Source organism: Paenibacillus arenilitoris (assembly GCF_014705655.1).
Lineage (GTDB): Bacteria > Bacillota > Bacilli > Paenibacillales > Paenibacillaceae > Pristimantibacillus > Pristimantibacillus arenilitoris.
Window position 1 is genome coordinate 1 of the sequence record NZ_JACXIY010000020.1, and the last position, 57,671, is coordinate 57,671.

Below are 57,671 nucleotides of genomic sequence, written 5' to 3' on the forward strand. Positions count from 1 at the left end.
TGCCATACTCTCACAATAGGGAACTTTTTTGTTTTTGAAAAGGAAAACTTTCAGATCATGTTAGGTTTGTCGCATGGCTAGTGCAATAATTGAAACTAAATTACTCTTAAACCTATTCTCTTTCGATTTAGTCTCAATTATTGAATCTATGCGGTACCGTTCGAGCTTTCCCATTAGATATTATCCGAATTTGTTTCAAAATTTGAAACTAGATCACCAGCTAGTACCCATCTTTCGCTCTTAATTTCAGTTTTTGAAATTGATTCCCGCGCAGAGAGACCCATTTAACTGATCGGCTGCTCGGAAACGGCGGAAATGAGCTAAAGTAGCGTTTAGAGGTTGACGTGACGGTTCAGATCCCATCATTTAGATCCGATGCGCAAATTTGAGTTAGTTAAGACGAAAATGGTGCTAATGCTTCTCTAGGCGACTATATCAAACAGCCTTTCAAGGGGCTTAGCTCCCCTGAAAGGCTGCGTATGCGGATATAGTCACCCGCGTCATATGGCTGTTGTTTTCGTACCGAGCTGCGCGGCTTCGTCGGCCGCCGCGCTTATGGTCCGCTCTACGGCATCGCTGATCCGCTCGGCTTCCTCTTGGATTTTGCCGATCTGCTCGGTGGCGTATCGCCGAACCGTCGCGACGGGCATGAACAGCATGCGCGGCGAGATCGCCTCTTTTCGGCGCCGTTCCTTCGACGATTTCTTCGGCTTGCTCGTCAGCACTCGAATCAGAATGCGCAAATAAACGCGCGTGCTCTTCGCGAACAAGCCTTCCGGGAGCTCGTATATTTCAAAACCGAGCTTGTCGGCCCCGCGGTGAATCATCGTGACCCCGTATACCGCTTTAATGTCCTTCGCTTCCGTATCGCCCGCCAGCTGGTTCGCGAGCAGCGGCAGCGCCTGCTCCACCTCGCGGATCATGCGGATGCCGGTTGCGACGGGCGATTTGGACTCGGCGGCGATGGCGGATAATTTCTTGTTGTCGAAGTGCAGCTCCGCAATTAGATCGCCCTTCGTCACGCGGCTCCCCCCAACCAGCTCTACCGTTTCCCCGTTATACGTCGTTACGCGATAGTGGAAAGCCGGATTGTTCTTGTCGCCGACCGTCTTGAGCCGGAACGCAAGGTGGAACGCCTTCTCCCACAGCAGCCACAGCGAGATCAGCAGCCTCTTCCATACGGATGCGTGCGACGCCCTGGCGGAGTCGGTCAGCTTGATCATCTCTTGGATGTCCACGAAGCGGTAGCCGCGCCGCGTCCCTTCCTCCAAATAAGCTTCGAGCGCGGCCAGCATGTTCCGCGGAGCATCCTTATCCGCTCCGAACGTCATGCCGCAATCGTGAAGCAGGATGACCTCGCCGGGCCTAAGCTTCCTCATCATCCGCTTGCGAAGCCGTTCCGCCCCGACGCGGATACGCCAATCCCCGAACATGGCCGACCACAAAATAATTTGCAAATAGCCGAGATTGGCGTAATCGAATACGTTTACGATTCCCCATGGCGGCCGATAATAAGCCGAACGCTCGCCCGTCGCTTTCTCGATAAGTTCCGCGGTGCGTTCGATTTGGCGCTTCACCGTACGGGGCCTCATCAGCCAGTTCGATTTATGAACGTAGTTATGAATGCCGATGACATGACCTTCCTCCTTCATCCGGCGCAGCAGCGCCTCCTGCCCCTCCGCGTGCGAGCCCACGACAAAAAAAGTCGCCTTCGCCTTATAGCGGGCGAGCAAATCGAGCAGCTGCGGCGTATAGACCGGATCCGGGCCGTCATCGAACGTAAGGGCGATCTCTCTCTGCGCGCGCCCTTTCTTGAATACGCGAAAGCCGAACGTTCGGCTGATGATGCCGGGAAGAAACGCGTAGAAGGTCGCTACGTATAAACCCCAGAGCAGTAATTTTTCCATTTTTGTTTTCCCCACCGTTTTGTGATTTAGTCGACGAATGGATAGCGGTACAAAACAACAACGATAGCTTTAATTGTAGCATACCGCAATAAAAAATAGGCATCTTTTTAAAAACTATAGTACAATCTTTAAGGAAATATGATTCTGGAATAAAGAAGGGGTGTAACGATGCTGCCGTTTTACAAAAAATATTGGCGAACCGCCTTCGACATCGCGCTGATCGCCCTCACCGTCTATTTAATTATGTATTCCTTCAGCTATTTGTACCGCATTGCGACGCCCGTATTTTATTCCTTTCTTATCTTTTTGTGCATCGAGCCTCTCGCCAGGCGGCTGAACAAGCTGGGGGTGAAAAAATCGATCGCCTCCGGCATTTCGATATTGCTGTTCGCGATCCTCATTCTCGGGGCGTTCTCGGGAGTCGCCTTCCTCATTACGAAGCAAGGCACCGAGCTGGCCGAAAATTTCCCGAAATACCAGAAAATGTTCGCCGAGCAAATCGCGAATATTACGGCGGAAGTCCAGCAGCGGTTCGGCAATCTGCCGGAAGATCTGGATCTGGTTCAGCGCTCCAAGGAGCTGATCGAAGGGGCTTCGGCTACGATCGCCACGTTCGGGAAGAACGTGCTGATGAATATCATCGGCTATGTCTCCTCGTTCTCGACGTTCATTTTCAACTTTATCGTGGGCATCATTCTCGCTTATTTCCTAAGCATCGAGATTACGACGTGGAAGCAGACGGCCGATGACAAGACGCCAAGGACGTTCAAGAACGTATTTTTCTTCCTGCGCAACAACGTCTTCAAAGGCATCGCGCTTTATATTAAAGCGCAGGCTAAGATGATCAGCATCACCTTCGTCGTCATTCTGGCGGCGCTTATTCTGCTCGGAGTGAAGAACGCGTTCGTCATCGCGGTCGTAGCGGCGATTTTCGATATTTTGCCGCTGCTCGGGGTCGGCACCGTCTTTATCCCTTGGATCATATATTTGATCATCGTCGGCAAAATTTCGCTCGCGATTTGGCTGTCGGTCCTGTTCCTTGTCGTCGTACTCACGCGCCAGATTCTCGAGCCCAAGATTACGGGCGACTCCCTCGGCGTATCCGCCTTCACGATGCTTGCCTTCATGATCGTGTCGCTGTCGCTGTTCGGGGTAGCAGGCGTCATCCTGTCGCCGATCCTGATGATCCTGATCAAGGCGCTGTATGACCAAGGCTACTTCCACCGCTGGATCCGGGCCCCGCAAGGCGAGTTCGAGACGAACGCGGACGGCACGCCATTCGTCGACAAGCTGAAGAATCAGGAAACGAAGGAAGAAGCGTAAGCGTAGTTCTGAACCGACTGCGCCTGATCTCGATCGTCCGCCGTCTGGCGAACAATAAAAGGCCGCACCGTGAACACATCGGTGCGGCCTTTCCCAATGCTGCGCGGCACTTCCGAAAAAAGCGCGGCTGAGCAATTCTTGAGCGAGCGGTAGAGCATCGGGTGGGCGCTCGCTATTGCCCGCGCCCACGCCCGCCCGCCTTGGCCGCGGCAATATCCATAATGCCGCGGAACAGCTTCGTCGCCCGGTTGGCGCTGCCGGGCGGCCGGTTTTCCACGAGCACGGCGATGGCGTAGCTCGGCTGCTTGACCGGGCCGTAGCCCGCAAACCACTGGTGGTTGCGGTCGATTCCGGCCCGTTTGGTCTCGGCGGTGCCGGATTTCCCGGCCACCGCCCACGCCCCCTGGCGGATCGATCGACCCGTCCCGTGGTCGACGACCGCCTCCATGCCGCGCAGCAGCGCCTGGGCGGTGGCCGGCCTGATCCGGCCGCCGAGCCCTTGCGCCCGCTGCGCGGGCAGCTTCGCCATCCGCTGGCCGTTGGCATAGCGGATTTCGCTGACGAGGCGCGGCTCCATCACGCGCCCGCCGTTCAATAGCGTGACGATTAAGTTCGCCGCCTGTAGCGGCGTCATTCTAACGTCACGCTGACCGATCCCGCTTTGCGCGAGCGCGCCGCCGTCGACCGCGGCGAGCGAAGCGGCCTTCTCGGCGGCTTCCCGCTTGCCTGCCCGCTTGCCGCTGCCGCTCCCCGTCCCTGGCTCCGCCGGCGCGAACAGCTGCCCGGCCTCCTCCTCCTCCAGCAGCCGCAGCGCGTTCGGGAACGGCCCGAACGGGCGGTCGCGGTGCCAGCCCGCCTTCTGCCCGATGCCGAGCGCCGCAGCGATGCGCTGCAGCTCGGAGGGCCGAAGCCGCTCGGCGATCGTCGCGAATACGATATTGCACGACTGGGCCAGCCCTTCCTGCAGCGTGAGCCGGCCGTGGCCGCCCTCCTTCCAGCAGGACAAGCCGTATTTCCCGTATTCGCCGTCGCATTCGAACACTTCGTCCTTGTCCGCAGCCCCCGCTTCGAGCGCCGCCGCCTCGGTGACCAGCTTGAAGATCGAGCCCGGCTCGACCGCCTGAAGCGCGTGGTTCGCCCACTCGGTCCCGTCCGAGGAGGAGAATGCCCCCGGCTTCAGCTTCGGACGCGACACCATGGCGAGCACGTCGGCATTGTTCGCGTCCAGCACGACGACCGCCCCTTCCGTCAAGCCTTGCTCGTCGACGTAAGCTTCGATCTCGTTCTGAAGAGCCAGGTCGAGCGTCGTCTTCACCTTCAGCGGATAATAGGGGCTGCGAGGCTGATGGACGCGGGCGTCGAGCCCATGGAGCGGCGCGTTCCGGCCGTCGATAAAGTAGGAGACGCTCGTCTCCCCGACGCCGTGCAGCAGCCGGTCCAGCGACTTCTCAAGCCCCGCCCCGCCGACCTGATCCGTCAGCCTGCGTTTCCCTTCCGCAAGCTCCTCCGCATGCACATCTTCGAGCCATTCCGGATGCTGGCTCGTAAAGCCGATCGCATGTTTGGGCTCGAACCGCTGCATATAGCGGTTGCGGTACGGCAACACGCGAATGCCGTCCAGCTTCAGACTTGCGATACGCTCCGCTTGCTCCTCGCTGAGCCGCATCGGCAGCCTATCGCCGTCCCGCTTCCAGAATACCGGCGCCGTCACCGAGTTCCAGACGGCGTCCAGCTCCGCCCGCGATACGCCGAGCAGGCCGCTAAGCGCGTTCAGCTCTTCCTCTTCGCCGCGCGATTTGGCCCGCACCGGAAACAATGCGGCCGCCGAATACGTCTCTCCGGTAATCGCGTAGCCGTTCCGGTCGTAGAAATCCCCTCGCCCCGTATCGAGCACCAACAGGCGCTGCCGCTGGACGACCGACATGCGCTGCCAGCTTCCGCGGCTTGCGGCGCTCTTGTAGGCGGGCGCCGCCGGACTGCCCGGGATGAGCTGCAGCCAGGCAAGCCGCCCGACGAATATCATCATGACCGCGCTGATGAACAGCGCGGCGATCCAGATTCGCTTGTACATGCGATGACCCATAAGGCCGGCACTCCTTTTTGTTGCAGCCTTCCTTCCCATGAGGCCGCTTGCGCGGCCGCTTCCCTTATTATTCCTTCCCGCGCAGCCGTTCAAACCTGGCCGCTAGACGAAAAAAAACCGCTCGACCATGCGGCCAAGCGGCTTCCCTTCCTTGTCTTTACGATATTTTAAACTGGGAAAGCGAGTTTTTGAGCTCGCGGGATACGGCGTCGAGCTTCTCGGACAACCGGACCATGCCGTCGCTGATGCTGAGCTGCTCGGAGCTGAGCGAAGCTACCTCCTCCGAAGTAGCGGACGATTCCTCGGCTACCGCGCTTACGTTCGTCATCGCTTCGGCAAGCACGAGCTGCGACTGGTCGAGCTGGCTGATGGAATCCGTCACCACGTCGAGCTTCTCGGCGAATTGTCCCATTTGGCCTTGCACGCTCAGGAAAATTTGGTTCGCTTCCTTAACCGATCCGATTTGCTCCTGGAACAGCGGATAAGCGTCCGACAGTACGCTCACCGTCTCGTCGATCTCGCCCCTGATTTTTTCGGTAATCTGGCCGACGACGTCGATCGATTGGCGCGATTGGTCGGCGAGCTTGCGGATTTCGTCGGCTACGACCATGAAGCCTTTGCCGGCCGCTCCCGCGCGCGCCGCTTCGATCGTGGCGTTCAGGGAAAGAATATTCGTTTGTTTCGTCAAGTTGTTGAGCACGTCCAAAATTTTGACGATCGAGCCCGTGCTTTCCTTCAGCGCATCGACCTTCTCGACCATCGAGCGCGTCATTTCCTCCGTCATGCCCGTCTTCTCGATCAACACGCCCATATAGGCCGTGCCTTGCTCGCTCGCCTTCTCGACCTCGGCCGCCGAACGGACCATCTGCTGATTGGCGTCGATCACTTTCTTCATCATGACGTCGATATTGGCGGTCAGGTCGTTGCCCTTCTCCGCTTCGACCGCAAGGCTGGTCGCTCCGCCCGCGATCTCTTCGGTCGCGACGGCGATCTCCTTCGCCGATATCGCCGTCTTGCGGGAAGCTTCGCTAAGATCGGTCGCCGTCAAGAGCACGTCCTCGGCCGAACGCGTCGTCTGGACCGCAAGATCTTTGATCTGCGCCATCATGACGTTGAAGCTGACGCCCAGCTCCCCGATCTCGTCGCTGCGGTTCTCCATCTCGGAGCGGACCGTCAGATTGCCTCTGGAGCCTTCGTTCATCAGGTTCCTCAGCTTCACAAGCGGATGTGCGACCGTCCGGATGACCATGAAGCCGATCAGGACGGCAAGCACCGCCGCAACGGCAACCGTAATCCAGGTCAACGTTTGAATCGCCTTCGCGTCCCTGACGAGCTCCTTCACCGGAATGGTGCCGACCAGCTTCCAGTTCATCGCCTCGAACGTCTTGTAAGCGGCCAGCACGTCCGTGCCGTCCGTCGAATTCACTTTGGCGGAGCCATGCTCCGCTTCGTCGCCTTCGGTCGGCAGGCTCACCTTCATCGGCTTGCCGATCAGCGATTCATCGTGGTACGTGATATAGTTGCCCGCTCCGTCGACGACCGCCATCTCGCTGTCCTTGCCGAGCACGACGTCGCTATAACGGCTCGAAAGCGTCGAGATGTCGATTTCCATCAGGAGGACGTAATTCGCTTCGTTCGACATCGAATCCTTGAGCAGCCGGCTGACGCCGATCGTCTGCGTGCTCCCCGAGCCGGAAAGGCCATCGGGCTGAGGCGGAATCCAGTTCGTCTTCCCGGCCATGTCCACCGTCTGCTTGAACCATTCGGATTGCAGCAGCTTCTCCGCGCTGCCGGCCGATGCGGAGCCCGCCGTTACGGCGCTCAATTCGGGGTTAAGCGGCAGCAGGATCAGATTGCTGATCGTGCTGTTGCCCATAATATAGCTTTGCATTCTGTCGCTCAGCTTGCGCGACGCCTCGAATTTGCTGTAGTCGTCGCCGCTATCAAGCATCGTGCGGACCGTTTCGTGAAAGTCCTTATCGATCAAAATTTGAAGCGTAAGATCCTCGTACGTTTTAAAAATAACGTCCAAATTGTTCGCGACCTGGTTCACCGTCTGGAAGCTTGCGTCCGAAACCTTGCTCTCCACGATTTGCTTCGATTTCGAATACGCCATAAGACCTACCGTCAGGACGCAGGCGATAATGCTGCAGAAGATGATCAGGAACAGCTTCATTCCGACCGACTTGATCGGGCTCCCCAGCTTCGTCTCCTGCATCGCCGTTTTGGCCGCATTGCCTAGCCCCTTCAACCCTGTTTGCGCTTTCAAAACGAGCTCTGACCGTCCTGCGTCGGCACCGTTCCGATCGCTTTCCTTCTTGGGCTTTTTTGTTTTTTTCTCGTCTCCGTTTTTCATGGAAAAGCCACCGCCTTTAAAATTGTAAGTCTAAATTAGTCCTTAGGTTGCTAGCGAATCTAGCCGAAATATGTAATTGCAATCTATTAGTTTATATCGGCAGGCGGCAGTCAATTCATAATACCGTTCGCAAAAAAAGAGCCTTATTTTGTCGAAAAAATAAGACTCAAGTATGACTTCCGGCATTATCGGTTCCCTGTTTTTTTCCTCATCATGTCCATCGGGCGAACGGGCTTCAGCGTGCGGATCCGCACGGGCTGCAGCGGGTGGCGCGCGGCGTCCAGCGGTGCACCTTCGGCATCGGTCAGCTCGGAGACCGTTTGCTTGAAGAAGACGCCCTTCGGCCCTACGAACTCCACCTCTTGGCCTAACTTGAAATGATTGCGCTGCTGTACCGTCGCAAACCCGGTTTTGTCGTCGTATTCGAGCACGACGCCGGCAAAATCATAAGGCGCCGCCTTCTCCTCCGGTTCGTAGATATGGTCCTCCGCGCCCGGCGCATCCAGAAAAAAGCCCGTATTGAGCGGCCGATTGGCGGCTTTGTTGATTTCCTCGACCCATTCCCGCTTCAATTCGTAACGCTCCGGATCTTCGAAATACGCATCGATCGCCTGTCGGTAGACGTTGACGACGGTCGCCACGTAATGAATGCTTTTCATCCGGCCCTCGATCTTGAAGCTGTCGACGCCGACCTCGATCAGCTCGGGCAAATATTCGATCATGCACAAATCTTTGGAGCCCATCGTAAACTTGTCTTCGTCCTCGGGATACAGCGGCATATCGTCCACGAACAGATCGTATTTCCAGCGGCACGATTGGCAGCAGCCGCCGCGGTTCGAATCCCGGTCCGTAAAATGGTTCGACAGCACGCACCGCCCGGAGAACGAAGAGCACATCGCGCCGTGGATGAACGCTTCGATCTCGATATCCACGTGCTTTTTAATTTCCGCGATGTCCTGGAAGCTGGTCTCCCGGGCCAGCACGACTCGGGGCAGCCCCTCGTCCTTCCAGAACTGCACGGCCTGCCAGTTCAGCGTCGATTGCTGCGTGCTGAGATGAACCTCCAGCTTCGGCGCGACCCGCTGCGAGGTTTCGATGATGGCGGGATCGGCGGCGATGATCGCGGCGATTCCGACCTCCTGGAGCGTCCGCAAATAGTCCTCTAACCCTTCGACGTCCTCGTTATGCGCGTATATATTGGTCGCGACGAATATTTTCGCACCGTACCGGTTCGCGAATTCGACGCCTTCCCGCATTTCCTCGAAGCTGAAATTGTCCGCGCCCGAGCGCAGACCGTATTTTTGACCGCCGATGTACACCGCGTCGGCGCCGTAGTGGACCGCGAATTTCAGCTTCTCCAGGTTGCCGGCCGGCGCTAGCAGCTCGGGCTTGTCCAGCCGATGACGCTTGCCATGGTACCTCGCGGTCGATCGTTCCGTAACCGTCATTCTCTCTACCTCCTGCGAATCAATACACTTGCTCTTTGTAAAAGAATCCATAGCTCAGCTCGCGATTCGGGTCCTGTACCGCCCGGATCGACTCCAGCCATTCCTCGCGGAATTCGTAGCCTTGAGGATCCGCTAGGTAGGCATCGATCGCTTGGCGGTAAGCGCGGATAACGGTCTCATTGTATTCGACGGTTTTCATAATGCCCTCGACCTTTAAGCTGTTCACTCCCGCTTCCATCAGCTCATGCAAATTTTCGATCATGCAAATGTCGTCCGAGCTCATAATATGCGTGCCGTTCGCGTCCTCGAAGATCGGGTAGCGCTCGTCCTGGCGCTCCGCTTCCATGACGTACAGGCCGCGGTCCTTGTCTCTTTGAACGAGACGTTCCGGCTCCTGCCGATGCTCCATGTAGCTGTTCACGAGCGAACGCTTGGAATGGTAAATATTCGTCATCCCGTGCACCTGAACCTGCACTTCCAGCTCGGTCCCCTCGGTCGTTTCGATAACCTGCTCCATGTTCAGCTCGCGCGCGAGCACGTACCGGGTCGCGCCTCTTCTTCCCCAGTAATTGGCCGTCACGTAATTCGTCGACGTCATCTCCGCGTTCCAATGCAACGCCATGCCCGGCGCGTGCACCCGTGCGGCCATCAGCACCGCCGGATCGCCGAACACGATCGCGTCCGCGCCCGCCTCGGCAACCGCGGCCACATAGGCGTGCAGCGACTCGACCGCTTCGTTGTCCATCAAATTATTGAGCGCCGCGTATATTTTGACCCCATGCGGTTTCGCGAGATTTACCGCTTCGGCCATGGCGTCCAATTTAAATTCGCCGGCCAGCCGCATGCCGTAGCGCTCTTCGCCGATGACGAACGCGTCGGCGCCCGCGCCGATAAGCCGCTCCAGCTCCTCCATGGACGCGGCGGTCGTTAATAATTCCGGCTTATAAGGCATTTTTGATCCTCCTCGAAAAAAGTTAACCGCGCCGGCCTCGCCCTAATGATGCGCAAGACTTAAGATAAGCGCGGCCAACTTGCCTGGTGTGGCAACGGCGCGGCTTATTCCGCGGCCTCGTTGCTCTTCTCGATGTTCTTCAAATGCTCCTGATACGTCTTCGCGAATAAATGCGTCTGGCTGCCGTCCTTCTTCGTGACGTAGAAGAAAAAATCGGAAGGCTCGGGATATAGCGCGGCCTTAATGGATGCAAGGCTAGGGCTTGCGATCGGTCCGGGCGGAAGTCCTTCGACCTTATAGGTGTTGTACGGACTATCGATTTGCAGATCCTTCTCGTACAGCCGCTCTTTCGGCTTATCGAGCGAATATTGCACGGTCGCGTCGATTTGCAGCATCATTCCGTCCTTGATCCGGTTATAAATGACGCCGGCCACCAGCGCCCGCTCCTCGTCCACGACCACCTCGCGCTCGACGAGCGAAGCGATCGTCAGCAGCTCGTGAAGAGTCATGTCCTTCGTCTCGAGCTCGTCCATCCAGCCTTCCGGCAGCTCGGCCAGCTTGCGGTCAAGCTCCGATACCATCCGGTTCATGATGTCCTCTTCGGTGCTGCCCTTTTTCATCTCGTAGGTTTCCGGGAACAAGTATCCTTCCAGCCGTTGATGCAGCTTGTCGTCCTGCGGTATCGTACGGACGGCCTCCGCATCGGCCCATGCCGTATGCGTTGCGGCCAGCTCCAAAAATTTATTTTTGTCGACCAGCTTCTCCCCGGCCAGCTTGTCCGCGATTTGCAATACCGTGAAGCCTTCCGGTATCGTGAAGCGGATCGTCTCGACCGCCACCGTGTCGCCGGCGTTCAGCTTGGCGATGATCGCGTCGTTCTCCATCCCGGGACGAAGCTCGTACGAGCCCGCTTGAAAGCGTGCGCCTTGGTCGCTCAGCCTCAAATAATACTTGAATAGGAAGGAGTTCTTAATGATGCCGTGCTGCTCGAGCAAATCCGCCACTTCGTTGGCCGAGGTGCCTTTCGGAATATCCACCTTGACGGCGTCGCCCGCCTTCGTCGGCTGAAGGCTGCTCCATACGTATAACGCCGCGCTTCCCGCGCCGATAACCATGATGCCAAGCAAGCTTAAAATAACCCACATCGTAATCCGGCTCCGCTTCGGACCGTTGCCGTGCGCAAACCGCCGTGAAGAATTGTCCAACCTGTGCGACCCCCTCATGATATAAGCGAAAACGTCTGTAATCTAACAAAAGAGCGGTTATCGGCCGCCCTTTCGTCTCCTTGCATATGCTCTTGTAGCCTCTTACGGCCGCTCGTCGTCCGCAAACAATAAGTCGTCATATGCTTCAGACGCCGCTTCCCATTCCTCATCGTCTTCTATCGTTTCGAGCTGAGGCTCGCCGTCCGCGTGTAGAACGCGGAACAGCTCTACCTCATCCTCCGGGCGCATGCGCTCGGATTGGAGAGCCGCATAGACGCGGCCGCCCAATTGAAATTCGGCTTTGATCTCGTAGACGAGAGAGCCGCCGTCCTCCGCTTCCAATTCGATCTCCTTGCCGAACGCCTCCTTCAGGCTGTTCCGCTTAAGCGGAGCGTCGTGTCCGGAGCTTGACATTAGTCTTGCTCCTCCATCTCTCCGAGCAGCGTATTGAACGTCTCCTCGACCATGCTCCACTCTTCCTCGTCTTCGATCGTGTACAGCTTCAAATCGTCGCCTTCCTCCTCATAGCGGAAAGCGTATACTTCGTCTTCCTCGTCGTTCTCGCTGGCGAGCGGAACGACCATCATATATTTCTGATCGGAACCATCAACCTCGAACTTCATGATGACTTCGAATTCCTCTTCGTTGCCTTCCTCGTCCGGAATATAGATGATTTCCGGCTCTTCGAATTCCATATCCTCTTTTGTCATGTTCACCATCACCTTTTCGCTTTAGAATCGAGATAATTTTGCAAAATAAGCGTCGCCGCCATTTTGTCCACGACAAGCTTGCGCTTCTTCCGACTGACGTCCGCTTCCAGAAGCGTCCGTTCCGCGGCTACCGTCGTCAGCCTTTCATCCCATAGGTGAACAGGTATGTTTAGCTTTTCCTGAAGCTGTTCTGCAAATGCGATGCAAATTTCGCCACGAGGACCAATCGTTCCGTTCATGTTCTTCGGCAAGCCGACGACGATCTCGCTGACCTCATGCTCCTTCACGAGGCCCTCGATGCGGTCGAACTCGCCGCCGTCCCGCCTGCGTTCGACGACTCCGAGTCCTTGCGCGGTCCAGCGAAAAGCATCGCTGACGGCGACGCCGATATTGCGGTCGCCGTAATCCAGTCCCATCAATCTCATTGCCCGTCCGGCTCCTAACTTTCTCGTTATTGTTTCTTGTGGCTCAAATAAAACCGGACGAGCTCTTCGATCAATTCGTCTCGTTCTTTCTTGCGAATCAAGCTTCTGGCGTTGTTATGCCGCGGGATATACGCGGGATCCCCGGACAACAAATACCCAACGATCTGGTTAATCGGATTGTACTCTTTCTCCAGGAGCGCTTCATGCACGGATAACAAAATATCCTGAGAAGATTCGGCCCCTTCCGCCGTCACGTTAAACTTCATCGTTTTGTCCATGGAACTCATCGCCAGCACCTCGCTTTCCAAACCGCTATTCTTCCTTATCATATCACATTTGTTTGACCGAGAACCAGTTCTTCCGTAAGTTTCAGCGCTTCATCCAGCTTGGAGACGTCCTTGCCGCCGGCTTGCGCCATATCCGGGCGTCCGCCGCCGCTGCCGCCGCAATGTACGGCCGCTTCCTTGACGATCTTGCCGGCATGGAAGCCCTTCTTCACCAGCTCCGGCGAGACGGCCGCGGCCAGATTGACTTTGTCGTCCGCGATCGCGCCGAGCACGATGACGCTGGAGGTCAGCTTCAGCTTCAGCTCGTCGACGATGCCGCGCAGCGCGTCCATCGAAGGGGCGCTAACTTTCGCGCACAATACCGTAACGTCGCCGACCGTCTTCGCGCTCGCTTCGAGCGAGCCCGCTTCGATTCGGCTCAGCTTCGCCTGCAGCGACTCGTTCTCCCTGGACAGCTCCTTCACTTGGCCGAACAGCGCTTCGATCCGTTTCGGCGCGTCGGCCGCGTTCGATTTGAGCAGCGCCGCCGATTGCTTCAGCAGCTCGAGCTGGCTCTCCAAATATTGATAAGCATGCTTGCCGGTCACGGCTTCGATTCTTCTTACGCCCGAACCGATTCCGCTCTCGCCGAGCAGCTTGAATATGCCGATCTGCGACGTGTTGCCGACGTGGCAGCCTCCGCACAGCTCCAGGCTGTAGCTTCCGACCTGCACGACGCGAACCTCGTCGCCGTATTTCTCTCCGAAGAGCGCCATCGCGCCCATCGCTTTCGCTTCGTTCAGCGGCTTGATATCGATCGATACCGGCGTACCGAGCCAGATCTGCTCGTTGACGCGGCGCTCGATCGCCGCAAGCTCTTCGGCCGTAATGCTGCCGAAGTGCGAGAAGTCGAACCGGAGACGTTCGGCTTCGACGAGAGAGCCCGCCTGATTGACATGGTCGCCGAGCACCTCCTTGAGCGCTTTATGGAGCAGATGGGTCGCCGTATGGTTTTTGATGATGTCTTCGCGGACCGGTTTCGCCACGGCGGCTTCCGCCGCATCTCCGGCGCGCACGATGCCCGTCGCGACGATTGCGTGATGAACGTTCTGACCGTGCGGCGCCTTCGTGACGTCTTCCACCTGCAGGGTGAAGCCGTTCCCCGCAATCGTGCCTCTGTCGCCGATCTGGCCGCCGCTTTCCGCGTAGAAAGGCGTGCGGTCGAGAATAACGGCGATCTTGCTGCCTTCTTCCGCGGCTTCCACGAGCTCGTCATCACGAACGATCGCGACGATACGGGCCCCGGTTACCAGTTCATTATAGCCAACAAACTCGCTTTTAACCGTAAAATCGCCGAGCGGGCCGCCCTGCACCTTCATGCTGCCCGTCTCTTGGCGAGCCGCGCGCGCGCGTTCGCGCTGCGCTTCCATCGCCGCGTCGAAGCCGGCGCGGTCGACCGTCATGCCGTTCTCGGAAGCAAAGTCCTCGGTCAGGTCGAACGGGAAGCCGTACGTATCGTACAGGCGAAAGGCGTCCTCGCCGCCAATCTCTTTGTTGCCGGCCTTGGCGGCGGCAGCCACGAGCCCGGACAGCATCGCAAGCCCGCCTTCGAGCGTTTCGTGGAAGCGCTCTTCCTCGGTTCGGATGACGCGCTCGATGAACTCGCGCTTCTCGACGACTTCCGGATAGTAGACGCCCATCACTTCGCCGACGACGGAAGTCAGCCCGTACAGAAACGGACGGTCGATTCCGAGCGTTTTGCCGTAACGGACCGCACGGCGGAGCAAGCGGCGGATAATGTAGCCGCGGCCTTCGTTGGACGGCATGACGCCGTCGCCAACGGCGAACGCGACGGTGCGGATATGGTCGGCGATGACCTTAAGCGCGATATCGTGCTCCTCGTTCGCTTTGTAACTGACCTTCGCGATTTCGCACGTGCGGTCGATGATCGGACGGAACAGGTCGGTGTCGAAGTTGGAATCGACGTCCTGCAAGATCGAAGCAAAGCGCTCGAGGCCGGCTCCCGTATCGATGTTTTTGTTCGGAAGCGGCGTATAGCTGCCGTCCTTGTTATGGTTGAACTGCGAGAAGACGAGGTTCCATACTTCGAGGAATCGCTCGTTCTCGCCGCCCGGCCAGCATTCCGGATCGGACAGGTCGCCGTATTTGTCGCCCCGGTCGTAGAAAATTTCGGTACATGGGCCGCAAGGGCCTTCGCCGATGTCCCAGAAGTTTTCCTCCAGCTTATAGATGCGTTCGGCCGGAAGGCCGATCTTCTGGTTCCAGAAGTTGAATGCCTCCTCGTCCTCGGGATATACCGTTACCGACAGCCGGTTCGGATCGAAGCCGATCCATTGCGGTCCGGTCAGAAACTCCCAAGCCCATGTGATCGCTTCTTCCTTGAAATAATCGCCGATCGAGAAGTTGCCGAGCATCTCGAAGAACGTATGATGGCGGCGGGTTTTGCCCACGTTCTCGATATCGTTCGTGCGAATGCACTTCTGCGAGTTGGCGATGCGCGGATTGTCCGGAATGACCCGGCCGTCGAAATAAGGCTTCAGCGGCGCCATTCCCGCATTGATCCACAGCAGCGACGGATCGTTATGCGGAACGAGCGATGCGCTCGGTTCGATTTTGTGGCCTTTGCTTTCGAAAAAAGCGAGCCATTTGGCGCGGATTTCACTAGCTTTCATATGCAATAGTCCCCCTTCGATTAATTAACGGCCCATCTAGGGCGCTAGAAAACGCAAAAAACGCCCCCGTCAATGACAGGGACGAATCGTTTCGCGGTACCACCCTGGTTATTACGCCGCTCTCGCGGGCGGACGTAATCGCCTTCTTTGGACTTTAACGGATCCCCCCGGTGAAGTTCGTTCACACTCCGAAAAGAGCTTTCGGCCACTCTTCGTCATAAAAAGCCTTCTCAACCGACGCGGCCGCGCTCCTAAGGAACGGTCGCGAAGAGGCTTTCTCTCTGTCTGACGGGCAATGGCTTACTTCGATTCGTCAACGTTTTACCTTTTATTTGCATCTGCTTTCTAAAATTATAGCCAGAGCCCGTTCGGCTGTCAAATGATCTTTCGCCGGACGTAATAAGCGAACATATGCTGGACGATCACCTTGCAGGCCGCGAAGATCGGCACGGCGAGGATCATGCCGATAATGCCCGCGATTTCGCCTCCGACAAGCAGGGCGAAGATGATGGCGAGCGGATGCATATGCAGCGTCCGGCCGACGACCTGCGGCGAAATGACGTTGCCTTCGAGAATTTGGCACAGCGTATTGATGACGGCGACCAGAATGACCATTTTGAGCGAAATGGTCGAAGCGACGAGAAGCGCGGGAGCCGCGCCGAAGAACGGGCCCAAATAAGGGATGACGTTCGTGATGGCCACGACGCCCGCAAGCAACAGCGCATACGGCATCCCGATGAACAAATAGCCGCAGTAGGCCAGGACGCCGACGATGACGCAGACGAGAAATTGCCCCCTGATGTAGCTGCCCAGCGCGGCATCGATATCCTTGAGCAGCCTGACCGTGTTTTTGCGGTGCGACTTCGGAACGTACGTAATGACGGTTCGCTCGAACACGTCGAAATCCTTCAATATATAGAAAGCCAGAAAAGGAATGATGAACGCAATGAAGACCGCGTTCAGCATCGAGCCGATATTGTTGACGAAATCGAACAGACTCTCCGACAGCCTCTTCTCCATCTGCAGCAGCGCTTTGTTCATGCCGTCCCGGATGCTGTCCGGAAGGAACGAGGTGTTGTTAATATCCGTTACGATGCTTTGGGCGCGCATGGATAGCTCGGGGACGTGCCGGTTAAGCTCCTGCACCTGATTGATGAACATCGGAATGAGATTGACGAGCAGCACCGTAATCGCCGCGCAAAATACCGCATAGATAAGCAGCACGGCGATCGTCCGGGGAACCTTCCGCTCGTGCAGCAGCGTGACGATCGGATTCAGCACGTACGAAATGATCATCGCGATGACGAAAGGCGCCAGCACCGCGCGCAAAAAAACGTAGACGTTAATGATAAGCGGCTTGATCAGCAGCATGAGATAGACGGCCAGCAAGCCCATGATCAAATATACCAGCCATACGAACAGACGGTTTTTCGTGAATCGTTCCACCGCCCTCACCCCCGAACCAGCTATTCCCCGCCGCCGATTCGACGGAACGGGGCTAGTTCAGTATATGTACAAGCGGTTCGATTCATCCTTGAATAACAAAAAAAAGACGGCCGAAGCCGTCTTTGGATATTCGTATGCGCGCCGGTCAATTGGCGTGAATTTGCGGCATTTCATCCTCGAAGAACAAGTCGTCGAGCGAGCTCAGCGTACCGTCCTCTTCCACCTGGTAAACCGACATTTTGTCGCCGTTAACCGTCAGCTCAATGAAGCAGCCCCAGCAGTAGAACTGATGGGAACCGATCTTCCCGATATCTTTCGAATTGCAATTCGGACATCTCATCATCTTTCATTTCTCCCTATCGATTGAATTGGAAGCTGCGACAGGCTCCAATTCCGCTTCACTGACAGCCGGAACAATAATCGCGTCTTCCCCGAGTAACACGGCATCCGGATCACTCGGCGCCCTCAGCCATTTACGCCCTTCCATCAGATCCGAAACAAAACCGTCCGTAAGCTCGTAGCCTACTATTTGTGTACCCTGATTTGGATAAAAATAAACATCCGATACGCGTCCAAGCTGCTCGCCAAGTACGGTCACGACCGGTAAATCCCTTAATTTCACCAAACCCGTGTAAAAGGACCGCAAAATCTGCTTCGGCTTCATCCGGACAATCGCCGTTTCGCTCGAAATAATGACCGTATCTTCCCCGCAGGACAGCACATCCGACCATTTGACCGTCTTCACCGATAAGGCGAACCACTTGGCATACTCCAAAATGATGCCTTTCAGCTGCCAATGCTCGTCAAACCAAGCGTCCTTCACGGTTCCGACCATTCTGCCGGAATGGATCACGATAACGGGCAGACCAATTAGCTGTTGAAGTTTTATCACGCTGTGGCGGAGTCCTCCTAGTAGTTATTACGAATACGCCTCACGATCGTTCCGATTTTTTGTGCGGCGTCTTCTAATTCCTCCAAAGTATTCCCCAAACCGAAGCTAAATCTTACAGCCGATTGAAGCCGGTCCTCCGGCAGACGCATCGCGCGCAGCACATGCGACCGCTCAAGCGAGCCGGAGGTGCAGGCCGATCCGCTCGACGCCGCGATTCCTTCCATGTCGAGGTTCATCAGCATCGTTTCCGTATCGATGCCGATGAAGCTGACGTTGACGATATGCGGGAGGCGATTCCGCTCGCCTCCGTTGACCGCGATCGGCACGCCCGCATGCGTTTGCAGCAGCTCTATCCATCTCATACGGAGCTCGTCCATCAAAGGTTGCTTCTTCGCCCTCTCGTTCACAGAAATGTCAACAGCTTCTGCGAATCCGACGATGCCGGCAATGTTTTCGGTGCCCGCACGGCGCTTCCGCTCCTGCGATCCGCCGTGCTGAATGGACTCGAATGGCGTGCCGGCGGCCGCGTACAGCGCGCCGACGCCTTGCGGTCCGTTGATTTTATGGGCGGAAAAGCTCATGAAGTCGACGGGGAGCTCGCCCAGCCGATAAGGGATCCAGCCAAGAGTTTGCACGGCGTCGACATGGAACAGCGCTCCGCCGGCATGGGCGATCTCCCCGATTCGTTCGATCGGCTGCAGCGAGCCGACCTCGTTATTGCCGTGCATAATGCTGACAAGTCCCGTCTCCGGCGTCAACGCGGCTCGGACAAGCTCCGGATCGGTCGTGCCGTCGCTGCCGAGCGGCAGAACCGTCAGTCCGAAGCCCTCTTCCCTGCTTAGCCATTCGCATGTATGAAGCACGGCATGATGCTCGCCCGCCGATGTGACGATATGAGACCTGCCCCGCTTGCGCTGCGCCTTGGCCGCTCCGATCAGCGCGGCGTTGTCGCTCTCCGTCCCGCCCGACGTGAAGACGAGCTCGGAAGGCTTGCAGCCGAGCGCCGAAGCGATAAGGTCGCGCGACCGATTCAGCCGCTGCTTGGCTTCCCTGCCGAAAGCGTGCATGCTTGACGCGTTGCTGGGACCGCTCATCGCGCCGAGCATCGCCTGCGCCACCTCCGGACGCATCGGCGTCGTGGCGGCATGGTCGAAATAATACGTACCCATGGTCAACCTACCTTTATATATAGAACATGTAGCTGTCGGGTTTGCCTTCTTCCTCGTAGGCGATCAGATCGGCGAGCGAGGTCGAATCGAGCACTTCGGCGATGCTGTCGCGGATGCGAAGCCATAATTGGCGCTTCGCGGGATCGTCTTCCTCCGTGAAGTCGACCGGCGAGATCGGTCCTTCGAGAATGCGGATCACGTCGCCGGACGTAATATTATCGGGTTCCTTGGACAAAATGTAACCGCCGTAAGCGCCTCTTATGCTCTTTACCAGACCGGCGTTGCGCAGCGGCGCGACCAACTGCTCCAAATAATGCTCGGAAAGCTGATTCCGCTCGGCGATGCTCTTGAGCGAAGTCGGGCCTTCCCCGTATTTAGCCGCCAGCTCCATCATAATCGTTAAGCCGTAGCGGCCTTTCGTCGATATTTTCAAATGTGGCACCTCATTTTTGAATTATTCGCTTTCCCCGTTAAATCACTGTATTCCCATATCACATCTATGTTAACATATCGCACGGGCGGCGTGTGCAAAAAGGTTGGCATCTTCATGAAAAACTTTTCAGCCTATGGTACAATGAAAATGGCTTGAATAAAGGTTTGAATGAACAAGGTGGTGTATAGCATGAATAAGCCAAAAGCCTCTACCAGGGTCGTCGTCGGCATGTCGGGCGGCGTCGATTCTTCCGTCACCGCGCTGCTGCTGAAGCGGCAGGGCTACGACGTGATAGGCATCTTTATGAAAAACTGGGACGATACCGACGAATTCGGCCATTGCACGGCCGAAGAGGATTCGGAAGACGTACGCCGCGTCTGCGAGCAAATCGGCATCCCCTACTATACCGTTAACTTCGAGAAGCAATATTATGATAAAGTATTCACCTATTTCCTGGACGAATACAAGCGCGGGCGCACCCCGAATCCGGACGTGATGTGCAATCGCGAGATCAAGTTCGGCGACTTCCTGCAGCGCGCGACGGAGCTTGGCGCCGATTACCTGGCGACCGGTCATTACGCCCGCGTCCAGCGGACGGAAGACGGCGTGACGAAGCTGCTTCGGGGCGTCGACGCGAACAAAGATCAGACGTACTTCCTGAGCGCGCTTAACCAGAAGCAGTTGGCCAAAGCGATGTTCCCGATCGGCCATCTGCCGAAGCCCGAAGTGCGGCGCATCGCCGAAGAAGCCGGCCTGTTCACGGCGAAGAAGAAGGACAGCACCGGCGTCTGCTTCATCGGCGAGCGGAACTTCAAGCAGTTCCTCAGCGGTTATTTGCCCGCGCAATCGGGCGATATGATCGACATCCGGACCGGCGAGAAGAAAGGCCGTCACGACGGCCTCATGTATTACACGCTCGGCCAGCGCCAAGGGCTTGGCATCGGCGGATCGGGCACCGGCGAGCCTTGGTTCGTCGCCGACAAGGATTTGGAGCGGAACGTCCTGTACGTCGTGCAGGGCGAGCGTCATCCGAGCCTGTATTCGGAAAGCCTGACGGCCAGCGGCATGAACTGGATCGTGCCCGGCTCGGGCGCCGGCACGCTGAAGTGCACCGCCAAGTTCCGCTACCGCCAGCCGGACCAAGGCGTGACCGTCACGGCGCGCGAGGACGGCACGGCGCACATCGTGTTCGATGTTCCGCAGAAGGCCGTAACCCCCGGACAAGCGGTCGTCCTCTACGACGGAGACGTTTGCCTCGGCGGCGGCACGATCGAAAGCGTTCGGAAGGTGGACGCCGAAGCTATTGCCTCGCTGCAGGCTTAATAACGGTTAGGGCTGACCCGCGCTCCTTACGGATGCGCAGGTCAGCCCTCTTTTGTTTGCCGCGTTAGCCGGACTGCCTGTCGCCCCGCCCCTTTGCCCGATCGCCGACGCGGCGGATGAGGATGCGCGATACCCGAAGATGATCGGTTTCCTCGATGACGAACTCGTAATCGCCCGAGTGGCCGATGCGCTGGTTTCTCGTCGGCGGCAGCTCGATTTTGGAATACATCCAGCCTCCGATCGTATCGTAATTGTCCGATTCGATGTCCAGCCCGAAAAACCCGTTCACCTCTTCGATGAGCATTAGGCCGCTGACCGAGTACGTGTGATCGTCGATTTTCTCCAGACGCTCCCGCTCCTCGTCGAACTCATCCTGAATTTCGCCGACGATTTCCTCCATAATGTCCTCCAGCGTCACCAAGCCGGACGTGCCGCCGTACTCGTCGATCAATATGGCGATTTGCGATTTGCGCTTTTGCATCAGCTTAAGAAGCGTGCTGATCTGCATCGATTCCGGAACCGTAGTGATCGGCCGCGTGATTTGCCTGATGTCGCTTAAGGATTGGGCCGTGTCCTTCAGCAGGTCTTTAATGTGGACGAAGCCGATAATATTGTCCTTGTCGTTTTCGCATACCGGATAGCGGGTCAGCATTTGCTCGAGCGCGATGCTTTTGTTATCGGCAAGCGGCAGGCTCGTGTTCAGGCAGACCATCTCCGTGCGAGGGATCATGATTTCGCGGGCGTTCGTTTCGGCAAACTCGAATATGTTGTCAACCAGCGTAAGCTCCGTATTGTCGATGAGCCCCCTCTTGTGGCTTTCCTTCATCAGAATGCGAATCTCGTCCTCGGTATGGGCCGAATCCTTCTCGCTCGCAGGCTCGATGCCGACCGCCCGAAGGAGTAAATTCGCCGTTCCGTTCAACAGCCATATAAGAGGATACATCGCTTTGTAAAAATAAACGAGCGGCGATGCCGTCAGCAGCGTAACCGTCTCCGATTTGCGAATGGCGACCGTCTTCGGCGCAAGCTCGCCAAGCACGATATGAAGCACCGTAATGAAAGTAAACGCCAGGATAAACGAAACGGCGTGAAGGAGCACACCGTCCCGAAGCCCGATCGCGGCGAACAACGGCTCGATCGCTCTCGCCACGGCAGGCTCCCCGATCCATCCGAGACCGAGCGAGGAGAGCGTTATGCCAAGCTGGCAAGCGGACAAATAGGCATCGAGATTGCCCGTCATCCGGGAAGCCAGCTTCGCCCTCGAATGACCTTCGGAGACGAGCGCGTCGATCCGTCTGCCCCGGACCTTCACCATGGCAAACTCCGCCGCGACGAAAAAGCCGTTCATGCCTACCAGCAACAGAACAAGGGGAAGCGACAAACCGAGCGGTAAAGGGTCACTCAACGAATTCCTGCCCCCGCATGTGCGATGCACCCCGCGTGGACAGGCGCACCTCCTTTTGGAACAAAGATACGGCGATCTTTGTCTGATGTGATCACGCCTCATGATGCCAAGCCGCCGCGCCGGACTGCACGATCGAAGGGATTTCCGTTTTCGCGATTGTATTTATGTGTATTCGTTACAGGCTAGCCAATATACGCGGTTTTCCGCCGAAGCTTTACCGATTTTTTCATGGCCGGGCAGGCCGAATTATTTTAAAAGTTCATAAAGACGCAACGAATTCGTTGCGCGAATGGAGCTAAGCATGCGTTGAATTTGATATAATGCAAACAGTTAACGAAGCAGAATTGAACATTAACGCGTAGGAGGATTCCAAGATGAAAAAAATATTGCTGATTTTCTTAGCCGCCCTTTGGCTCGTGCCCGGCGTTGCCATGGCTCATTCCACACTGGAGGTCGCGGTTCCGGCGAAGGATGCGACCGTTCAAGCCTCGCCCGAGAAGATCGAGCTTACGTTTAATACGAAAATCGAGAAGCTAAGCAATTTCAAGCTGCTTAATGCCGCCGGAGAGCAAATCCAAACCGGCGAAACGGACGTTGACGGCGCCACGATGAGCGGCGGCGTGCCGGAACCGCTGGCAAGCGGCGTTTATACGGTGAAATGGACGATCATCGGTGCCGACGGGCATTCCGTGGAAGGGGAGTACGCGTTCACGGTGGACGCGCCGGAGCCTTCCGTCGAGCCATCGCCGACCGTGACGCCGGAAGCGTCCGCAGAAGCGGATGGTGCGGAGCCTTCCCCTACCCCGTCCGCTGAAGCGACGGCAGACGCCGGCGAACCGGCGGAAGAGGAGAACGGAGCTGCCGGCGGAGAAACGCAGGGCACGAACTACGCTCCGGCTATCGTAATCGGCGTCATTATCGTCGCTGCGGCGCTCGTCCTGTTCCTGCGGAGACGCAAACCATGATTTATGTCAGCGAAGGCCTTCTATACGTATGCTTCGCGATTTTGACGGGAACGCTGCTGCTTAAGCTCGTACCCGAGAAGAACAGGCCTTCCGTAACCGTTCCGAACGGACTGCTGGTCGCCTGCGCGATCGCGATTCCGGTCCTGTCTTACGTGCCCATTCATAAGCTTGCGCTTGTATTTGCCGAGGACTTCGACATGACCTATACCTCTATATTGAAAAGCATCCTGCTCGACATTAACACGGGCAAAGCTTGGGTATGGACGGTCATCGGCTCCGCGGGACTCGCGTTTTTGCTTGGGCTCAAGGCGTTCCGCAGCGACAAGCATATGCCGAAGGTCGCCTTGTTCGTGACGTTTCTGCTTATCGTATGGCTCGGCTACGCCGGCCATGCTTCGTCTTTGTACGGCTTTCGCGGGCTCGCCACGCATGCCGCGCATTTTCTTGCGGTCAGCGTATGGATCGGCACGCTGTTCGTCGCCGGCTGGTTCTCCAAGGACGACGCCCATTGGCCGGCCTTCCTTCGCTGGTTCTCGCCTCTGGCGATCGCGTGCGTGCTCGTGACGCTGCTCGCGGGCTTCGTGCTCATGTCGTTCACGACGCCCGAATACGTGAACGCGTGGATGCTGCCTTACGGCCAAATGCTGCTCATGAAGCATCTGCTCATCTTGCCGTTGCTGCTCTTCGCCTATTCGAACGGCTTTGCTTACAAGCGGGCGGCAGCGGCCAATCCGTCCTTCTCCCCGAAGAAATGGGTGAAGGCGGAAAGCGTCGTCGCGCTGCTCGCGCTTGCCGCAACCGCCGCGCTCGGCCAGCAAACGCCTCCGCATACGGTGAAGGAGACGCTTCAGTCCGTCTCGCCTTCGCCTCTGTTCACCTCGATCTACAAAGGCCAGTTCAGCCCTGATCTTACCCTGACGTTCTCGATTGGCCTGGATAGCCTCCTCATGCTGACTGCCGCGCTGCTGATGGCCGGGGGCGTTCTGTGGATGTATCGCTCGAACCGCGTCGTTCCGGCTTTCTTCATGGGGGTGCTGACCGCCGCGTTCGGGTACTTTGGACTTATGTTCGCGATCGCGTGACAACCAAACCTTTATAAGGCTTCTACCAAACCTTCAAAGGCTTTTACCAACCAACCTTTAAAAGGATTTACCAAACCTTTAAAGGCTTTACCAAACCTTTAAAGGATTTACCAAACCTTTAAAGGCTTTACCAAACCAACCTTCAAAGGCTTTCGAACCCTCCCAAACCCTCCCTTCCAAGGGAGGGCCCCGAGGCGCTGCGCCCTCTGGACACCCGCAATTGAATACACGTTGGAGCCGAAGAGCCGGTTGCGAGTGGCGGTTGTGTTGGAGCGCTTTCGTCCCTGAGGGACACGCTTTACTGCGTAGCGCTCGGGGGACCTGATTCTGGGTAACGTTGGATTTAAAGAGGCGGTTGTGTGGAGCGTTTGTGTAGGAGCGCTTTCGTCCCTGGGGGACACGCTTTACGGCGGTGCGCTCGGGGGACCTGCTTCGGGGGTAACGTCGGAGATGAAGACGTGGTTGAGTGGAACGTTTGTGTAAGAGCGCTTTCGTCCCTGGGGGACACGCTTTACGGCGGTGCGCTCGGGGGACCTGATTCTGGGTAACGTTGGATTTAAAGAGGCGGTTGTGTGGAGCGTTTGTGTAAGAGCGCTTTCGTCCCTGGGGGACACGCTTTACGGCGGTGCGCTCGGGGGGACCTGATTCTGGGTAACGTCGGTGATGAAGAGGCGGTTGAGTGGAGCGTTTGTGTAAGGAGCGCTTTCGTCCCTGGGGGGCACGCTGGAAATTGGTGTTGATGTATGTTTGGAAGCAGCGCCATCAGAGCTAGCCTCGGTTAGTTTCAATAATTGAGTCTATGCGCGGAGTTGAGCTTGAAAAGAGCTGATTAGTTTCAGATATTGCGCTTAATGGCGGCTTTAGGACGGGTTAGCGTAGGATAGGGAGGGTTTAGTTTCAGTATTTGAAATTACAGCAAGACAAAGAGCCAAAAACGCTTTTCAAATTTCAATAATTGAAATTAATTTCATTACCTGGAACCTGCAACCCTGCAACCTGCGTCTAAAATTACGAAATGGGCAGCCCGAAGGGTGATGTCGGCGACATCTTCTCCGGGCTGCCCCTTTTTCGTTAGCTGCGCGGCGCCCAGAGCATGATGGAGACGCCGATCATGCAGACGGCCGCGCCGATCCAGTCGTACAGGTCGGGCGATCTTTTGTCGACCCACCAGCCCCATAGCACGGCCAGCACGACGAACACGCCGCCGTAAGCCGCGTACACTCTTCCGAACGAAGGAAAGCTCTGCAGCGTCGGAATGATCCCGTATGCGATCAGGATCATTCCGCCGGTTATGCCGTACCATAGCGGCCTGGACTCCCGGAGCCACAGCCATATCAAATAACCTCCGCCGATCTCCGCGAGACCGGCGATAATGAATAATACGATTGCCGAAATCATCGCCGCACGCTCCTCGCTTATCCGATGCAAACCGATAGAAGCGGTGAATGCAAGTTACTCCATTCCTTTCCGCCGCTGCTGGTTCTGCTTGATTTTGTCCTCCATCCCCTGCTCCGTCGCGCGGTAGAACGACTGGCCGCCGAGCGAGTCCGGCAAATATTGCTGCTTCACGTAATGGTTCGGAAAGTCATGCGGATATTTGTAGCCCTCGTGGCCGAGCTGCGCCGCCCCTTTGTAGTGCGTATCGCGCAGATGAAGGGGCACCTCCGCCCCGCCGGCGCGTTCGATCGCCGCTTCCGCCCTGCCGATCGCCATCGCCGTCGCGTTCGATTTCGGGCTTTCGACCGCGAAGAGGATCGCTTGCGAAATGTTGTATTTTGCCTCCGGCCAGCCGATCTTATGGTATGCGTCCATCGCCGTTACGGCCTGGATCATCGCCTGCGGATTCGCCAGCCCGATATCCTCGCTGCAGGCGACGATCAATCGCCGGATAAACGTCATCGGATCCATGCCCAGCTTCTCCACCGCGTACAGGAACCAGAACAAAGCGGCGTCGCTTGATCCGCGGACGCTCTTGTGGAACGCCGACAGCACGTCGTATTGGGTCGACAGGTCGGCGCGGATCGTCGGCTTCCGAATCGATTCCTGCGCCACCTCGAGCGTCAGCTTCACCGATCCGTCCGGCTCCGAAGGCGTCGTGACGGCCGCCAGCTCGAGCGCGTTCAGCGCGCGCCTGATGTCGCCTCCAGCCATTGCCGCGATGTGGCGCAGCGCATCCTCGTCCGCGTGAATCGTCATAAAGCCAAGCCCGCGCTCGCGATCGGACAGCGCCCGCTGCATCGCCTCGTAAGCATGCGCCTCGCCGAGCGGCTCGAGCTGGAACAGCGTCGACCTCGACAGCAGCGCCCCGTTCACGTGATGAAACGGATTTTCCGTCGTCGCTCCGATAAAAATGATAATCCCCTGCTCCACGGCCGGCAGAAGCGCGTCCTGACGGGCCGTATTGAAACGGTGCACCTCGTCGAGGAACAGAATCGTTTTGCGCCCGTACAGCGATTTACTGGAACGCGCCCGGTCGATGACGTCGCGAACGTCCTTGACCGAGGCGTCGACCGCGTTCAGCTTCACGAATTCGCCTTCCGTCCGGAGCGATATAATATGCGCCAGCGTCGTTTTGCCGCAGCCCGGGGGCCCGTATAGCAAAATCGATGATACCTGGTCTCCTTCGATCGCCCTTCTGAGCAGCTTCCCCCTTCCGACGATATGCTCCTGCCCGATATATTCGTCCAGCGTTTGCGGCCGCATCCGGTCCGCAAGCAGCCTTGCGCGCGGTTTGTCTTCCTCTTGAAAGTCGAATAAGTCCATCGTTGCTTCCCAACCTTCTCCCGTCAGTTACTTACGATCATAGCATACTCGCACATTTGTTCGCCAGACAAGCAAAGATAGGACGGAAGTCGCATCCCTCAAATATTCACACAAAATGGAAGAAGATGTATAATAATGATGTCGAACGTTCGCCGGATTGTCGGTTCCTCATGTATTTTATCGAAAAGAGAATACGCATGCAGGGGGTTGAGGCCATTGTTCAAGCAAGTGGAAAACGCGACCGAAGCCGCTTTTTTTAACGACATTTGGACAAGCGTCTGGAAAGAGAAAGGGTATGAGCTGGAGTACAGCGATCAACCGCTGGCCCAATACGTTATCGTAACGCCCGACGGCCATTTTATCGGAACGTCGGAGATTAACCGCTTTGATCCGCGGAACAGCTCCGTCCTGCAAGCCGCGGCTTTGCCGGGGAGCATTCTTGCCGCGGCGGAAGACGGACTGGTCGCCGAAATCGACAAAATCGCCCTGCTGAAGCCTTACCGCGGAAAATACCTCTCGGATTTGCTCTCCTCCATCGTCTATTTCGCCGACCGCCATCATTACCGTTATTTTGTCTCGCTGCTTGAGCCCGTCTTTTACCGCGCGCTGCGCGTAAGCTTCCACATTCCGATGGAAAGGTTGGGAGGCGAATCCTACTACAAGGGGGACTACGTCATCCCGGTATTGTTCGAAACGAACCAAATGTATGTGAAAATGCCGATGTTCTACTGGCTGAAATACCCAAGCTGACGGCACTGCGAGTCCGATAATCCGCACGCAAAAAAAGCCGTTTTCGGGGACGCGCCGTAAACTTTGCGCTCCGCCCCTAAAACGGCTGTTTCCGCCAGTTCGTTCCTTATTTGTCGAATGGCGACTTCAAGCCTCTTTCCAGCTTATCGACGGTCGCCGTGACGCGCGCCGACCGCGTTTCTTCCCGCTTCGCGTCGGTAATCCACTTGACGAAGTCGCGCCGCTTGGCGGCGGTCAAGCCGCCGCGGAAAAATTCAAGCGCCGCGGGTGATGCCGCCAGCGCCGCGGCCAGATCGTCCGGCAGCGCCGCTTCCTCCGTCTGCGCGCCCGGCGTCCGCGGGGCTGAAGGCCCCGCCAAAGCGGCCGATGCGCTTCTCCGCTTGGCGCCGCCGCCCGCCGCCGTCCCTTCCGGCCGATAGCGCATGGAAGACCACGTGTCGTCCATCGAGATCATCGCGACGCCTTCCATGCCCAGCTTCAGCATATGCTTCCACCCGGTATCCCGGTTAATGTCGGTTTTGATCTTCGAGGTGCCTTTCGGGTAAGTGATCCAGAACAAGCCGTCCTCCTTGACCGCCTGAACGGCGGCTGGCGCACGCTCCTCCAGCTCGGCCATGGAGCGGACGAACAGCAGGACGAAGTCGTACTGCCCCGCTCGGTCGATTGCCGTCGCTTCGGCCGTCAGACCGAGCTCTTCCAAATATGATCCGGAAGGGACGCCAAGCGCCAAAGCCTTCATGTCCGGCGATAATCTCAGCTTCTTGACGAGCGCTTCGTTCACGATTCGATCCCGCCCGCCTTCAGAAGATCCCGCACCACGACGCTGACCATGATGAGGCCCGCAACGGGAGGAACGAAGGCGTTGCTCGCCGGCGGCTGCTTCGCCTTGCGGATTTCCGGCGCGTTCTCCGGCACGATGCGCTGCGTCACGTCCTCGCGCGGCTTCATCGGCATCTCGTCGGAGAACACGACCTTCACGCCGCTCTTGATCCCTTCCTTGCGCAGCTTCGTCCGAACGACGCGCGCGATCGGATCGGTATGCGTCTTCGAGATGTCGACGACCTGAAACTTCGTCGGATCCATCTTGTTCGCCGCGCCCATGCTCGAAATCATCGGGATTTTCCGCTCCAGGCACTGCTTGATCAAGTGGATTTTGTACGAAATCGTATCCGACGCGTCGACGACGTAATCGAGCTTGTGAGCGAAGAGCTGCTCGTACGTCTCCTCCGTATAGAACATCCGAAGCGCGACGACGTCGCACTCCGGGTTGATCTGCTTGATCCGATCGCGCATCAAGTCGGTCTTCGGCTGCCCGACCGTTGTCGTCAGCGCGTGGACCTGCCGGTTCACGTTCGTAATATCGACGACGTCCTTGTCGATCAGGATGATCTTGCCGACGCCGGTACGCGCCAGCGCTTCGGCCGCGATGCCGCCGACGCCGCCGATGCCGAGCACGGCAACCGTGCTCCCCTTCATCAGCTGCAATCCTTCGGGCCCGATGGCCAGCTCCGTTCGTGAAAATTGATGAAGCATCAGGCTGCCGCCTCCTTTGCTATTGACGATTAGTTATCCGCTTTCTCGGCAGGAGCGCCCGCCGCCGCGACCGGCTGCTTCGGCTTCACGACCGTGCGGATATGCAGCTGCTCCAGCTGCGAAGGCTCCACCTCGGAAGGCGCGTCGCAGAGCAGATCCGTCGCGCTCGCCGTTTTCGGGAAGGCGATCGTCTCTCTCAGGTTCGTGCGGCCGGTTAGGAGCATGACGAGCCGGTCGAAGCCGAACGCGATGCCGCCGTGCGGAGGCGTGCCGTATTCGAAGGCGTCCAGCAGGAAGCCGAACTTCTCCTGCGCTTCGTCCATGCTGAAGCCGAGCGCCTTGAACATTTGCTCCTGCACCTCGCGCTTGTAAATCCGCATCGAACCGCCGCCGACTTCATAGCCGTTCAGCACGAGGTCGTACGCTTGCGCGCGGATTTGGCCCGGATCCGTATCGAAGAGGGGCAGATCGTCTTCGTTCGGACGGGTGAACGGATGATGCTCCGCCACGTAACGCTTCGCGTCCTCATCCCAGCCGAGCAGCGGGAAGTCCACGACCCACGCGAATTTGAATTTCGAATCGTCGATCAAGCCAAGATCGCGGCCAAGCTTCGAGCGCAAGTTGCCGAGCACGTCGGCGACGACTTTTTTCTTGTCGGCGGAGAACGTCAGCAGGTCGCCCTCTTCGACTCCGAGGCGCTCCGTCAGCGCGGCGATTTCTTCCGGCTTCAGGAACTTGACGATCGGCCCGCGCCATTCGCCGTCCTTCACCGTGATCCAGGCGAGGCCTTTGCCGCCGTAACGCGCGGCGAACGGCTGCAGGTCGTCCAGCTCTTTACGGCTCCAGCTTGCGCAGCCTTTCGCGTTCAGCGCCTTCACGACGCCGCCGCCCGCCGCCACGCTCGCGAACACCTTCACGTCGCTTCCGGCCACGATATCGGTAATGTCTTCGATTTCGAGGCCGAAGCGGAGGTCCGGCTTGTCGGAGCCGTATTTGTTCATGGCGTCCGCGTACGTAATGCGCTGGAACGGCAGCTCCAGCTCGACGCCGACCGTGTCGCGAAGCAGCTTCGCCGTCAATTGCTCCATCAACGCTAGCAGCTGGTCCTGCGACAGGAACGACGTCTCGATGTCGACCTGCGTAAATTCAGGCTGGCGGTCGGCGCGAAGATCCTCGTCGCGGAAGCAGCGGGCGATTTGGTAATAGCGCTCGAGACCGCCGACCATAAGCAGCTGCTTGAAAATTTGCGGCGACTGGGGCAGCGCGAAAAACTCGCCCTCGTGCACGCGGCTCGGCACCAAATAATCGCGGGCGCCTTCCGGCGTGCTCTTCGTCAGAATCGGCGTCTCGACTTCAATGAAGCCTTCCCCGTCCAGGAAGTCGCGAAATACTTTGGCCGCTTTCGAGCGGAGCTGCAGCGTGCGCTGCATTTCCGGACGGCGCAGGTCGAGGTAGCGGTATTTCAACCGAAGCGGCTCGTCGACCTCGACGCCGTCTTCGATCGGGAACGGAGGCGTCTTCGCCGCGTTCATGATTTCGATGCTCGTGACGCGGACTTCGATCTCGCCCGTCGCCAGGTTCGGGTTGAACGTCTCGGCGTCTCGTTCGACGACCGTCCCTTGGATCGCGAGCACGTACTCGTTGCGCGCGCGGTCGGCGATCGCCAGCGCGTCGCCGGAGAAATCCGGGTTAAATACGATTTGCACGATGCCGGAGCGGTCGCGCAGATCGATAAAGAGTACGCCGCCAAGGTCGCGACGGCGCTGTACCCAGCCGTTCAACGTAACGGTTTGTCCGACCTCCGCTTTCGTCAGCAGGCCGCAGTGATGAGTTTTCAACAACATATCGTTCATTCTCCTTTTGTATAATAGGATGATTCGATCCGTTTAGCCGTTAATGGCTTCGGCGAGACGATCCAGCGCCACGATTCGCTGCTCGCCGTTTGTCATGTCCTTGAGCGCAATTTCGCCGCGCGCCAGCTCGTCGTCGCCCAGGATGGCCGTAAAGCGCGCCTGCAGCCGGTCGGCCGACTTCATCTGCGCTTTCATCTTGCGTCCGAGGTAATCGCGTTCCGCCCGGAGGCCGTTCTGCCGCAGCCGGTAGACCAGCTTCGTCACTTCGCGCTCCGCCGCTTCGCCGAGCGCGATGAGGTACACGTCGATATCGCCGGCTGCCGGAATCTCGTTCTGCTGATGCTGCAGCAGCAAAATCGTTCTTTCTAGGCCGATGCCGAGTCCGATGCCCGGCTGGTCCGGACCGCCGATTTCGGCCACGAGCCCGTTGTACCGGCCGCCGGCGCCCACCGTGTCGATGGCGCCGATCCCTTCCGCCTTGTATTCGAAGACGGTATGCGTGTAATAATCGAGGCCTCGGACCAGGCGGTGATTAATCGAGAACGGGATGCCCATATCGCTCAAATACGTCTGAACCTTCCCGAAATGATTCCGGCACTCCTCATCCAGACTGTCCAGGATCGAGGGTGCGTCCGTAAAATGCTGCTGGTCGTGCTTGCAATCGAGCACGCGAAGCGGATTGCGGTCCATGCGCGACCGGCAGTCCTTGCAGAGCAGTTCCCGCTTCGGCTCGAGGAATGCCAGCAGCCGCTCGCGGAACGCCGCGCGCACGGCCGGTGTGCCGACCGAATTGATCTCGACGCGCACGCCCTTCAGACCCACCTCCGTATAGAACGTATAGCCGAGCGCGATGACTTCCGCGTCAAGCGCGGGATCGACCGAACCGAGCGCTTCGATGCCGAACTGGTGCAGCTGGCGGTAACGGCCCGCCTGCGGGCGTTCGTAGCGGAACATCGGTCCGATATAGTACAGCTTCGACACGTCCGGCTCCCCGTACAGCTTGTTCTCGACGTAGGCTCTTACGACGCCCGCCGTTCCTTCCGGACGCAGCGTCAGGCTGCGGTCGCCCCGGTCGGTGAACGTGTACATTTCTTTCTCGACGATATCGGTCGTCTCGCCGACGCCGCGCTGGAACAGCTCGGTCGACTCGAAGATCGGCGTGCGGATTTCGCGGAAGTTGTAGCGCCGGCAAATATCGCGGGCCTTCTGCTCGACGTATTGCCATCTCTCGACGGCTCCCGGCATAATATCCTGCGTGCCGGGCATTTTTTGAAAAGCCATTTCGATTCCCTCCTGCCCCGTAATAGATTCGGACCAACGTCCGGAAAATACAAAAAACTCCCGTTCCTGACGGCCTAAGCCGAAAGGGACGAGAGTGCGCTCCCGTGGTACCACCCACATTCCGAGCCCGCAATAGGATGCATGGCCCGCTTCAAGACGGTTAACGTCCGTCATCCGCAGCGCGGCTACTGGCGACGAAGATCATGCCGATCATCTCGTCCGTTCGCCGTCTGTTCTCCGGGAGGTCTATTCATTCTCCGATATAAGGACGCTTGCAGCCGGTGGCGTCCCTCTCTGGGTACAGCGCGAAGAATTACTTTGTCCCATCAACGAATCCATTTGAATATTACTGAAAATTAATTTTACTCGCCGCCGCCGGCAAAGTCAAGATTGAACGCCCGCAGCGCTGCAAAAAAACAGAAAAAAACCTACAAATCGAGTTGTAGGTCCAAAAGTAAACTATATTTTTAAAAAGGGGGTCGAGATTTATTATAGGTTAACGATGTTAAAAGAAAGTTATAGATTGATTACAGGAGTGTTACAAATTCGTAAGCGTTTTACGCAACGATCGGCGGTAAAACGGCGCCTCCCCGATTACTGGACCGGGCGGCGCCGTCGTCGCGATCGAATTTCATCCTAAGCGGGAGCGGCTATCGGCCCCCGTGCTTGCGGCTCGGATATACTTTAAAGCCTGCGGCCCATTCCTCGGCCGCTTCGACGTCGCCCTCCAAGCAGGACATGGCCGCGGCTTCCCTCGGACCAAGATGCAGCAGCGACCGGGCGCCGCGCTCGATCGATTGTTCCTTGCGTGATTGGCGCATTCGCGTCTAAGCCTCCAACTCCAGCATGCGGCGCCGGGCGACAAGCCGCCCCCGCCTTCATGTCTAGTGTTGCCCGCGGCTCCGATCCTTAAGCGCCGCTCTCCAAAATTAACGTAACCGGGCCGTCGTTCACGAGCTCGACGCCCATCATCGCGCCGAATCGGCCCGTCTCGACGACGAGGCCGAGAGAACGTAGCGCCTCGTTAAACCGGTCGTAAAGCGGCTCGGCCTGTTCCGGTCTCGCCGCGGCCATGAAATTCGGCCGCCGGCCCTTTCGGCAATCACCGTACAGCGTAAACTGCGATACCGACAGCAGCTGGCCGCCGACATCGGCGACCGAAAGATTCATTTTGCCCGATTCGTCTTCGAAAATGCGCAGCCCCGCGATCTTCTCCGCCATCCACCGGATGTCCTCGTCCGTATCCTCGTGCGTGATGCCGACGAGAAGCACGAGCCCACGATCGATCGACCCGGCGGTCTCACCGTCTATGACGACTTTAGCTTGCTTGCTGCGCTGTACGACTACCTTCAATTCGATTACCCTCCGATAGGCCGTTCAGGTCCGGATGAAGACGCATTGGCGTCTTACTGCATAATTCGTTGAACGGAATAAATATCTTGAACCCGTTTAATCTTTTCGACGACCGACGACAGATGCTCGATGTTGCGAATGAGCACCGTCATATGGATAAGCGCCATTTTGTTTTTGACCGAGCGCCCCGTAACGGCCGATATATTCGTCTTGCTCTCGGAGACGGCCTGCAGCACTTCGTTGAGCAGTCCTCTGCGGTCATGGCCGGTAATCTCGATGTCGACGCTGTAGTTCGCCTCGATCGAATCTTCCCACTCCACCTCGATAACGCGTTCGCCCTCTTCGCCTTGATCGCCGAACGGAATGTTCGTGCAATCCATCCGGTGTACGGAGACGCCGCGTCCCCGCGTAATATACCCGACGATCGCATCGCCCGGCACCGGGTTGCAGCAGCGCGCGAACCGGACGAGCAGGTTGTCGATGCCCTTCACCGTCACGCCTTGGTTCGGCCTCGTCTTCCGGTTGCCCGGCGACTTGATCTCCTTCACCTCGGACGTCAGCTCGAGCTGGCTCGCGAGCTCCGCCTCCCGGCGCATCTTCTCGGTCAGCTTCGTGCAAATCTGCGCGGCCGTAATGCCGCCGAAGCCGATCGCCGACATCATGTCCTCGATATCGTGGAAGGCGAACTTGGACGCCGCGTCCTGCAGCTTGTCGTCCTGCAACCATGCGGACGGCTCGAGACCGAGCCGCTTCAGCTCGCGCTCCAGCAGCTCGCGGCCCTTGGCGACGTTCTCCTCGCGCCGCTCCTTCTTGAACCATTGCCTGATTTTGCTGCGGGCATGGGAAGACTGCGCGATCTTCACCCAATCCTGGCTCGGGCCGTACGAATGCTTGGATGTCAAAATTTCGACGATGTCCCCGGTCCTCAGCTTATGATCCAGCGGGACGATCCTACTGTTCACCTTCGCGCCGATGGTCCGGTTCCCGACCTCCGTATGGATTCGGTAAGCGAAGTCGAGCGGGACCGAACCGGCTGGCAGCTCGATGACTTCCCCGCTCGGCGTGAAGACGAAGACGAGGTCGGAGAAGAAGTCCATCTTGAGCGATTCCATAAACTCGGATGCGTCGCGAGCTTCGTGCTGCAGCTCCAGAATTTCGCGGAACCACGTCATCTTGTCCTCGAAGCTGCCGCCCGGCACGACGGAGCCCTCCTTGTACGCCCAGTGCGCCGCGATGCCGTATTCCGACGTTCTGTGCATTTCCCAAGTCCGGATCTGCACCTCGGTCGGTTCGCCGTTCGGGCCGATAACGGTCGTATGGAGCGACTGGTACATGTTTGCCTTCGGCATCGCGATGTAATCCTTGAAGCGTCCCGGCATCGGCTTCCATAACGTATGAATAATTCCGAGCGTCGCGTAGCAATCCTTAATATTGTCGACGATGATCCGAATGGCGAGCAAATCGTAAATTTCGGTGAATTGCTTGTTGCGGTCGGTCATTTTTTTGTAAATGCTGTACAGATGCTTCGGACGGCCGGAAATATCGCCGTCGATGCCCATCTCCTCGAGCTTCTCCCGGATTCGCGAAATGACGTCGTCGATATATTTCTCCCGCTCGGCGCGCTTCTTCTTCATCAGATTCGCGATTCGGTAATATTGCTGGGGATTCAAATAACGAAGCGCGATATCTTCCATTTCCCATTTGATTGCCGAGATCCCGAGACGGTGCGCGATCGGGCAAAAAATTTCAAGCGTTTCGTACGCGATGCGGCGCTGCGCTTCTTCCGATTGGAACTTAAGCGTCCGCATATTGTGAAGCCGGTCCGCCAATTTGATCAAAATGACGCGGATGTCCTGCGCCATCGCGACGAACATTTTGCGATAGTTCTCGTTCTGCTGCTCTTCCTTGGAACGGAATTTGATCTTCTCCAGCTTGGTGAGCCCATCGACCAGCATCGCGCACGTTTCGCCAAATTTCGCGCGAACGCTCTGCAAATCCACCGTCGTGTCCTCGACGACGTCGTGAAGCAGCGCCGCGATGATCGACAGCACGTCCATTTGCATGTCCACCAATATATCCGCAACCGCAACGGGGTGTAATATATAAGGCTCTCCCGATTTCCGCACCTGTCCGTGATGGGCTTGTTCCGCGAAATCATAGGCTTCCTGTATGCGAATAAGGTCCTGCTCTTTCATATAGGCGGATGCCTTCTCGATTAAATGCTCAATGCCCATGAATAATCCCTTCCCAAGCGTAAACGGCCGTCGCCTTCGTTGGGCCGGCTAGAGCTCGTTTCGCAATGAAATAAAAACGGTGAATCGAAAGTCGGTATTCCGAGTTTTTATAATATTATGCCTGTAACTGCCGCATCGCGTCAACTATCGGAGCAATACTTGTCCATTCGAATAGAACCGCCGCCCCTACGCGCCAAAAGGAGCGGTAGGAGACAGGCGGTTCATGCACATGGGCGTCAAAGCGCCGCGGGTTAGTTATAAGTCATTAACGAAAATACGTCGATGCCTTCCAGCTTCTCGCGGCCGTTCAAATAGCCGAGCTCGATCAGGAACGCGGCTCCGACGATCTCTCCGCCGAGCTGGCGGACGAGATTGATCGAGGTGGCGATCGTACCGCCGGTCGCGAGCAGATCGTCCGCGATCAATACGCGCTGTCCGGGCTCAATGGCGTCCTTATGCATCGCAAGCTGGTCTTTGCCGTACTCCAGGTCGTAGCTTGCCGTTATCGTTTCGCCCGGCAGCTTGCCGCTTTTGCGGATCGGCGCGAAGCCGACGCCGAGCGCCGTCGCGAGCGGAGCGCCGACGACGAAGCCGCGGGCTTCCGGACCCGCGATGACGTCGATATTCAGCTTCTCCACCGCCGCGCGGATTTCTTCGATGGCGGCTCGGTAGGCTCCGCCGTCCTTGAGCAAAGTCGTTATGTCTTTAAACCGGATGCCCGGCTGCGGGAAATCGGGAATGACCCGGATATAATCTTTGAAGTTGTATTGTGCGTTGGACAATTTTCTGTCAACCCTTTCCATCTCATCATTATCATTTTATTATTTTAAACGAAGCGCCGCGCTATGCGACTCCTCGAAACTTTGCTTCGCTTCCCGGTAACGCGCCGACGCGGACAAGTCCTTTTTTTGCGGGGAAGGCACCGAGGCCATGACGCCGTCCCGAAGTTCGATAAATTGCAGCTCTTCGAACACGTCGATAATGAGCTGAACCGTTCCGCCGCTTAAACCGCTCTGCTTCGCGAGCCTCTCCGTCAGGCCGCGCAGCGGCGCCCTGCCAAGCTTTCTTAAATGCTGATAGATAAGTCCGAATTGTTCCCTCTCCGGGAAAGACGCCTCGCCTTCCGGATCGTAATGCAGGTCGTGCAGGTGCAATTGGGGCTTCCGCTGCCCGTTCCATTCGTTGATCGACAACTCGCCGATCGCATCGATTCTGCAGCCCGGCTTCAGTCCTTCGGCCAGTTGGCCCATACCGAAGCCGATGCCGTCGAGCAGCCGGCGACCGCCGCCGAGCGCCAGCTTCAGATGCTTTGACTCCTTGCCGATCGTTCGCCGGTCCGCAAGCTCCGCTCCCTGGAAGAGCAGCCTCGGCGACGGATTGCCCATTCCGAACGGCTCGAGCAGCGACAGCTCGTCGATCGTCTCGATCGTCGCTTCGCTCACGGAGCATGCCAGGTCGACCGCCGTTTTCGGTACCCAGTCCTCGTCGGTCAACCACTCGGCGGCAAGCTCGCCGAGACGCTTCTCGAACGGTTCCAGCCGGTCGCGGTGAAGGCTCATTCCGGCCGCCGCCTGATGGCCGCCGTAATGATCGAGCAGCTCGTCGCAAGCCGTTAATGCAGCGTGCAGGTCGTAGCCGTCTATGGATCTGGCCGATCCTTTGCACATGCCCGTCGCCTCGTCTATGCCCAAAATAATAACCGGCCGATAATTCCGCTCGAGCAGCTTCGAGGCTACGATGCCGATCACGCCGACGTTCCAGCCTTCGCCGGCCAAGACGATGACCGGCGGCGGCTCCTCGCCCTTCGCTTCAGCAGCCTCGCATTTGGCCGACCATTGCTGTTCCGCTTCCTTGACGATGCTGTCGACGACGCGCTGCCGTTCCTTGTTCAAGTTATCGAGGCTGAGCGCGGTAAGAATCGCCTGATCGTAGTCGTCTGTCGTTAGCAGCTCGACCGCCCGCTTCGCATGGTCTAACCGGCCGGCGGCATTGATGCGCGGAGCGATGCCGAAGGCGACGGTCGTCGACGTCATCGCCGCAAGCTCCATGCCGCCCGCTTCGGCCAGCGCCCGAAACCCGGTCGGCGCATGCCGGCGAAGCCGATCGAGCCCGTAGCGGACCATAATCCGGTTCTCGTCCGTCAGCGGCATCAAATCGGCGATGGTGCCCAGGCTGACGATATCCGTCCATTCCAGAGGCGGACGGCCAAGCAGCGCGTGCGCCAGCTTGAACGCGACGCCGACGCCGGCAAGCCCTTTGAACGGATACAGGCAATTTTTCTGCTTCGGATTGACGACCGCGACCGCCTTCGGAATGTTGTCCGGCGGCTCGTGATGATCCGTCACGACGACGTCGATTCCCGCCTCCTTGGCGTATTCGATCTCGTCGAAAGCGCTGATTCCCGTATCGACCGTTACGATCAGACCCACGCCGTCCGCCGCCGCAAGCCCGATCGCCGCGCGGTTAAGGCCATAGCCTTCCAAGGCGCGGTGCGGAATATAATAATCAAAATCGAGTCCCAATGCGCGAAATAAATGTACGAGAAGCGAGGTGCTCGACACCCCGTCCGCGTCGTAATCGCCGTAAATCCGGATTTTCTCGTTCCGTTCCGCGGCGAGGCGGATCCGCTCGACGGCTTCTTTCATCCCGAGCAACAAATAGGGGTCATGAAACAGTTCATGACCGCCTCTCAAAAATCGTTCCGCCGAAGGCGGATCGGCATAGCCTCGCCCGACGAGCAATCGGGCGACGAGCGGCGGCAGATTTAGCGCGGCGGCCAGCTCCTTCGCCTTCTCGTCGTCCTCCGTTCGCCACGGCGCAAGCGCCCAGCGGGTCTTTCGGTGAATCATGCCGTTCCCCCTCTTCTGCAGTTAACAGCCTATTGCAGCAGCGTCGGCATCTGCTCCTGGTTCGGATCGTGATTCGACTTGTACGGGTAGCCCGCATCGTAGGGCTCTACATAAATCGAAACATCCGTAATATGAATAAATCGTTTCATGACAAGCTGCTTCACCCGCTTGGCGATTTCCTGCCCCTCCAGGACCGATATGCGGGGATTGACGCATATGACGATTTCCGCGACGACGTAATGTCCATGCTCCTTCGCCCGCAGCGACTGAACCGTAACGACCCCTTCGACTCGCTGCACAAGCTGCATGAGCTCATCCGAATCTTCTTCGCCCGCCAAATTCCGGGTCTGCGTTCGCGCGGATCCCGTCGCCGTTTTGAAGCCGTTGTACATGACGAATACCGCAATCATGAGAGCTGCGGCGGGATCCAAATAATAAAGAGCGGGAATCGCGAGCAGCTTGCCCGCGATGGCGCCGCCCGAGCCTACGAATGCGGTCAGAGAGCAATAGATCCCCGTAAGCCGATCCTTGGACGGAATAAACCATTGATTGATAATAAGTCCGGCGGCAATCGCCGCGACCGTGCTCCAATGAGGTGCGGCGGTTACTTGATCGGCGATATCGCGAATCGCGGAAATGCCGATCTCAAGCCCGATGATAAGGAGGAGGACGGACATGACGATCGTCGATGCCGTCTCTCCCCGCCGATTTTCCGTTTCCGACTGACCGTTCTTATTGGCCGTTTTGCGCTTCCGGACGGCGCGCAGACCCGTCAAAGCGGCGGCGGCCGATGCCGCCTCCGCCGCCGTGCGGAACGCGTCCGCCATGAGCGCTTTGCTTCCGGACATCCAACCGATCGTTCCTTTGAACAGGGCCAGCAGCATGTTCCCCCATAAGCCGGCCCGGCTTGCGGACTCTGCGTTTGCATATCGTTGTGCGGTTGACATCGGTAACCTCCTACAAGAAATGCGAAACCTGCCACGTACGCTTATGAAAGTTAAGGTTGAGTCGAAGATTTGGCTTGCGTTCTCGGTTTTTGCTTCCCTTTCATCATCAGCCACAGCGGGCTCGCGATACAGATGGAAGAGTAGGCGCCGCTGGCCAGACCGATGATCTTGGCAAGTGCGAACAGCTTAATCGATTCGCTGCCGAAAATAAACAAGCAGATGGCGACGACCAATACGGCGAGAACCGTATAAATGTTGCGCGCCATCGTCTGCCAGATGCTCGCGTTGACCATTTCCGCCAGCTGTTCGCGGTTCTTGAACTGGCCGAAACGCAAGTTCTCGCGAATGCGGTCGAAAATAACGATTTTGTCGTTGATCGAATAACCGATCGTCGTCAATACGGCCGCGATGAACGGCAGGTCGACCTGAAGCCGGAAGATGGAAAAGATCGCTACGACAACGAAGGCGTCGTACAGGATGGCGATATTCGCCGCCAGCGCGAAACGCCATTCGAAGCGGAACATGACGTAGATCATGATCGCGACGCTCGCGATCAGCACCGCCCATATCGTCTTGATGCCGAGCTCCTGTGCCATATCCGGCGAAACGACGTTCACTTCCGCGGAAACCTGGTCGCCGTACTTGGCTTTGAAGCCTTCCTGGATTTCGGTGATCTTCGCCTGGGTCAGCACCTCGTCGAAGCGCGCCGACACGCGGTCGTTGCCGTTGCCGCCGACCGTCGGCGTAATGTCCGTAATGCCCGCTTCCTCCAGAATCGCTTTCGCATCTGCTTGCGCAGCTTGCTTCCCGATCGAAATGTCCATGTTCGTTCCCGCTTTGAAATCGACCCCGAAGTTGAGATTGAAAATAAGCAGCGACAAAATGCCGAGCACGGTGAGGGTTATCGAGAACAGAAAAAACTTGTTCCGGTTCCCTATGAAGTCGTATCGGATTTTCGTATTATAGTTCACGGATTTCTGCCTCCTTCACCCCGTAGTAGCTAGGCTTCGTAAATAGATTGCTGCGGATGAGCAGCATGATGAGCAGCCTCGACAAGAAAATGTTCGTAATCATACTCACGAGAATGCTGAAAATCATCGTCAGCGCGAAGCCGCGGATCGCTCCGTTCCCGATATAATACAATACGGCGCTCGCGATAATATTGGTAATGTTCGCATCCATGATCGTGCGGAAGGAGTTCTTCGAACCCGACTTCAGCGAGGAGAGCAAGCTCTTGCCGCTGCGGATCTCCTCCTTGATGCGCTCGTACATGATGATGTTCGCGTCGACCGCCATCCCTATGCCCAGGACGAAGGCCGCGATGCCCGGCAGCGTCAGCGTGGCGTTCATTAAATTAAAGACAAGCAGAAGCAGCCAGGTGTACGTAATGACGGTAATCCCCGCCACGACGCCCGGAATGCGGAACAATAGGACCAGGAACACCAAAATAATGACCGTTCCGATAAGACCCGCTTCGACCGTCTGCCGGAGCGATTCGAGACCGAGCTGCGCCCCGACGCTCTGCGTAAACTTCTCGTTCAGCTTGAGCGGCAGCGCGCCCAGGTTGATCATGTCGCGAAGCTCTTTCGCTTCATCGTTCGTATAGTCGCCCGAGATTTGGGCGGATCCGCCCGAAATCGGGTAGTTGACCATCGGCTTCGACAATTCCGTGTCGTCCAAATAAATGGCAAGCGTCTGTCCGGTTAGCCGGGTCGTGATTTCCTCGAATTTCTTGGCATCCTTCAGCTCGATCGTCACGTAAGGCTTGCCGAGGTTATCGTACCCGATGCCCGCGCCGTTCTGCTTGAAGTCGCTGCCGTCGAGCTCGATCTTGCCGTCGGGACCGCGAAACGTCAGGTTGATCGGCTTGGCGAGAATTTCCCGTACCTCGTTCTCGTCCTCGACCCCGGCCAGCTTCAGCCGAATCCGATTCGAACCCTCCGTCGTAATTTCCGGTTCCACGATGCCCATCTCGTCAATCCGTTTTTCAAGGCTTCTCGCCGTTTCTTTGAGCGATTCCGGCGTGACCGCCTCGCCGCCCTCGAGAGGCTCGGCTTCGTACAACACTTCAAATCCGCCCTTTAAATCAAGGCCTAGCCGAACGTCTCTAACGAGCGACGGGCTTGTCCATGCGATGACGCCGAACATGATGACCACGATCGCAAGGAAGGCCAATATCCTCTTCCCGAACATACGTCTGAATCCCCCTTATGATCTCAATATTCCTATTATACAGACGCGGCAAAAACGAGTCAAAAAAAAGGAACCCTTCTGCTAGAATGGGTTTCCCTTATACGCGCTCAGCGTCATGTAATTCATGAACCTCGTCACCTTCAGCGACAAAATGTCGCTTACGATCTGATGCAGCTCGGGCTGGCCGGTCTTGGCGTATTTTTCGTTCACGCATTCCCATATTTCCTTGCCCGTTATATGCTCGTAGCCGATCAGCCTGAATTCCTCGGCCTTGCTGTGGCACAATTCCTCGATCACCCGGTCTAGTTCCTCGTTTGCCATGCCGCCGTCCCTCCCGGAAGCTCTTGTTAGTAAAGCGACTGCCGCTTCTACAGCATCCTTCTTCCCCGTTTGTCCTTCTAATTCGATATGCCTATGCCGATTTCCTGCCGCCATGGGCCGATTCCTGAAATTGACTGACATGGAAGCGGACATGCCGTGCATAAAGATGATAGTACAGGCTTGTCTAACGGCTTCTAACCGGATCGACGAACGAAGGGGCTCCGCTATTTCAGAAGAGAGATGAGGGCAATTCATTATGACGAAGCAAACCTTTATCAAAGGCGCCATAATCCTGCTTGCCGCCGGCATCATCAACCGGCTGCTCGGATTTGTGCCGCGCATCGCGCTTCCGCGCATCATCGGGGCCGAAGGCGTCGGCTTGTACCAGCTCAGCTTCCCGTTCCTGACCGTCATGCTGACGATCATTACGGGAGGCATCCCTCTCGCCGTGGCCAAATGGATAGCGGAAGCCGATACGCAGGGTGATTCCGCACGCGTGAAATACATCTTTCGGGCGGCAATGGGGCTCGTCGTCTTGCTCGGCGTCGTCATGACGGGCGGCATGCTGCTGTTCGCGCCATATATCACGACCAATGTCCTGCCGGACGAGCGTGTATACCGCACCTTTCTCTCCATGACGCCGTTGCTGCTGATCAGCGGCGTCTCTGCCGTATACCGCGGCTACTTTCAAGGCAAGCAGAACATGATACCCGGCGCCGTTTCCCAGATCACGGAAACCGTGCTGCGCATTATCGCAACGCTTACGTTCGCCTATCTCCTGCTGCCGCTTGGACTCGAATGGGCGGCGGCAGGCGCGATGCTTGGCGTCGTCGTCGGGGAGCTCGGAGGCATGGCGGTTATATTATGGAAGTACTACCGCGACAAAAAACGCGTATCGGCGGAGCCGAATGCGCCGAAGCCGGCCAAAGAACGGGTTCCGGTCATGAGAAGGCTGCTTAATTTATCCGTGCCCGTAACGGGCAGCAGGCTGGTCGGTTCCTTGTCCTATCTGCTTGAAACGATCTTTACGGCGAGAAGTCTGGTAGCCGCTGGCATAACCGCCAGCGTCGCCACGGCGCAGTACGGCGCCCTGCAGGGGATGATCGTGCCGCTGGTCCTTCTCCCGACGGCGCTCACCTACTCGCTTGCCGTTTCGCTCGTCCCGTCGTTATCCGAAGCGGCCGCCAAAGGCGATACCGCGCTCATCCATAAGCGGCTCCACCAATCGATGCGATTGTCGCTCGTTTCTGGCGCGCCTTTCGTCGTCGTTATGGCTTTGTTCGCCGAACCGATATGCCGCATCCTCTACGATCATTCGGCGATCGCGCCGATGCTTCAGCTCATCGCGCCGGTCGGCATTTTCATCTATTTGCAGGCGCCCCTGCAAGCTGCGCTTCAGGCGCTCGACAAGCCGGGAACGGCGCTCGTCAACACGTTGACCGGCGCGGCCGTCAAGCTTATTCTCATCATCCGGCTCGCGTCCGATCCGGATTTCGGCATCTACGGCGCGCTCATCGCCATTAATGTCAATATCGTGCTCGTAACGGTTCTTCACGCCATAAGCGTCCTCCGCTTTATCGGCTTCCGCATGAAATGGCTCGATTTCGTCAAAGTGATCGTGGCCATGATTATTATGGGCGCCGCTGCCCGGTTCACTATGGATTACGTGCCGCTCCCGGCCGAATGGATCAATTTGATGCTCGCATGCGCCGCCGGCGTCGTCGTCTATTTGCTGCTCATGATTCTCATGAAGATCATCGACCGTCACGACGTCGTTCGAATACCGTTGTTCGGAAGATGGTTTAAATAATGAAAAAAACCGCGTGCTCGGGTTTTCCCCCTAGAAACGCGGTTTTCGGTCGTTCAGATCGATGAACAGCTTGCCTTTATGATCGATCGTGCATAAGAAAACGTCCTTGAAATCGGTGACGCCTTCGTCCTGCAGCACGTTTTTGAGCCAGAAACGGGTCTTCTCGAGCTTCTCTAAATTTTCGTCCTGCACTTTTCCGTCCATTATTAGCGGTATCGGCAATATTTCAAACCGAAACTTCGGCGGGATAACCCGCTTCGCTTCCATGTTTATAGCCCCTGTCTCCTCATTGCCCCCGCTGCCGGCTTCATCTTCGGGGCAATCGGCATTGCTCTTCGGAATGACGGAAAGCTTGCCGCTCGTCTCGAGTATCGCGAATTCGACGTCCGATACGGCGCTGATCTTATTCTCCCGCAGCTGAAGCATCAGATCGTCCAAATTGTAGCGCTGCTTGCGCATCACGTCGCTGTTCAGCTTGCCGTCCTCGATAATGACGCTGGGCTTCCCGTCGAACAACAGCCGCAGCTTCCTGCTCTTCATGGTCATGAACGCGCTGCCCAGCTGAATGATCAGCAGCACCGCCATCGGCATAATGCCGCTCCACAGCGGTCTTTCCATATCCTCGAGTACGATGACGGCGATCTCCGCGATCATGACCGAGATGACCAGATCGAATACCGACAGCTTGCCGATTTCCCGCTTCCCCATGAAACGCATAATCAAAAACACGACGAAATAAATGATCACAGTCCGGATTAACAGGCCCCAAAATTCCAACGGAAACCGCCTCCTCGACATTGTCATATCGGCCGCTGCCGGCCGCATTTGTGTTGTACAGCTATTCTGGCCTGCGCGCAAACGCATCATACGACCGGGCGTACACGAATATATGGCAACGTACCGGAATGGAAAGGAGCGACGGGCCGCAGGAAGTTGTACTAATCCGAACGGCTTGACCATATGGTTAAAGTATAGGCAACTTATTTATTGGGGGGGAAAAGGATGAGTTCGGTCAAACAAGCTCCAAAACCGCCTTTAATCGCTTCGCCCTTGCTTGCGGGTGTGCTTTTTTCCATCGTCTGGCTCGCCGCTGGAGCATTGCTGCTGTCGCTTCTGCTGCACTTTACGGATATGAAGGAAAGCAGTCTGCCAAGCTCGGCGTTTCTCGTTCACTCGTTCGCCGCTTTGGCCGGCGGGTTCACGGCCGGCAAGCGCTCGGAGAAGAAAGGCTGGTACCACGGATCCATTCTCGGCTTGCTGTACGGGGTTATGATCATGATCGTCAGCTTCCTGGCGCAGAACGCCTCGCTTACCTGGCACAGCGCCCTGCTGCTCGGAGCGGCGCTGCTGGCGGGGGCGTTTGGCGGGATGATCGGGGTCAACTTAAAAAAATAAAACAAAAACGGCCGACATCGCATGTCAGCCGTTTTTACGTCTTAGGACTCTTTTACTTCCGGTGCAGAGGTAATGATGGTATTGATTGCGCTGCGCTCGAACGTCATTTTTGTTGTGTCGTTGACACGGAGCACAACCGTATCGTCCGTCAGTTCCACGACCGTACCGTGCAAACCGCCAATCGTCGAAATTTTGTCGCCCTTCTTCAATTGGTTAAGCATGCTTGTACGCTGTTTCTGTTTCTTCTGCTGCGGACGAATAAGTAGAAAATAAAATACCGCGAACATTAGGACGAACGGCCAGATCATCTGAATGATTCCGGCTCCGCCTGTTTGCGCCTCTCCTGCTAGCCACATCGACATCGATATCCCCCCTTTCAAAACCCTTTCTCATTATCGAACAGGCCGTAGCTCGCGAAGAAGGAATCCCTGAAGTCAAGCAGCCTGTCTTCCATAATCGCTTGCCGGACGTCCCGCATGAGTTGCAGCAAGAAATGCAAGTTGTGATAAGTCGTAAGCCGCAGGCCGAACGTCTCGTCCGCTTTGATGAGATGCCGGATGTACGCCCTGGAGTAGTTCCGGCACGTATAGCACGAGCATTCCGGATCAAGCGGACCGAAGTCTTCGGCGAACTTCGCGTTGCGCACGACCAGCCTGCCTTGGCTTGTCATCGTTGTCCCGTTGCGGGCGATGCGGGTCGGCAGCACGCAATCGAACATATCGATGCCGCGAATAGAGCCTTCGATCAAGGCGTCGGGGGATCCGACTCCCATTAAATAGCGAGGTTTGCCGGCGGGCAATACGGGCACCGTATAATCGAGCACCTCGTACATCAAATGCTTAGGCTCGCCTACGCTCAGTCCACCAATAGCATACCCCGGGAAATCCATGGAAGTCAAATCATTTGCGCTTTGAATGCGCAAATCTTTGTACATTCCGCCTTGCACGATGGCAAACAGCCCTTGATCGTCGGGACGGGCATGCGCCTTCAAGCAGCGTTCCGCCCAGCGGGTCGTCCGCTCGAGCGATTTTTTCACGTAATCGTGCTCGGCCGGATAAGGCGGGCATTCGTCGAATGCCATCATGATGTCGGACCCGAGCGCGTTTTGAACCTCCATCGCCACCTCGGGAGACAGAAACTTCCGATCTCCGTTCAGATGCGAGCGGAAATGCACGCCTTCCTCGGTAATTTTGCGCATCTCGCTCAGGCTGAACACTTGAAAGCCGCCGCTGTCGGTCAGAATCGGCCTATCCCAGTTCATGAACTTGTGAAGGCCGCCCGCCTGCTTCACGATGTCGTGTCCCGGGCGGAGAAACAGATGGTACGTATTGCTCAAAATAATGTGGGCGTCCATCGCTTTCAATTCTTCCGGGCTCATCGTCTTCACGGTGGCCTGCGTTCCGACCGGCATGAACGCCGGCGTCTCGATGACGCCATGCGGAGTGTGCACGCGTCCGAGGCGGGCGCCGGATTGCTTGCATTGCTTGATTAATTCGTATTTTACCGCCACTTGTTCACGCTTCCTATTCCTGAATTAGTAAATAAACATCGCGTCTCCAAAGCTGAAAAACCGGTATTCTCTAGCGATCGCTTCCTCGTACGCGCGCATGACCCGATCCCGTCCGGCCAGCGCGCTGACCAGCATGACAAGCGTCGATTTCGGCAGGTGGAAGTTCGTAAGCAGCGCGTCGACCAGCTTGAACGCATAGCCCGGATAGATGAAGATGGACGTCCATCCGCTGCAAGCTTCGATCGGCTTTCCTTCGAAACGCGCCGCCACCGTCTCAAGCGTCCTGGACGATGTGGTGCCTACCGCTATAATACGAGCGCCGCTTCGCTTGGCTTCATTAATTATCGCCGCGTTCTGCTCATCCAGCTCGTAATATTCCGCATGCATCTCGTGATCCTCTACGTGCTCGACGGACATCGGCCTGAACGTGCCCAGACCGACGTGAAGCGTCACGTAAGCCAGCTTTACTCCTTTGCTCTGAAGCTTCTGAAGAAACGCTTCCGTAAAATGAAGACCTGCCGTAGGCGCCGCGGCCGAACCGGCATGCTTAGAGTAAACCGTCTGGTACCGCTCCCGCTCTTCCAATCGCTCTTTGATATACGGCGGCAGCGGCATTTCGCCAAGCCGGTCGAGCAGCTCCTGGAAGATGCCATCGTATTCGAAGCGGATCGTGCGTCCGCCCATCTCGCCTTCTTCCTCGACGACGCCGCGCAGGAGAGCGTTCCCCTTCCCGTCGTCTCCGAATGCTATGCTCGAGCCGATCTTCAGCTTCTTGGCCGGCTTGGCGAGCGCCTCCCACCGCTTCTCGCCGATTTGCTTCAGCAGCAGCAGCTCGACCTTGGCGCCGGTATCGCTCTTCATGCCCATCAGCCTCGCCGGAATGACTCTCGTATCGTTCAGGACAAGCACGTCGCCCTCCCGAAGATAGTTCTCCAAATCGGTGAAGCGATGATGCCCGATCTCGCCGGTGCGCTTATTGAGCGCCAGCAGCCTGGATGCGGTCCGGTCTGCAAGCGGCGTCTGCGCGATCAGCTCCTCCGGCAGGTGAAAATCAAACCAATCTACGTTCATATCGTCTCGATCATTCCTTAGCGATGGTGACATCTTTGTAGTAGTATTTCAAAATATATTGATAGTCATACCCTTGCCGCGCTAGGCTTAAGGCGCCGTATTGCGACATGCCCACGCCGTGGCCGTTGCCCGTGCCGACGAAACGGAAGGACGGATCCTTCGTCGCCGCGCGAATGCTGCCTTCGCCGTCCATAACGAACAGATTGGCGTCGCCGGCCGCAGACACGCTGCCTCCCGCGCTTATCGCGTACACCGGATCATCGCCCCCATTTCTCGTTCTGGACGCATTGCCGGCGCTCAGGACCGCGATCTTCGCCGTCTCTTCGATTTCGAACAGCGTGCTCGGGAGCGAACCCTGCACGCCAAGCGTGCCGCGCAACGAATCCGGACTGCCGACGTTCAGCTTCTGCCCGTTCGCCTGCACCTCGATCGCCCGGCCGGACGCGCCGCGCGCGCTTACTTCAAGCGTTCGGACCGTTCCCGAAAGGTCGGGATTCACTCTCGCATTAATGGCGGTCAGCATTTCTTGGGACGTGAACGGACCGCGAACCCAGGACATCGAGTTGGACTCGACCGTCTTCTCCAGCACGATCACCTCCGTGCCGCTGTCCGCCTGACCGATAAGCGGAATCGTATCTTGAATGACCGGATGCTTCCTTACTTTGGTGCCGTTCGTATTGACCTGCATGATCGCGCTTCCCGCTTCCGTCTTGCGGCCGGTCTCGTCGAGGAGATCGTCCCGGATATAACCGATCGCACCGCTTGGCAGCACCACCCTGTACCAGCTGTGAAGCCCCGCTTCCGACGAATCGTCGGCACTCTTCACCGGCTGCAAATAAGGCACGGAATTGCCCCATATTTCCTTCGCATCGGCCGTCATACCGCCTGCGTTCGCCGCAAACAGCGCTTCGATGACCTTGCCGTTGTAGAGAGCGACTTCTCCTGCCGTCGCGTCCACTGCCGCAATGGTCGAAGCCGTCTCGGAAGACGTCCCGTAATAGCCTTGGCTTAACGTCGTATCGACGACATGCGCGATTTGGAAGCCGAACCCTTTGTTCAGCGCGTAAGAACGGGCGGCGACCGCCTGCGCCTTCAATGCCTCGGCCGGCCAGGTCGGATACATCTCGACCCCGACGACCGAATACAAATATTGCTCGAACGGAAGCTCGTTCACGACGGCCATCCGCCCGTTCAGCACGCTGAGCTCGAACTCGCCGCGGTAGGAGCGGCCGCTTCTTTCATTCAGCTTGATCGGCGCTTCTCCGGCGGGCGATACGGATACTTTCGCGTCTCCTCCGCCGAAAGCGTACAGCTCGAAGCTGCTCTCGGCTTTGCCGCTTGCGGTATGATCGTTCCATAACAGCAAATAAGAAGAAGCGGAGTCGGCTTCCTTCAAGCTGCCGCCACCGGACGTCTTCGCAGCCGCAGCCTGCACGATTTGAAGCTCGGCGGCGGTCGCCGCGGCGCCTACCATGACGGAGTAGCTGGCGGCACCATTATTCGAACGGACCGCCACGTAGGCGTCGAGGCCCTCAGCGCCGAAGCCGGCCGCCGCCGTTATCGCGTCCGATTTGCTCGCGAGCGCGCCTGTCTCCAGATGAAGCGGGCCATGCAGTACCGGCTTGATGCCGCCGGACAGCTTGGCGAGCTCGCCGTCGGCCGCCCATTTGTTCAGTGCGGCGGTCGCTTCCGCCGCGGTCTGGTATGTACCTTCGATGACTTGATAGACGGCCGATCCATTCTTGGACAAAGAAGTCAGGAACGCCGCTCCCTTTAACGCCTGCACTCTCTTGAAAACGGCCAGCGCCGAAGCGAAATTGGGCGATTCGTACACCTTTACCTTGAAATCGTCGGCGGAGAACCGAACCTGCCGGGAGGCTTCAACGTTGAACCAGCCGGTCGTCCCTCCGGGCTCCCTCGTTCCGACGGTCATGCCGCCTGCGGACGAGAAGGTCGCCGCCGCCGTCGTATCGTCGTATTTTCCCGGCAGCTTCATGAACATCGCCACGCGGATCGTATCGAGCTTCGGCACCGCCGCCTGCGTCGGCGAAGCCGTCCATGCCGCAGCGAGCAGCACGATCGCGACGGATAAAATAAAATAACGCTTTACCGTATGAATATTAGCCATTCTTGTTCTTCTCCTCCCTGTCTGTCGGCAGCCCGCACCCGTGCGGGGTGCCGCCTTGCACCGCAGAACCGAACCATGCGTATCTTCTGGCGGCCGTGAACCGGTATTACCGATCCGCGAGCCGGTTCATGCCCGGTATCCGGCAGAGAGCCGCCTCTACCTTCCCGGCATGGGCAGGCCGAGATGGCGATACGCGCTCTCCGTCGCCGTTCTGCCCCGCGGCGTTCGCTGAAGAAATCCGATTTGCATCAAATACGGCTCGTATACGTCCTCGATCGTCTGGCTTTCTTCGCCGATCGTCGCCGCAATCGTATCGAGGCCGACCGGACGGCCAGCGAAGGTCGTCATCATGGCATGCAGCATCTTGTGGTCGATGCTGTCCAGCCCCATCGGATCGACCTGCAGCAGCTCGAGCGCGGATCTCGCGATATCGTGCGTAATGACGCCGTCGCCGCGCACCTGCGCGAAATCGCGCACCCGCTTCAGCAGCCGGTTCGCGATCCGCGGCGTTCCGCGGGACCGCATGGCGATCTCGGAGGCGGCCTCGCCGACGATGCTTACGTTCAATATTTCCGATGCCCTCGCCACGATGAACGCAAGCTCGTCCACCGTGTAAAATTCCAGCCGGCTGACGACGCCGAACCGGTCGCGCAGCGGCGCCGACAGCAGCCCGGCTCTCGTCGTGGCCCCGATCAGCGTGAACGGCGGCAAATCCAGCCTGACCGAACGGGCGCTCGGCCCTTTGCCGATCATAATATCGAGGGCGAAATCCTCCATGGCCGGGTACAGCACCTCTTCGACCGTGCGGTGCAGCCGGTGGATCTCGTCGATGAACAGCACGTCGCCCTCCTGCAAATTCGTTAGCAGCGCCGCAAGATCGCCCGGCCGCTCGATCGCGGGTCCCGACGTCGTGCGGAGATGAACGCCGAGCTCGTTTGCGATAATGTTGGACAACGTCGTTTTCCCGAGACCGGGAGGACCGTACAGCAGAACGTGGTCCAGCGCTTCCTTGCGCATCTTCGCGGCTTCGATGTAAATCTTCAAATTTTCCTTGACCTTCGTTTGACCGATATATTCGGCCAGGTAGCGGGGACGAAGGCTCAGCTCCACCGCGTGGTCTTCCATCATGAGGTTCGCGGAAATGATTCTTTCGTCCAACTCTCGTCCAACTCCTTCCGTCAACCTTTAAAGAGCTGCTGCAGCGCCCGCTTCATGAGCGAATCGACCGATTCCTCGGCTGTCGCGCCGTCCTGCAGGCCGGTCCAAGCCTTATCCAGCTCCGCAGCCGTATAGCCGAGCGCCGCGAGAGCCTCGCGCGCCTCCGGCCAAGCCGTTCCCGCTCCTTGTCCGGACCCCGCATGCGCCGACAGATCCATCGCCACGCCTCCCGCCGACAGCAAGCCCCCGTCCAGTCCGGCGCCGATCAGCTTGTCCTTCAGGTCGAGAATCATGCGCTGCGCCGTCTTCTTGCCGATGCCGGGAAGCTTGGTCAGGAACGAGATATTCTCCTGTTGAATCGCGGCAATGACCGCGTCCGGACGGCCGCCGGAAAGTATGCCGAGTGCGACGCGCGGACCGATTCCCGACACTTCGAGCAGCTTGCGGAAGAGCGTCTGCTCCTCCCTCGTCTCGAAGCCGAACAGCAAGATCGCGTCCTCCCTCACGTTATGGTGAATATAGACGGTTACGGGCTCATCCTTCTTAGCGAACGCGTACGGGTTCGGCGTAAATACCCGGTAGCCCGTGTCTCTTACGTCGAGCACGATATATTCCGATTCCAAATAAACGACACGGCCTCTCAAAAAATCAATCACGAACGATTCACCTCGTTTATTTTCCCGCTCATGACCGCGGTATGGGCATGGCAGATCGCCACCGCCAGCGCGTCGGCGACGTCGTCCGGCTTCGGGACCGCCGACAGCTTCAAAAACATTTTGACCATTTCCTGCACCTGCTTCTTCTCGGCCTTGCCGTAGCCGACGACCGCCTGCTTCACCTGCAGCGGAGTGTATTCCCCGATCGGCAGGCCGCGCTGGGCGGCGGCCAAAATAATGGCCCCTCTGGCCTGCGCGACGTCGAATGCCGTCGTGACGTTCCGGTTGAAAAACAGCTTCTCCACCGCGATTGCGTCCGGCTTGTACTTATCCATCAAAGCGCCCGCGGATTCATAGACCTGCAGGAGCCTCTGCTCCGGCGGCGTATCGGGCTTCGTCTGAATGCATCCGTACTGAACGGGCGTTAGCTTATGGCCGATTTTATCAATAAATCCGAATCCGACGATCGCATAGCCGGGATCGATTCCTAGAACGCGCATGCGGTCATCTCCTTCTATGAGCATCCCGTCTATTATAGCAAAACTTGGCGAGAATGAGAACGCGCGTTTGATATTTCGATGGAACGGAATAACAAAGAGGGAGCGGAAGCCCGTACCCGGGCTCTCGCTCCCTCTTGGCTGACTAAGGCTGGTAAGCCGGCGTCATGACCTTTTCGTTTTTTTCGATCGCGTAATCGCTGTAGGTGGACAAAACGCTGTTGTATTCGTCGATGTCGCTTACCCGAATGCCGCCGGCCAGCTCGTCGAGCTTGTCCTGCGGCAGGCTGCTCTCCATGTACCTGACGTCAAGCTGGAAGAAGGTGCGCACGACCTTCTCTTTCTTGGGGGCCCCGTCATACAGCGTCAGATTGCCGTCCTTGTCGACGCCGAAGTACGCATTCGCTTTGCAATGCTCGGATAAGTCGTCCACCTGCTGCTCGAACAGTACGGTGCTTTGCCCGATGTCCAGCTGCGCCCGCCAATCGGGATGCGCCCGGTGCAGGCGCGCGACCTGATTGCCCGTCATGCGGCCAAGCGGCTTCAGCTCGTTCCCGCATAGATAGACGCGGTGCAGCTTTACGGATACGGGTTTATTCAACTGCTCGAGCGACCGGATCAAGCCGCCCTTCTCCGGCGTCTCCGCCGCCGCGGCAGAGACGTTCCCTGCATACGGCGGGTAGAGTGCCCCCGCGAATAAGCCGAGCAGCGTGCAGCCGAGCATCCACATGGGACGGCGTTTGCGGCGCAGCCGCTTTTTCAAGTTTTTCCAAAGGCTGAATTCCATCATAAGGAAGACCCTCTTTATTCGTTTTTGATAGTGTGCGCCAATCTTGTCTAATTATTCAATTTTCTCTCATTAAATAGCAAACGCTCCGGTTCACCCCCTATAGGGGAGTGAACCGGAGCGTGAACCATGCGGATTACCGGTTAATCCATGGCCGGTTGCCGCGTTTCTTCGTTTGGGACGGACGGGACGCCACGGTGCGGATAACCGCTTTTTTTGCCGTTTTGCGTGGCGTCGCCGTTTTGGACACCTTCTGCGTCTCGCTTTCCGCGCCTCCGTCTTCGGCCGATTCCTCGACCCGGTCGCCCTTGCAGCCGCAGTCGTCAGCAGCTCCGGCCGTCTGCGGCCAGTAAGGATAATGGGAATACGGCGGATAAGCCGACAAGCCCGCGACGGACGGATTGCCGTAGCCGTAACCGTAGCCCGATTCCGGCAGCACGCTGGCCGGGGATACGCTTCCGTGGCCATAGCCGTGACCGTAGCCGTGGCCGTAATCGTAATCAGGCTGGAAACCGGCAGGCGACACGAAGCCTTGGTTCGGTCCCTCGGACATCGGGGAAACCATGCCCTGGTTCGGCATCATCGACATCGGCGATACCATGCCCTGGTTCGGACCCGCCGACATCGGCGATACCATGCCCTGGTTCGGGCCAGCCGACATTGGTGACACCATTCCCTGGTTGGGACTAGCAGACAACGGCGACACCATGCCTGGGTTCGGATTAGCCGACATCGGCGACACCATGCCTGGGTTCGGATTAGCCGACATCGGCGACACCATGCCTGGGTTCGGATTAGCCGACATCGGCGACACCATGCCCTGGTTCGGTCCCGCGGAAGCGCCGGCGAGCAGATTGGCATTCTCGTCGCCCATCATCATCGGGCTGACCATCGGGCTGCCGTAGCCGTACCCCCAGCCGTGGCCGACGCTCTGCGGCGACGTCGAATGCGAAGGAAAGGAGCCGGCGAACACCGTTCCCGGCGGGCAATCATACGGCGAGTCATGTCCTTCGCCAAGCGGACTTACCATGCCCGGGTACGGGACGGGCTGCTGCCAGCCGCCGTAACCGTGTCCGGTATGGGCAGGCAGCGTCATGCCGTGGCCGTAGCCTCCGTAAGTAGGCTGCATCGCGGCGGGAGAGAAGGCTTCCGGCGCTTTCGGCAAATCGTGCAAGGACATGACTTCCGTGGCCGGGATGCCGTATTGCTTGAACAAATCGACGTTCGGCTTGTATTCGGCGTGGATCGGCTGCAGTTTTTTCTCTACCGGCTTCTCGATCGGCAGCGCCTTCTTCGGCTGAATGTTGGCGGCCTTCGGCGCCGCGAGCGGAGTCGGTTCGGCCGGCTTCACGATCGGCGCGCTTTGCTTGGCGATCGGCGCGGCAGGTTTCTTCTCCTGGATTGGCGCGACAGGCTTCTTCTCTTGAAGCGGCGCGACGGGTGTCGGGGCCGGAGCGGGTGCCGGAGCGGGCTCAACCGGCGCAATCGGCGCGGTCGGGGCTTTGCCCGGGATCGGAGCGGTAGGCGTCTTGCCCAAAATCGGCGCGGTAGACAGTTTGCCTACCCAGCCTTGCACGCCTTGCATGATCGAGCTTGGATGAAGGGGATGGGCTCCGGCTGCGCTCTTAGCGCTTTGGGCGGTCGTCGTCCCCTCCGGGTGCGCGTTTACTTTCGGAATGTTGACGATCTCGCCCGTAAGCAGCACGTTCGGATTTTTCAGCTGGGGATTCGCTTTGATCATGTCCGCGAGAGGCACGCCCCACGCCTTCGACAGCTTCCATAGCGTATCGCCTTGCTTGACGACGTGCTGATGCATAATATCCATTCCGCCTCCATGTCCGCCATGATGGCTCGACGGAATTTTCAGCTTCATGCCGACGTCGATGGCATCCGGATTCGTAATGCCCGGATTCAGCTTCAAAATCTCTTCCAGCGATACGTTATACTTCTGGCCGATGAAGTACAGCGTGTCGCCTTTTTTTACAATATGGATCTTCACTCGCTGATACCCTCCTGTCACGTTCTGAATATCAGGCACGGCTAATGCCTGCTATCGATCCTTACATCCTATGCAGAACATGGGCAGGTGTCGCCACTTTCACAAAAAAAAAGTACCCCGGCGCCCGCACGCGCCAAAAAAAGACCGTCCGCGGAAGGATCGCCGGGAACCTTCTGCGGACGGTCTGATAGGCCGGCCGTCGGCCTATTCGAACGCTTTGACGCCGTCTACCGTTACGATTTTGCGGAATTCCTGCAGCAGGTTGGTCGTAATCGGCCCGGCCTTCCCGGAGCCGATCGTGCGGCCGTCTACCTCGCGCACCGCGATGACTTCCGCCGCCGTGCCCGTGAAGAACACCTCGTCGGCTACGTAGACGTCGTGTAGCGTGAACGGCTCTTCCTTCAGCTTGTAGCCGTGCTTTGCGCACAAATCGATGATCGCCGCTCTTGTTATGCCCTCCAGGGCGCCGACATAGCATGGCGGAGTGTAGACGACCCCGTTCTTGATGATGAAAATATTGTCGCTCGAGCCTTCCGCGACGTAGCCTTGCGAGTTTAGCATGATCGCTTCGCCCACGCCGGCAAGGTTCGCTTGGATTTTCACCAAAATATTGTTCAAATAATTGAGCGATTTGATTTTTGGATTCAAGGCGTCGGGAATGTTGCGCCGCTGCGACACGGATACCGACACGAGCCCGTTCTTGTACGCTTCCTCCGGGTAGATGGCGAGCTGTTCGACGATGATGATGACCCATGCGGACGGGCAGCGCTTCGGATCGAGACCCAGATTGCCGGGGCCGCGGGAGACGACGAGCCGGATGTAGCCGTCGCGCATTCCGTTGCGGCGGATCGTTTCGACGAGCGCGTCCTGCATTTCGCCGTGCGACAGCGGCATATCGAGCATAATCGATTTGGCCGAATCGTACAGCCGGTCAAGGTGCTCCTTGCATTTGAAAATATTGCCGCCGTAGATTCGGATGCCCTCGAATATGCCGTCGCCGTACAAAAAGCCGTGGTCGTAGACCGAAATTTTCGCGTCCTCTTTCGATACAAAATCCCCGTTCAAGTAGATCCATTGCTGTGCCATAACCTGTCAAACACCTCCAAAAAGTATGTCGCCTCGTTATTGCGCAAGCTTATAATTTTTTGTAATCCGCAAAGCTGGGGTAGCTTCCCAGAATGCGGACATGGCAGCCGATCGCTTCGATTTCTTGAATGGCGGAAGGCAGCAGCACCGTGTCCAGCGCCATGTCGATATCGATATAGAAATAGTAATTGCCGAGCTTCTTCTTCGTCGGGCGGGATTCGATGCGGGACAAGTTGATCTTGCGCCAGGCGAACGCCGAAAGCACCTGATGCAGCGCTCCCGGATAATCCTCGGGCAGCGTTACTAATATGCTCGTTTTGCGCGAATCCGATTGGCGCGCCGTATACGGCGCAGGCCCGACGAGCAGGAACCTCGTATAATTGTTGTCATGGTCCGTGATCGCGCTTGCGATCACGTCGAGGCCGGCGTTCGCGGCGGCCGTCATCGTCCCGATCGCGGCCAGACCCGCCCCCGGGTTGTTTTGGGCGATCCGTACTCCTTCGGCCGTGCTGCTGACGGGCTCGGTTGCCGCATGCGGCAGATGCTTGCGCAAAAACTGGTAGCATTGCGCGATCGCAACCGGATGGCTGACCACCTTCGTAATAAGCGAATAGTCGATCCCGCCCGACGCGTCCTTCAGCTCGGACGCCCGGCCGATCAAATTCTGAATCGAAGGATAGACCCATTCCGCCTGGATCGGAAGATCCACTTCGTGAACGAGCCAATCCATATGCAGACTCACGGAGCCCTCGATCGTGTTCTCGATCGGGACGATGCTGTAGTCGCTTACCCCGCTTGCCGTCGACAAAAACACGTCCGAGATCAGTCTGTGATGCTTCCAGTCGACCTCTTCCCCGCGAAACAAATGCTTGGCCGCTTCGTCCGACACGGAGCCGGCCGGCAATACCGCTATCGTCTTCATGCTATTACGTCTCCTTTAACTCTATCCATGAACGGAATCCCGGCCTGCGCGCCGGCGTCCTTAACCGTCGCCTTCGCCCCGTCCGCGCAAGGCGGCAGCCACAGCGTCTCCGCCTCGATTCCTTCCTGCTTCAGCGTGTCCAGCAGAAACCGCTCGAGTCCGGCTTTGTCCGGATTGCCGGCATCGACGAAAGCGATCAGCGTCGGGCCGGCCCCGCTTAGCGCGGCGCCAAGCGCCCCGTGCTCCGCGGCGCGCTCCAGTATCGTCGTCATGCCGGGAATGAGTGCGGCGCGGTACGGCTGATGCAGCCGGTCCTTCATCGCGTGGCGGATCATGCCGAGCTCGCCGCCGGCTAGCGCCGCAACGAGCAAGGAGCTCCGACCGACGTTGAACACCGCGTCCGCCATGCTGATTTGCGCCGGAAGCGCATGACGCGCCTTCTCCGTGAGCAGCTCGAACGCCGGAATCGCGACGAGCGCCTCTAATTTCTTA

Annotated in this window: 52 protein-coding genes (1 of these 52 running past the window's edge); 7 read left to right on the forward strand and 45 right to left on the reverse strand. The window is 57.7% G+C overall.

The window, feature by feature from the left end:
- Window positions 1–500: 500 nt before the first annotated feature.
- Window positions 501–1,907 carry a polysaccharide deacetylase family protein gene (locus IDH41_RS17535; protein ID WP_190863277.1) on the reverse strand — a complete coding sequence of 469 codons (1,407 nt, stop codon included), beginning with the start codon at window positions 1,905–1,907 and terminating at the stop codon, window positions 501–503.
- A gap of 168 nt (window positions 1,908–2,075) precedes the next feature.
- On the opposite strand from IDH41_RS17535, the gene ytvI reads away from it, so the two are divergent.
- Window positions 2,076–3,230: a sporulation integral membrane protein YtvI gene (gene ytvI, locus IDH41_RS17540; RefSeq protein ID WP_190863279.1), complete on the forward strand. Its 1,155-nt coding sequence runs from the start codon at window positions 2,076–2,078 to the stop codon at window positions 3,228–3,230.
- A gap of 172 nt (window positions 3,231–3,402) precedes the next feature.
- On the opposite strand, the gene IDH41_RS17545 is transcribed toward ytvI, so the two are convergent.
- The 15 genes from IDH41_RS17545 to cymR all read right to left on the reverse strand — a co-directional run bounded on the left by IDH41_RS17545 (window position 3,403) and on the right by cymR (window position 19,308).
- Window positions 3,403–5,313 (reverse strand): peptidoglycan D,D-transpeptidase FtsI family protein, encoded by a 1,911-nt coding sequence (locus IDH41_RS17545; protein ID WP_223829818.1) that lies wholly within the window; start codon window positions 5,311–5,313, stop codon window positions 3,403–3,405.
- Between the two features lie 157 nt (window positions 5,314–5,470).
- Window positions 5,471–7,669 (reverse strand): methyl-accepting chemotaxis protein, encoded by a 2,199-nt coding sequence (locus IDH41_RS17550; RefSeq protein WP_223829819.1) that lies wholly within the window; start codon window positions 7,667–7,669, stop codon window positions 5,471–5,473.
- A 185-nt stretch (window positions 7,670–7,854) separates the two neighbouring features.
- Entirely contained in the window at window positions 7,855–9,117 is a 1,263-nt protein-coding gene (locus IDH41_RS17555; RefSeq protein WP_190863280.1) for a peptidase U32 family protein, read from the reverse strand.
- A gap of 19 nt (window positions 9,118–9,136) precedes the next feature.
- Entirely contained in the window at window positions 9,137–10,069 is a 933-nt protein-coding gene (locus tag IDH41_RS17560) for a peptidase U32 family protein (RefSeq protein WP_190863282.1), read from the reverse strand.
- A 104-nt stretch (window positions 10,070–10,173) separates the two neighbouring features.
- A complete protein-coding gene (gene mltG / locus IDH41_RS17565) occupies window positions 10,174–11,214 on the reverse strand; it encodes an endolytic transglycosylase MltG (RefSeq protein ID WP_223829828.1) in 1,041 nt (346 codons plus the stop codon).
- Window positions 11,215–11,376: 162 nt separating this feature from the next.
- Window positions 11,377–11,688, reverse strand: coding sequence for a DUF1292 domain-containing protein (locus tag IDH41_RS17570; protein WP_190863285.1), 312 nt, complete (start codon window positions 11,686–11,688; stop codon window positions 11,377–11,379).
- Entirely contained in the window at window positions 11,688–11,984 is a 297-nt protein-coding gene (locus tag IDH41_RS17575; RefSeq protein WP_190863287.1) for a DUF1292 domain-containing protein, read from the reverse strand. The genes IDH41_RS17570 and IDH41_RS17575 overlap by 1 nt, the downstream gene beginning before the upstream one ends.
- Window positions 11,985–11,992: 8 nt before the next feature.
- On the reverse strand, window positions 11,993–12,409 hold the full coding sequence (ruvX, locus tag IDH41_RS17580; protein WP_190863289.1) for a Holliday junction resolvase RuvX: 417 nt from the start codon (window positions 12,407–12,409) through the stop codon (window positions 11,993–11,995).
- Window positions 12,410–12,435: 26 nt separating this feature from the next.
- Window positions 12,436–12,696 (reverse strand): IreB family regulatory phosphoprotein, encoded by a 261-nt coding sequence (locus IDH41_RS17585; protein WP_190863508.1) that lies wholly within the window; start codon window positions 12,694–12,696, stop codon window positions 12,436–12,438.
- Between the two features lie 38 nt (window positions 12,697–12,734).
- Complete coding sequence (alaS, locus tag IDH41_RS17590; protein WP_190863291.1) at window positions 12,735–15,368, reverse strand: alanine--tRNA ligase; 2,634 nt, start codon at window positions 15,366–15,368, stop codon at window positions 12,735–12,737.
- A gap of 375 nt (window positions 15,369–15,743) precedes the next feature.
- On the reverse strand, window positions 15,744–16,814 hold the full coding sequence (locus IDH41_RS17595; RefSeq protein ID WP_190863293.1) for an AI-2E family transporter: 1,071 nt from the start codon (window positions 16,812–16,814) through the stop codon (window positions 15,744–15,746).
- Between the two features lie 145 nt (window positions 16,815–16,959).
- Complete coding sequence (locus tag IDH41_RS17600) at window positions 16,960–17,157, reverse strand: hypothetical protein (RefSeq protein ID WP_190863294.1); 198 nt, start codon at window positions 17,155–17,157, stop codon at window positions 16,960–16,962.
- A 3-nt stretch (window positions 17,158–17,160) separates the two neighbouring features.
- Window positions 17,161–17,706: a PRC-barrel domain-containing protein gene (locus IDH41_RS17605; RefSeq protein ID WP_190863296.1), complete on the reverse strand. Its 546-nt coding sequence runs from the start codon at window positions 17,704–17,706 to the stop codon at window positions 17,161–17,163.
- Window positions 17,707–17,723: 17 nt separating this feature from the next.
- The gene (locus IDH41_RS17610) at window positions 17,724–18,875 is read right to left on the reverse strand and encodes a cysteine desulfurase family protein (RefSeq protein WP_190863298.1); all 1,152 of its coding nucleotides are present in this window, start codon (window positions 18,873–18,875) and stop codon (window positions 17,724–17,726) included.
- 13 nt (window positions 18,876–18,888) lie between these two features.
- Complete coding sequence (gene cymR, locus IDH41_RS17615) at window positions 18,889–19,308, reverse strand: cysteine metabolism transcriptional regulator CymR (protein ID WP_190863300.1); 420 nt, start codon at window positions 19,306–19,308, stop codon at window positions 18,889–18,891.
- A 189-nt stretch (window positions 19,309–19,497) separates the two neighbouring features.
- Between cymR and mnmA the strand changes: the two genes are divergently transcribed.
- Complete coding sequence (gene mnmA, locus IDH41_RS17620; RefSeq protein ID WP_190863302.1) at window positions 19,498–20,631, forward strand: tRNA 2-thiouridine(34) synthase MnmA; 1,134 nt, start codon at window positions 19,498–19,500, stop codon at window positions 20,629–20,631.
- 64 nt (window positions 20,632–20,695) lie between these two features.
- Here mnmA and IDH41_RS17625 read toward each other — a convergent pair whose 3' ends face one another.
- Entirely contained in the window at window positions 20,696–22,036 is a 1,341-nt protein-coding gene (locus IDH41_RS17625) for a hemolysin family protein (protein WP_223829820.1), read from the reverse strand.
- A gap of 374 nt (window positions 22,037–22,410) precedes the next feature.
- Between IDH41_RS17625 and IDH41_RS17630 the strand changes: the two genes are divergently transcribed.
- Window positions 22,411–23,001 carry a copper resistance CopC family protein gene (locus IDH41_RS17630; protein WP_190863305.1) on the forward strand — a complete coding sequence of 197 codons (591 nt, stop codon included), beginning with the start codon at window positions 22,411–22,413 and terminating at the stop codon, window positions 22,999–23,001.
- Window positions 22,998–24,083 (forward strand): copper resistance D family protein, encoded by a 1,086-nt coding sequence (locus tag IDH41_RS17635; protein ID WP_190863307.1) that lies wholly within the window; start codon window positions 22,998–23,000, stop codon window positions 24,081–24,083. The genes IDH41_RS17630 and IDH41_RS17635 overlap by 4 nt, the downstream gene beginning before the upstream one ends.
- Before the next feature lie 1,071 nt (window positions 24,084–25,154).
- Here the strand turns inward: IDH41_RS17635 and IDH41_RS17640 are convergent.
- Window positions 25,155–25,481: a YnfA family protein gene (locus IDH41_RS17640; RefSeq protein WP_190863309.1), complete on the reverse strand. Its 327-nt coding sequence runs from the start codon at window positions 25,479–25,481 to the stop codon at window positions 25,155–25,157.
- A gap of 54 nt (window positions 25,482–25,535) precedes the next feature.
- A complete protein-coding gene (locus IDH41_RS17645) occupies window positions 25,536–26,846 on the reverse strand; it encodes a replication-associated recombination protein A (RefSeq protein ID WP_190863311.1) in 1,311 nt (436 codons plus the stop codon).
- Window positions 26,847–27,062: 216 nt separating this feature from the next.
- Between IDH41_RS17645 and IDH41_RS17650 the strand changes: the two genes are divergently transcribed.
- Window positions 27,063–27,596, forward strand: a complete 534-nt coding sequence (locus tag IDH41_RS17650; RefSeq protein ID WP_190863313.1) for a hypothetical protein — start codon at window positions 27,063–27,065, stop codon at window positions 27,594–27,596.
- 106 nt (window positions 27,597–27,702) lie between these two features.
- On the opposite strand, the gene IDH41_RS31980 is transcribed toward IDH41_RS17650, so the two are convergent.
- From IDH41_RS31980 to IDH41_RS17715, 13 genes are all read right to left on the reverse strand, one after another.
- Window positions 27,703–28,377, reverse strand: coding sequence for a YdeI/OmpD-associated family protein (locus IDH41_RS31980; protein ID WP_190863314.1), 675 nt, complete (start codon window positions 28,375–28,377; stop codon window positions 27,703–27,705).
- On the reverse strand, window positions 28,374–29,129 hold the full coding sequence (locus IDH41_RS17660) for a tRNA threonylcarbamoyladenosine dehydratase (RefSeq protein ID WP_190863316.1): 756 nt from the start codon (window positions 29,127–29,129) through the stop codon (window positions 28,374–28,376). The genes IDH41_RS31980 and IDH41_RS17660 overlap by 4 nt, the downstream gene beginning before the upstream one ends.
- Window positions 29,130–29,158: 29 nt before the next feature.
- Window positions 29,159–30,973 carry an aspartate--tRNA ligase gene (gene aspS / locus IDH41_RS17665; protein WP_190863318.1) on the reverse strand — a complete coding sequence of 605 codons (1,815 nt, stop codon included), beginning with the start codon at window positions 30,971–30,973 and terminating at the stop codon, window positions 29,159–29,161.
- Window positions 30,974–31,015: 42 nt separating this feature from the next.
- On the reverse strand, window positions 31,016–32,263 hold the full coding sequence (gene hisS, locus IDH41_RS17670; RefSeq protein ID WP_190863319.1) for a histidine--tRNA ligase: 1,248 nt from the start codon (window positions 32,261–32,263) through the stop codon (window positions 31,016–31,018).
- A gap of 650 nt (window positions 32,264–32,913) precedes the next feature.
- On the reverse strand, window positions 32,914–33,084 hold the full coding sequence (locus IDH41_RS17675; protein WP_190863321.1) for a hypothetical protein: 171 nt from the start codon (window positions 33,082–33,084) through the stop codon (window positions 32,914–32,916).
- An 88-nt stretch (window positions 33,085–33,172) separates the two neighbouring features.
- Window positions 33,173–33,616: a D-aminoacyl-tRNA deacylase gene (gene dtd, locus IDH41_RS17680; protein WP_190863323.1), complete on the reverse strand. Its 444-nt coding sequence runs from the start codon at window positions 33,614–33,616 to the stop codon at window positions 33,173–33,175.
- Between the two features lie 53 nt (window positions 33,617–33,669).
- The gene (locus tag IDH41_RS17685; RefSeq protein ID WP_190863324.1) at window positions 33,670–35,850 is read right to left on the reverse strand and encodes a RelA/SpoT family protein; all 2,181 of its coding nucleotides are present in this window, start codon (window positions 35,848–35,850) and stop codon (window positions 33,670–33,672) included.
- Window positions 35,851–36,101: 251 nt separating this feature from the next.
- Window positions 36,102–36,632, reverse strand: a complete 531-nt coding sequence (locus IDH41_RS17690) for an adenine phosphoribosyltransferase (RefSeq protein ID WP_223829821.1) — start codon at window positions 36,630–36,632, stop codon at window positions 36,102–36,104.
- A 39-nt stretch (window positions 36,633–36,671) separates the two neighbouring features.
- Window positions 36,672–38,699, reverse strand: a complete 2,028-nt coding sequence (gene recJ, locus IDH41_RS17695; protein ID WP_190863328.1) for a single-stranded-DNA-specific exonuclease RecJ — start codon at window positions 38,697–38,699, stop codon at window positions 36,672–36,674.
- Window positions 38,700–38,728: 29 nt separating this feature from the next.
- The gene (locus IDH41_RS17700) at window positions 38,729–39,646 is read right to left on the reverse strand and encodes a cation diffusion facilitator family transporter (RefSeq protein WP_190863330.1); all 918 of its coding nucleotides are present in this window, start codon (window positions 39,644–39,646) and stop codon (window positions 38,729–38,731) included.
- A 50-nt stretch (window positions 39,647–39,696) separates the two neighbouring features.
- Window positions 39,697–40,617, reverse strand: a complete 921-nt coding sequence (gene secF, locus IDH41_RS17705) for a protein translocase subunit SecF (RefSeq protein ID WP_190863332.1) — start codon at window positions 40,615–40,617, stop codon at window positions 39,697–39,699.
- Complete coding sequence (gene secD / locus IDH41_RS17710) at window positions 40,607–41,839, reverse strand: protein translocase subunit SecD (protein WP_190863334.1); 1,233 nt, start codon at window positions 41,837–41,839, stop codon at window positions 40,607–40,609. Before secD ends, secF begins: the two co-directional genes overlap by 11 nt.
- 81 nt (window positions 41,840–41,920) lie before the next feature.
- On the reverse strand, window positions 41,921–42,160 hold the full coding sequence (locus IDH41_RS17715) for a post-transcriptional regulator (RefSeq protein ID WP_190863336.1): 240 nt from the start codon (window positions 42,158–42,160) through the stop codon (window positions 41,921–41,923).
- 256 nt (window positions 42,161–42,416) lie between these two features.
- Between IDH41_RS17715 and spoVB the strand changes: the two genes are divergently transcribed.
- Window positions 42,417–43,970, forward strand: a complete 1,554-nt coding sequence (spoVB, locus tag IDH41_RS17720) for a stage V sporulation protein B (protein WP_190863337.1) — start codon at window positions 42,417–42,419, stop codon at window positions 43,968–43,970.
- Window positions 43,971–44,000: 30 nt separating this feature from the next.
- Here the strand turns inward: spoVB and IDH41_RS17725 are convergent, their stop codons facing one another.
- Window positions 44,001–44,768: a YetF domain-containing protein gene (locus tag IDH41_RS17725; protein WP_190863510.1), complete on the reverse strand. Its 768-nt coding sequence runs from the start codon at window positions 44,766–44,768 to the stop codon at window positions 44,001–44,003.
- 204 nt (window positions 44,769–44,972) lie between these two features.
- On the opposite strand from IDH41_RS17725, the gene IDH41_RS17730 reads away from it, so the two are divergent.
- Window positions 44,973–45,365, forward strand: a complete 393-nt coding sequence (locus tag IDH41_RS17730; protein ID WP_190863339.1) for a TIGR04086 family membrane protein — start codon at window positions 44,973–44,975, stop codon at window positions 45,363–45,365.
- Window positions 45,366–45,406: 41 nt separating this feature from the next.
- On the opposite strand, the gene yajC is transcribed toward IDH41_RS17730, so the two are convergent.
- The 12 genes from yajC to thrB form a co-directional block, all read right to left on the reverse strand.
- Window positions 45,407–45,721 (reverse strand): preprotein translocase subunit YajC, encoded by a 315-nt coding sequence (yajC, locus tag IDH41_RS17735; protein WP_190863512.1) that lies wholly within the window; start codon window positions 45,719–45,721, stop codon window positions 45,407–45,409.
- Window positions 45,722–45,741: 20 nt separating this feature from the next.
- Entirely contained in the window at window positions 45,742–46,875 is a 1,134-nt protein-coding gene (gene tgt, locus IDH41_RS17740) for a tRNA guanosine(34) transglycosylase Tgt (protein WP_190863340.1), read from the reverse strand.
- 24 nt (window positions 46,876–46,899) lie between these two features.
- Window positions 46,900–47,946, reverse strand: coding sequence for a tRNA preQ1(34) S-adenosylmethionine ribosyltransferase-isomerase QueA (gene queA / locus IDH41_RS17745; protein ID WP_190863343.1), 1,047 nt, complete (start codon window positions 47,944–47,946; stop codon window positions 46,900–46,902).
- Window positions 47,947–47,956: 10 nt separating this feature from the next.
- Entirely contained in the window at window positions 47,957–50,074 is a 2,118-nt protein-coding gene (locus IDH41_RS17750) for a SpoIID/LytB domain-containing protein (protein ID WP_190863345.1), read from the reverse strand.
- A 156-nt stretch (window positions 50,075–50,230) separates the two neighbouring features.
- Window positions 50,231–51,232 (reverse strand): Holliday junction branch migration DNA helicase RuvB, encoded by a 1,002-nt coding sequence (ruvB, locus tag IDH41_RS17755; RefSeq protein ID WP_190863346.1) that lies wholly within the window; start codon window positions 51,230–51,232, stop codon window positions 50,231–50,233.
- A 20-nt stretch (window positions 51,233–51,252) separates the two neighbouring features.
- Window positions 51,253–51,888 (reverse strand): Holliday junction branch migration protein RuvA, encoded by a 636-nt coding sequence (gene ruvA, locus IDH41_RS17760; protein ID WP_190863348.1) that lies wholly within the window; start codon window positions 51,886–51,888, stop codon window positions 51,253–51,255.
- Window positions 51,885–52,388: a crossover junction endodeoxyribonuclease RuvC gene (gene ruvC, locus IDH41_RS17765; protein WP_190863350.1), complete on the reverse strand. Its 504-nt coding sequence runs from the start codon at window positions 52,386–52,388 to the stop codon at window positions 51,885–51,887. The genes ruvA and ruvC overlap by 4 nt, the downstream gene beginning before the upstream one ends.
- 142 nt (window positions 52,389–52,530) lie before the next feature.
- Entirely contained in the window at window positions 52,531–53,175 is a 645-nt protein-coding gene (locus IDH41_RS17770; protein WP_190863352.1) for a BofC C-terminal domain-containing protein, read from the reverse strand.
- 133 nt (window positions 53,176–53,308) lie between these two features.
- On the reverse strand, window positions 53,309–55,171 hold the full coding sequence (locus IDH41_RS17775; protein ID WP_190863354.1) for a LysM peptidoglycan-binding domain-containing protein: 1,863 nt from the start codon (window positions 55,169–55,171) through the stop codon (window positions 53,309–53,311).
- Window positions 55,172–55,375: 204 nt separating this feature from the next.
- Entirely contained in the window at window positions 55,376–56,257 is an 882-nt protein-coding gene (ilvE, locus tag IDH41_RS17780; RefSeq protein WP_190863356.1) for a branched-chain-amino-acid transaminase, read from the reverse strand.
- A 49-nt stretch (window positions 56,258–56,306) separates the two neighbouring features.
- Window positions 56,307–57,179 carry a prephenate dehydratase gene (pheA, locus tag IDH41_RS17785; protein ID WP_190863357.1) on the reverse strand — a complete coding sequence of 291 codons (873 nt, stop codon included), beginning with the start codon at window positions 57,177–57,179 and terminating at the stop codon, window positions 56,307–56,309.
- A protein-coding gene (gene thrB / locus IDH41_RS17790; RefSeq protein ID WP_190863359.1) for a homoserine kinase crosses the window boundary here: on the reverse strand, window positions 57,176–57,671 show its 3' portion. It continues 482 nt past the right edge of the window; only the last 496 of its 978 coding nucleotides appear in the window; its start codon lies off the right edge, out of view; the stop codon is at window positions 57,176–57,178. The genes pheA and thrB overlap by 4 nt, the downstream gene beginning before the upstream one ends.

Excerpts from the sequence above, each read along its gene's own strand:
- IDH41_RS17535 (WP_190863277.1), bottom strand. The coding sequence starts at position 1,907 with ATGGAAAAATTACTGCTCTGGGGTTTATACGTAGCGACCTTCTACGCG.
- ytvI (WP_190863279.1), top strand. The coding sequence starts at position 2,076 with ATGCTGCCGTTTTACAAAAAATATTGGCGAACCGCCTTCGACATCGCG.
- IDH41_RS17545 (WP_223829818.1), bottom strand. The coding sequence starts at position 5,313 with ATGGGTCATCGCATGTACAAGCGAATCTGGATCGCCGCGCTGTTCATC.
- IDH41_RS17550 (WP_223829819.1), bottom strand. The coding sequence starts at position 7,669 with ATGAAAAACGGAGACGAGAAAAAAACAAAAAAGCCCAAGAAGGAAAGC.
- IDH41_RS17555 (WP_190863280.1), bottom strand. The coding sequence starts at position 9,117 with ATGACGGTTACGGAACGATCGACCGCGAGGTACCATGGCAAGCGTCAT.
- IDH41_RS17560 (WP_190863282.1), bottom strand. The coding sequence starts at position 10,069 with ATGCCTTATAAGCCGGAATTATTAACGACCGCCGCGTCCATGGAGGAG.
- mltG (WP_223829828.1), bottom strand. The coding sequence starts at position 11,214 with ATGTGGGTTATTTTAAGCTTGCTTGGCATCATGGTTATCGGCGCGGGA.
- IDH41_RS17570 (WP_190863285.1), bottom strand. The coding sequence starts at position 11,688 with ATGTCAAGCTCCGGACACGACGCTCCGCTTAAGCGGAACAGCCTGAAG.
- IDH41_RS17575 (WP_190863287.1), bottom strand. The coding sequence starts at position 11,984 with ATGACAAAAGAGGATATGGAATTCGAAGAGCCGGAAATCATCTATATT.
- ruvX (WP_190863289.1), bottom strand. The coding sequence starts at position 12,409 with ATGAGATTGATGGGACTGGATTACGGCGACCGCAATATCGGCGTCGCC.
- IDH41_RS17585 (WP_190863508.1), bottom strand. The coding sequence starts at position 12,696 with ATGAGTTCCATGGACAAAACGATGAAGTTTAACGTGACGGCGGAAGGG.
- alaS (WP_190863291.1), bottom strand. The coding sequence starts at position 15,368 with ATGAAAGCTAGTGAAATCCGCGCCAAATGGCTCGCTTTTTTCGAAAGC.
- IDH41_RS17600 (WP_190863294.1), bottom strand. The coding sequence starts at position 17,157 with ATGATGAGATGTCCGAATTGCAATTCGAAAGATATCGGGAAGATCGGT.
- IDH41_RS17610 (WP_190863298.1), bottom strand. The coding sequence starts at position 18,875 with ATGGGTACGTATTATTTCGACCATGCCGCCACGACGCCGATGCGTCCG.
- mnmA (WP_190863302.1), top strand. The coding sequence starts at position 19,498 with ATGAATAAGCCAAAAGCCTCTACCAGGGTCGTCGTCGGCATGTCGGGC.
- IDH41_RS17630 (WP_190863305.1), top strand. The coding sequence starts at position 22,411 with ATGAAAAAAATATTGCTGATTTTCTTAGCCGCCCTTTGGCTCGTGCCC.
- IDH41_RS17635 (WP_190863307.1), top strand. The coding sequence starts at position 22,998 with ATGATTTATGTCAGCGAAGGCCTTCTATACGTATGCTTCGCGATTTTG.
- IDH41_RS17640 (WP_190863309.1), bottom strand. The coding sequence starts at position 25,481 with ATGATTTCGGCAATCGTATTATTCATTATCGCCGGTCTCGCGGAGATC.
- IDH41_RS17645 (WP_190863311.1), bottom strand. The coding sequence starts at position 26,846 with ATGGACTTATTCGACTTTCAAGAGGAAGACAAACCGCGCGCAAGGCTG.
- IDH41_RS17660 (WP_190863316.1), bottom strand. The coding sequence starts at position 29,129 with ATGCTTCATCAATTTTCACGAACGGAGCTGGCCATCGGGCCCGAAGGA.
- aspS (WP_190863318.1), bottom strand. The coding sequence starts at position 30,973 with ATGTTGTTGAAAACTCATCACTGCGGCCTGCTGACGAAAGCGGAGGTC.
- hisS (WP_190863319.1), bottom strand. The coding sequence starts at position 32,263 with ATGGCTTTTCAAAAAATGCCCGGCACGCAGGATATTATGCCGGGAGCC.
- IDH41_RS17675 (WP_190863321.1), bottom strand. The coding sequence starts at position 33,084 with ATGCGCCAATCACGCAAGGAACAATCGATCGAGCGCGGCGCCCGGTCG.
- IDH41_RS17685 (WP_190863324.1), bottom strand. The coding sequence starts at position 35,850 with ATGGGCATTGAGCATTTAATCGAGAAGGCATCCGCCTATATGAAAGAG.
- recJ (WP_190863328.1), bottom strand. The coding sequence starts at position 38,699 with ATGATTCACCGAAAGACCCGCTGGGCGCTTGCGCCGTGGCGAACGGAG.
- IDH41_RS17700 (WP_190863330.1), bottom strand. The coding sequence starts at position 39,646 with ATGTCAACCGCACAACGATATGCAAACGCAGAGTCCGCAAGCCGGGCC.
- secD (WP_190863334.1), bottom strand. The coding sequence starts at position 41,839 with ATGTTCGGGAAGAGGATATTGGCCTTCCTTGCGATCGTGGTCATCATG.
- IDH41_RS17715 (WP_190863336.1), bottom strand. The coding sequence starts at position 42,160 with ATGGCAAACGAGGAACTAGACCGGGTGATCGAGGAATTGTGCCACAGC.
- spoVB (WP_190863337.1), top strand. The coding sequence starts at position 42,417 with ATGACGAAGCAAACCTTTATCAAAGGCGCCATAATCCTGCTTGCCGCC.
- IDH41_RS17725 (WP_190863510.1), bottom strand. The coding sequence starts at position 44,768 with ATGTCGAGGAGGCGGTTTCCGTTGGAATTTTGGGGCCTGTTAATCCGG.
- IDH41_RS17730 (WP_190863339.1), top strand. The coding sequence starts at position 44,973 with ATGAGTTCGGTCAAACAAGCTCCAAAACCGCCTTTAATCGCTTCGCCC.
- yajC (WP_190863512.1), bottom strand. The coding sequence starts at position 45,721 with ATGTGGCTAGCAGGAGAGGCGCAAACAGGCGGAGCCGGAATCATTCAG.
- queA (WP_190863343.1), bottom strand. The coding sequence starts at position 47,946 with ATGAACGTAGATTGGTTTGATTTTCACCTGCCGGAGGAGCTGATCGCG.
- IDH41_RS17750 (WP_190863345.1), bottom strand. The coding sequence starts at position 50,074 with ATGGCTAATATTCATACGGTAAAGCGTTATTTTATTTTATCCGTCGCG.
- ruvC (WP_190863350.1), bottom strand. The coding sequence starts at position 52,388 with ATGCGCGTTCTAGGAATCGATCCCGGCTATGCGATCGTCGGATTCGGA.
- IDH41_RS17770 (WP_190863352.1), bottom strand. The coding sequence starts at position 53,175 with ATGATGGAATTCAGCCTTTGGAAAAACTTGAAAAAGCGGCTGCGCCGC.
- ilvE (WP_190863356.1), bottom strand. The coding sequence starts at position 56,257 with ATGGCACAGCAATGGATCTACTTGAACGGGGATTTTGTATCGAAAGAG.
- pheA (WP_190863357.1), bottom strand. The coding sequence starts at position 57,179 with ATGAAGACGATAGCGGTATTGCCGGCCGGCTCCGTGTCGGACGAAGCG.